This window comes from Pseudomonas sp. S4_EA_1b, from assembly GCF_016307435.1.
Classification (GTDB): Bacteria; Pseudomonadota; Gammaproteobacteria; order Pseudomonadales; family Pseudomonadaceae; genus Aquipseudomonas; species Aquipseudomonas rhodesiae.
Genome location: NZ_JAEILC010000015.1, coordinates 1 through 57,491, shown reverse-complemented (window position 1 = coordinate 57,491; position 57,491 = coordinate 1). Strand labels below are relative to the sequence as shown.

The following is a 57,491-nucleotide window of genomic DNA, read 5'->3' as shown; positions in this document are numbered from 1 at the left end:
ATAAGCCTTCAGGCCACGCAGGAACACGGACGACGATGAGCCATCCTTCCCAATTCACCTTGCTGCGCACTCGGCGATTTTTGCCGTTTTTCATCACCCAGTTGTTGGGTGCGTTCAACGACAACATCTTCAAGCAATCGCTGATCCTGGCGATCCTCTACAAACTCGCCATCGACGGCGATCGCGCCATTTGGGTCAACCTGTGCGCGCTGCTGTTTATTCTGCCGTTCTTCCTGTTCTCGGCGCTGGCCGGGCAGTTCGGCGAAAAATTCAATAAGGACGCGCTGATTCGGGTGATCAAGATCGCCGAGATCGTGATCATGGCCGTGGGCGCCACCGGTTTTCTGTTCAACCACCTGGAATTGATGCTGCTGGCGTTGTTCGCTATGGGCACGCACTCGGCGCTGTTCGGCCCGGTGAAGTATTCGATCATGCCCCAGGCATTGCGCGACGACGAATTGGTCGGCGGTAACGGCCTGGTGGAAATGGGCACCTTCCTGGCGATCCTGGCGGGCACTATCGGCGCTGGGATCATGATGTCGTCCACCCATTACGCCAAGGTGGTGTCGGTGGCGATTGTCGGCGTGGCGGTGCTGGGTTACCTGGCCAGCCGCAGCATCCCGCGCGCGGCGGCCTCCACGCCGCAATTGCGCCTGAACTGGAATATCTTCAGCCAATCGTGGGCCACCTTGCGCATGGGCCTGGGGCAGACGCCGGCGGTGTCGCGCTCGATTGTCGGCAACTCGTGGTTCTGGTTTGTCGGCGCGATCTACCTGACGCAAATCCCGGCATATGCCAAGGAGTGGCTGTACGGCGACGAAACCGTGGTGACGCTGATTCTTACCGTGTTTTCGGTGGGCATCGCCCTGGGTTCGATGCTGTGCGAAAAGCTCTCCGGCCGTAAGGTGGAAATCGGTCTGGTGCCGTTCGGATCATTCGGCCTGACGGTGTTCGGCCTGTTGCTGTGGTGGCATTCAGGTGGCTTCCCGCAGAACGTCCAGGCCAACGATTGGCTGGCGGTGCTCAGCTACGGGCAGGCCTGGTGGGTGCTGGCGGATATTCTCGGCCTGGGCGTGTTCGGCGGTTTCTATATCGTGCCGCTGTATGCGTTGATCCAGTCGCGCACGGTTGAACATGAGCGCGCACGGGTGATCGCCGCCAACAACATCCTCAATGCGCTGTTCATGGTGGTGTCGGCGCTGGTGTCGATCCTGCTGTTGAGCGTGGCCAAGCTGTCGATTCCGCAGCTGTTCCTGGTGGTGTCGCTGCTCAATATCGCGGTCAATACCTACATCTTCCGAATCGTCCCCGAGTTCACCATGCGCTTCATGATCTGGCTGCTCAGCCATTCCATGTACCGCGTGGAGCACCGCAACCTGCAGGCCATCCCGGACGAAGGCGCGGCGTTACTGGTGTGCAATCATGTGTCGTTTGTCGATGCGCTGCTGATCGGTGGCGCGGTGCGTCGGCCGATTCGTTTTGTCATGTACTACAAGATCTACCGTTTGCCGGTGCTCAACTTTATCTTCCGCACCGCCGGGGCGATTCCGATTGCCGGGCGCAACGAAGATATCCAGATCTATGAGCAAGCCTTCAAGCGGATTGCCGAGTACCTGAAAGAAGGGGAGTTGGTGTGTATCTTTCCGGAGGGCAAGCTGACCGCCGATGGTGAGATGAATGAGTTTCGCGGTGGCGTGACGCGTATTCTGGAAGAGACGGCGGTGCCGGTGATTCCCATGGCGTTGCAGGGGTTATGGGGCAGTTTCTTCAGTCGCGATCCGAATAAAGGCTTCTTCCATCGCATCTGGTCGCGGGTGGTGCTGGTGGCCGGCGAGCCGGTTGCGGTGGAGGCGGCTACACCTGCGCAGTTGCAGGAAGTGGTAGCGGGACTGCGCGGCACGGTCCGTTAGATTTGTACGGCTAATCAGCGCTTACCGCGGTCGGGTTTGCCCACGGTAAGCGCTGGCGACCTAGGTGCTGAGCTTGAGACCAATCAACCCGAAGATGATCAATGCCACGCTGGCCAGCCGGAACAACGCCATGGATTCGCCAAACAGGATAATCCCGGCGATGACCGTCCCGACGGCACCCACGCCCGTCCATACGGCATAGGCAGTACCCAGCGGCAGCTCTTTTACGGCCAGCCCCAGCAGGCCAAGGCTCACGGCCATGGCGGCAAGCGTCAGGACGGTGGGCAGCGGCTTACTGAAACCATCGGTGTACTTCAAGCCGACGGCCCAGCCCACTTCGAACAACCCGGCAAAAAAAAGAATGATCCAAGACATGGGTAACCCCTTCTGTGGATGGGGTCGTCCCCGGAATTGGCGCTTGGAAGCGTCGCGGGGTCGTCCCCGCGAAGGGCGTTAGAGTGCCGAACATCGATCACGCGATCAAGTTGGCGGGGTGCTCTCCAGTGGGAGACGGTCTTGCGCTTCGCTCATCCGGCGGAAGTAAGTCGACAGCAATGCCCCGGAAATATTGTGCCAGACGCTGAACAGCGCGCTCGGCACCGCCGCCAATGGCGAGAAGTGCGCGCTGGCCAGCGCGGCGCCCAGCCCGGAGTTTTGCATGCCCACCTCCAGCGCCAGGGATTTGCGTTGTGCCAAGGGCAGTTTGAACAGGCGACCGGTGAAGTAACCCAGCAAGTAGCCGAAGCTGTTATGCAGCATCACCACCGCCATGATCAACAGGCCCGACTCGGCAATCTTGGCCTGGCTCGCCGCAACCACCGCCGCGACGATCATCACGATGCTGATCACCGACACCAGCGGCAGTACCTCCACCGCATGGCGCACGCGCTCACCAAGCACGCGTTGCGCCACCACGCCGAGCACGATCGGCAGCAGCACCACTTGCAGGATCGACCAGAACAGCTCCATGAACGACACCGGCAACCAGGCTGACGCCAGTAACCAGATCAGCGCCGGCGTCAGCAGCGGGGCGAGGAGGGTGGTGACGGCGGCGATGGCCACCGACAACGCCAGATCGCCACGGGCCAGCCAAGTCATTACGTTGGACGAGGTACCGCTTGGGCAGCAGCCCACCAGGATCACACCGACGGCAATCTCCGGCGGCAGATGAAACACCTGGCACAACAACCAGGCCACGCCGGGCATGATCACAAAGTGCGCCACCACGCCCAGCGCCACGCGCCATGGGTGCCGGGCGACTTCAGCGAAGTCATCCAGCTTCAGGGTCAGCCCCATACCGAACATCACCAGCCCCAGTAACGGCACGATGGCGCTTTTCAGGCCAATGAACCAGGACGGTTCGAAGAACGCCACAACGGCGAAAATCAACACCCAATAGGCGAAGGTATTGCCGACGAAGCGGCTCAAGCTGGCGAGGGCGCGCATGGGAATGTCCTTTTTCGTTGGTCTTTTTAGAAGGGTTGATGCGGTCAAATGTGGGAGGAGGCTTGCCCGCGATCGCACTGTGTCAGCCAATGAATAAGTTGACCGACACAGCGCAATCCCGAACACGCGCCTCTAACGCCTCCCGATCCTCACACGGCTTAGATGCCCTGCGGGGTCTCTTCTCCGCCCAGCGCTTCGATCAGCGCCGGCAGGAAGTCGCCGAAGGTCAGCATCATCAGGGTAAAGCTGGCATCCAACTGGCCCAGGGCTTCGTCGCCGCCGTCCTGTTCCGCCTGGTCCTGCAGCAGGTCTTCGAACTTCAGGCGCTTGACGGTCATTTTGTCGTCGAGCATGAAGGACAATTTGTCTTGCCAGGCCAGGGCCAACTGAGTCACGACTTTGCCGGTGGTCAGATGCAGCTGGATTTCTTCGCTGGTCAGGTCCTGACGCTTGCAACGCACGATGCCGCCGTCTTCGTGAGTGTCGCGCAGCTCGCACTCGTCGAGGACGAAGAAGTCATCGGCCGGTTTCTGGGTGGTGACCCAGTCGGTCATGATGTCGGTCGGTGCGGTTTTCACCGTCAGCGGACGTACCGGCAGGGTGCCGATCACTTCACGCAGGGTGGAGAGCAGGTCTTCGGCGCGCTTGGGGCTGGCCGAGTTCACCAGGATCAGACCCTGTTTCGGCGCGATGGCGGCAAAGGTCGACGAGCGACGAATAAATGCGCGGGGCAGGAAGGCCTGGATGATCTCATCCTTGATCTGGTCGCGTTCTTTCTTATAGACCTTGCGCATCTGCTCGGCCTCGATCTCTTCGACTTTCTCCTTGAGTGCGTCACGCACCACGCTGCCCGGCAGAATGCGTTCTTCCTTGCGCGCGGCGATCAGCAGGAAGTCACCGCTGACGTGCACCAGGGGCGCATCTTCACCTTTGCCGAACGGGGCGACAAAACCGTAAGTGGTCAACTCCTGGCTTGCACATGGGCGCGCCAGCTTGGTGGCCATGGCCGCTTCCAACGCCTCGGCATCAACAGGCAGATCTTGGGTCAGGCGATAGATAAGCAGGTTCTTGAACCACATGGGGTGAGTCTCTCCTTTATACAAAGGGGGGCATTATTCTCTTCATATCGCGCCAGGCCAACCCTGCCTAAGCCATTGGAAGCTATCAAAAAAAAGATTTAAGAAAGTGCTTGCCAGACTTGGGGACGCTCCGTAGAATGCGCGCCACACCGAAACGAAGGGTGATTAGCTCAGCTGGGAGAGCATCTGCCTTACAAGCAGAGGGTCGGCGGTTCGATCCCGTCATCACCCACCATTCGCTTCAAGTGTTACGCGCAGCGGTAGTTCAGTCGGTTAGAATACCGGCCTGTCACGCCGGGGGTCGCGGGTTCGAGTCCCGTCCGCTGCGCCATATTCGGTAACCTGGAACACTGAACGCCAGGTCACCACAGAAAGCCCGCTCATTGAGCGGGCTTTTTGCTGTCTGGACTTTGCATAAACTGAAAAACGCCGCCGATCAGGTTTGATCAGCGGCGTTTTTTATTGGGGCTCTAGAAATCCCAGCGCGTGGTCACCATAAAGTTGCGCGGCTCGCCGTAAGCGGCGGAGTTATAGAAGCCGATATTGGTGTAGTAGTGCTTGTCGAACAGGTTGTTGACGTTCAGTGTGGCCGACAGATTCTTAGTGACCTGGTACTTGGTCATCACATCCACCAGCCAATAAGCGTCCTGGGAGAACTCTTCGTATTGCTTATGCGGGTTGTTGTAGATGTCCTGCCAGCCAACGCTCTGCCAGCGTACGCCACCGCCGACGGTCAACTTGTCCAATTGGCCCTTGAGTTGGTAGGTGGTGTACAGCTTGACCTGATCTTCAGGCTCGAAGGTGGAGATTTTTTCGTCCTTGTCGTCGCGCACTATCTTGTGGGTGTAGCCGGCCTGAAGTTGCCAGCCAGGAGCAATCTCGCCGGACATCTCCAACTCATAACCTTTGGTAACGGCCTTGCTGCTTTTGTAGGCGTAGTTGTTTGGGATTGGCGTTTGGTTGTTGTACTCGTCATCCGAAAGCGCGCGATTGGATTCATGGATTTCAAAGTAGGCTGCACTGGCGTTCACGCGACCGTCGAGGAAGTCGGCTTTCAGACCCAGCTCCCAGTTCTGGCCTTCGTCGGGCTCAAGCAGCTTGTTGTCGCGGTCGCGGTTGTAATTCTCCTGCGGCATGAAGATATCGGTGTAGCTGGCGTACACCGAGTAAGTGTCGTTAAGGTCGTACACGGCACCGACGTAAGGCACGAAACGTCCAGACTCACGGTAATTGGGGTTGTAGCCTGTGACCTGGTAGTTGACCACGCGTCCGCCCAGCAGCAGCTTGAGGTCGTCGGCAAGGTTCAGGCGCGTGGTGACATAAGCGCCTGTCTGGCGCACGGTGTCATCGGGTCAGCGATTGTGCCTGACCCCAATCCGGTATGGCGGCGTGGCCGTGCCAGTTATTGAAATCGACGATATTCGGCGAGAGATTCCAGTAGCCTTTACCTTTCCATTCGGAGGCGCTGATGGAGCCGCCCAGCACCAGTTCATGTTCTCGACCTCCCAGGCTGAACGGGCCGCTCACGTATAGGTCGGCGGAATCGCTGACAGTTTCCCCGGTGTACTTGCCCGACGTGAGTTGTGCGGTGCCATCCGGTTGAGGCTGGTCGCCTTGGATCGAACCCATCAACGCGTGGTAGCCGTTGATCTTGTGATCCAATTGCAGCTTGGTCACCCATCCATCACCCAGATCGTGCTCAAGCACGGCAAATACGGTGCGTGTGTATTGCTCCCAACTGCTCCAATCGGCGGCGTTGTTGAACGAGCGCTTGACGCTATTGCGATCGCCTTTGGCGTTGATCAGCGGAAAACTGCCCGACCATGAAGAACCCTTTGGCAGCGTGTCCTGATAGTCGCCGCCTACGGTCAGCAGGGTGTCGGGTGACAGATCGAACTCCATGATGCCGTAGTACGTGGGACTCTGGCGCGAGTAGTGATCCATGAACGAATGCTTGTCCTGGTACGCCGCCACGGCTCTGCCGCGCACGTTGCCACTTTCGGTCAGCGGACCGCTGACATCCAGCTCGCTGCGGTAGTTGTCCCAGGAACCGGCGCCGAGGGTGGCGTGTCCTTGAAAGTCTGCGGTAGGTTTCTTACGCACCAGGTTGATTGTCGCCCCCAGCGAGCCTGCGCCAGTTAGCAGGCCGGTGGCACCCTTGAGCACTTCGACGCGGTCGTAGATCGCCATGTCGCTCAGGGTGTTGCCCGCTGAGTAAGCGACATTGCGCGCCGTGGACGGAATGCCGTCGTACTGGAAGTTGTTGATGGAAAAACCCCGGGCATAGTAGTTGGTACGCTCGGTGTCGAAGGCTGACACAGTGATGCCGGGTGTATGGCGCATCACATCGTCGACGTTGTTCAGGCCGAAATCATCCATGTGCTGGCGGGTGACTACCGAGACCGATTGCGGCGTTTCCTTGGGCGTCAGCACCAGCCGTGTCGAGGTCGCGATTGTGCCGGGCGTGTAGGATCCGGTGCCCTCGGTGACGTTACCGAGCTGGTTACCGCTGACTTGGGTCGGGCTCAGCTCCATGGTGTCGCCGCCGCTGACGGGCGCGGGTTCCAGCGCATAGACCTGATCGCCTTTTACCGCACGGTAGCCGCTGCCTTGCAGCAAACTATCGAAACCGTCCTGGATGCCGTAGGAGCCTTTCAGACCTTGCCCTTGAAGGCCTTCCAGTTCGTGGGACTGGAACACGATGGCGACGCCCGCCTGCTGGGCAAACCGATTGAGCGAGCTGCCTAGCGGCCCGGCTGGAATGTCGTACGTCCGAGTGGTGATGCTGGCGACGTCTGCATGGGCCAGACTCATATTTAATGTGATGGTGGTGATCAGCGCCAGCGACAGTGGCGCGCTTTTCAGGAGTCGAAAACGTCTGCCCGCGGGGGAGGGGGTAGGCATGGTGAAGGTAGTCCTTTATGTGCTGAATTACCTTCCTTGACGGGCAGCTTCATAAAAACCGGAAGCAAATGCGAATAATTATTCATTGGGCGGCATTTCGGGTGTGACGACGATCAGCCAAGGGGTGAAAGCATGGGCCCGTATCGGCAGTGTTTGCGCCAACAGTTGCAAGGCATGGTCGCTGTCATCCAGCGGTATGACGGCCGACACTCGTATGCCTTGGAGCGCATGGCGATCGAATTGGACACGGCCGGCGCGATGCCGGGCGATTTCGTCCAGCACCTCGGGCAATGGCCGATTCTCGACCACCAATTGATGACGGCGCCACGCCTCGTTGATGCTGGCCGGGTCGACCGTGCCGCTTAGGCGGACATCATTCGAGCGCATCAGGGCCCGCGAGCCTGCGTCGACCTCCAGCGTCTGCTCGCCATCGGCACTGTGTGCGGCTACGCGGGATTCGAGCATGCTCAGTACGGTGACATCACCGTCTCGCTTGACCACGAACCGTGTGCCCCGCGCGCGCAATGTGCCTTGGGGTGTCTGCACGACAAACGGCCGCGTGCTGTCGTGGGCCACTTCCACCAGTATTTCGCCTTGCAGCAAATCGATACGGCGCTGCTTGCCATCGAAATGCAGGTTCACCGCGCTGACGCCGTTGAAGGCCAGCGTCGAGCCATCTGCCAATTGCAGGGTTTGCCATTGGCCCGGACCGTTGCGCACATCGGCCATCCATTGCTGGGGGTAAAGGCTGACAAGCAATGCGGCGGTTGGAATCGCCAGGCTGCACGCCAATACCAATGCGCGCACGGCGTTCTTGCTACGGCGGTTTCTAGGCTGCGCGAAAGCCGCGTTCAGCGCCGCCTTTGCTAGGTTTTTTTTGCCGCGCAGGGCCTGCATGCGGACAATGACTGCTTCCATTCGAGCGGCGGCCGCAGCGTGATGCGGGCCTTGCTGTTTCCAGCGTTCGAACGCCTGGCGCTGGGGCTCGTTCAGTTCGCCTTCATGCAGGTGCAGGAGCCATTCGGCGGCTTGCTCTTCGATCTCTGGGTGGCTATCCGACATGCTTTATCAAGTGTCCATGCTATGGCCGCAGTGCATGAGCGCCTGGATCAGATATTTGCGTACAGTGCGTTCCGACAATTTGAGCTGGCGGGCGATTTGCTGCTGGGTCATTTCTTCCAAGTAATACAGCACGAATGCCTGGCGCGCGTATTCGTGCATGCCTTCCAGGATAAACGCGATCTGTTCAAGGGCTTCAAGGGTGGTGTGGATCTGCTCCGGGGACTGAAACCCCTCCAATGCGTCCACCGTGAGGGCCAATTCCTGCAGGTAGGCTTGTTCAATCTGTCGGCGCCGCGTCTGGTCAATGATCAGGCGCCGGGCTGTGGTGCTCAGATAAGCCCGGGGTTCGCGAATGCCGGCCACGGACTCGCGCGCGTTCAGGATGCGTGCAAACGTATCCTGGGCCAGGTCGGCCGCATGATGCCGGCAGCGCAGTTTGCGTCGCAGCCAAGTGAGCAGCCAGCCATGATGCTCGCTGTAGAGCTGGGAAATTTCCCGTTGGAATGGCGGTTCACCCACAGACATAGGTGTGACTCAGGCGTTATTGAGAATGGTTTTTAATTGTGCGGCCAAGCAACAGGTAAACGCAATAGACTCGCGTTTGAAGGGGAGTGGAGCCTGTTTTTACGGGCCTTTTCCGGCCATAAGAAAATTTTTTAAATAAAGTGCATTTAAATCAAGACATTGCGAAATTTTGCTGTATGATGCCGCCCACACCGAAAGTGAAGGGTGATTAGCTCAGCTGGGAGAGCATCTGCCTTACAAGCAGAGGGTCGGCGGTTCGATCCCGTCATCACCCACCATTCGCTTCAAGTGTTACGCGCAGCGGTAGTTCAGTCGGTTAGAATACCGGCCTGTCACGCCGGGGGTCGCGGGTTCGAGTCCCGTCCGCTGCGCCATATTTGCTTCCACTAAGGCCCACTGAACGCCTGGAAGTCACGGAAATAGCGGCCTTGAGCCGCTTTTTTCGTTTTCTGAATTCCACTGGAATCCATCTCCAGCCACGGTTTTTAAGTACACATTTAAGTACACCGCTGGCACAGCCTTTTACGATTCCTTGCGCATCAATTTTCGTATTGGTTCGTCTACCGCTGGGTTGTATTCCCCTCCTTGATGCAAAAGGAGGTGTCTGATGGCTCTGACAGATACAGCGATCAAGCAAGCCAAGCCCGCCAGCAAGCCTTATACGTTAACTGATGGGGATGGCTTATCGCTGCAAGTGCCCACGACGGGTTCGAAGCGCTGGCATTTCCGTTTCTATTGGCATGACAAGCAATTGCGTATTTCCCTTGGCACCTATCCCGACGTGAGTCTCAAGGAGGCTCGCCAGCGAAGAGAGGCTGCACGTGCGCTGGTGGCCAACAATATCGATCCACGATCACATCGTCGCGCCGAGCGCCAGAAAGCCTCTCACGCCGCCAGCAACACATTTGAAGCGGTTTCTGATCGCTGGCATGAGTTCCGAAGTAAAAAACTGACGAAAAGTAAGAAGGGCAGTGCAGGGCAAGCCAGCAAATACCTGAAGAAGGACATGCTGCCGTGTTTGGGCGATCTTCCGATCGCGGATATTTCTCGTGGTGACGTGCTGGAGCTCATTAGGCGAATTGAGCGCAGAGGCGCGCTGGTCTCTGCTCGAAAGGTGCGCACCTGGCTCAACCAGATCTTTCGTTTTGCTATGGCGGAAGGGCTTATTGATGTGAACCCAGCATCAGACCTTGATATCGTTGCCGAGACGCCGCGGCCAGTCCGCCATAATCCCTTCCTCCACGTAAGTGAACTTCCAGGATTGCTCAGGACCGTCACCCACCATGAGTGTGCAGAAAAGACACGGCTTGGTATTCGTCTATTGCTGCTGACGGGCGTGCGTACAGGAGAGCTACGGGCGGCGACGCCAGACCAATTCGACTTCGACAAGGGGATCTGGCTGGTGCCACCGGAGGGCGTGAAGCAGCTCCGAAGTCGTGTGCGAACACAGGGAAATGAGATCCCGCCTTATGTGATTCCGCTGTCTACTCAAGCAATTGCACTTGTGCAGCGGCTAATGCAGTTAAGGACGCGCGGTGCGCGGTATCTGCTGGTTCACCGATACGAACCGCAGGAAATGATCAGTGAAAATACCCTTAACACCGCGATTAGCCGGATGGGTTACAAAGGGCGGCTCACCGGTCATGGCATCAGGGCCACCATCTCAACGGCGCTCAACGAGGTTGGCTTTGTAGAAGAGTGGATTGAGGCGCAGCTTTCCCATGCTGATGCCAACCAAATTCGGGCTGCGTACAATCACGCGGAATACGTCGAACCGAGACGTAGGATGATGCAATACTGGGCGGACTTATTAGATGCACTAGAGGTCGGCGTTCCGCCCCCTGCGCCTGAAGCTTACATGCCGCAAATCGGGCGCCCTTCAACGGATTTTCTGAGCGCGCAGCGGGTACCTGCTGATTAGCAGTCCGAAGTCAGGCTATGCGATCAAGGTCGGACAGGATAGATTTGAGGAGACCAAGGAGTGACGCACCTGCGGCATGACTCCTTCGATCACTGATCAGGGAAGAAGGGCTTTGAGAAAGCCAAAGTGAGGAACAACGGTGAGTGCGACTAAAACGACAAGGGTGCGAGCTGCTCGGCCAGGAATGCCGACTCCACTGGAGTGCCGACCAGAAGCTGGCCATGTTCGATAGGTCCTGAATCCGGGCAAAGAGTGTCATTGGTAGCCCGGCGCAACGGCATCAACGCCAACCAGCTATCCCTACGGCACAAGGCTTACCAAGATGGAAGCCTGTCTGCGGTCAGTATTAGCGAGGCTGTGACACTTGTGTCGGAGATGAGCGATGCGCTACAACAAATGCACGCCGCCCATCGATTCAGTTTGCATCCCTCGCCGCTGTTGCGGCCTGGTTCAGATTCGAGCCAGGCCAACCTCCTCCGAGTGCCTGAAATAGCGAAATAACGTTGTTGAGTTGACTCTCTCTGACCTGAATCGCCGCTAACTCGGTGTTGAATAGATTGCGCTGGGCGTCGAGCACCTCCAGGTAGGAGGAATAACCACCTTGATAACGATCTTGAGCGATATCCAATGAACGGCCCAGCGTGTGTATCCGGGTGCGTGTCCATTCGATTTGTTCTTCAAAGCGCTTGACCGCCGACAGCGAGTTTTCCACTTCGCCGAATGCGTTGAGCGCGACAGCGCGATAGTTGTAAGCGGCCTGATCTCGTTGCGCCGTCGCCACCCCAACCTGTGCTTCAAGCCGTCCGGCACTGTAGATTGGGGCCAGTACGCTGGCGCCCAGATCCCACACCTTGACCGGATCGAAGTCCAGAGCGTTGACGTAGAGTCGACCGAAGCCTGCCGAGAGTTGCACTTGAGGCAGGTACTCATCGCGACGTGCCTCCAGGTTGTAATCCGAAGCCGCCACCATAAGCTCCGCTTGCTGGATATCCGGACGGCGCCGTAGCAATTCTGCTGGCAGCATCCCTGGCACTGAAGGAGGGACGACGTTCTGGAACAGGCTGCCGCGGGACACATAGCCCGGCAGCGTTCCTGTCAGCAGGCGGATGGCGTTTTCCTGCTGGCGTATCGATTGTTCCAGTTGCGGAATCATCTGCTGGGCGGATTCATACTCGGACTGCGCCTGGGTCAGTTCCAACTGCGAGGTATAGCCCTCATTGGCGCGGTCCTGAGCGACTATCAGTGCATCGCGGCGCGACGCGGCAGTATCGCGAGTGACCTTGAGCTGGGTGTCCAGCGACAGCAGGGTAATGTAGGCGCGTGCAACCGTGCTCGCGACCGACAGATGAATATTGTCCAGGTCTGTGCGGGTGGCCTGGTATTGCAACTGAGCCGCCTTGTCCAGGTTGCGCAGGCGCCCCCAAAGGTCTAACTCATAGGCCACCTGGATTTCCGGTTGCACCGATCGGGTGTGAGTCACGCCGGTCAGACCAAGGTTACGTGTCGTCTGAGCGCTCAGTGTCCCGTCAAGCGTAGGCAACAGCGCCGAATGAGCCAGGCCGATCTGCTGACGCGCCTCCTCAACGCGTGCGACCGCTGTGAGCACGTCGTTGTTATGCGTCAACGCCTCATCGACCAGTTGGCTCAGGACGGGGTCATTAAAGGCTTGCCACCACTGCGCCGAGACAGGCGCCGGGGCTTGGGTTTGACCTCGCCACTGCGAAGGGGGGAAGACCTTGGATTGCGTTGGCGCAGGTGCCTTGGCGGGTGCGCAACCTGCCAGCGCGACAAGGGTTGCGAGCGCGAGGTGTTGCCACGGGCAGGAGGCTGACCGACTCATGGCGCGCTACCTTCGTCGCCTACGCTGGCCGTATCGACATGAGCGACGACCGACATTCCGGGCCTGAGGCGCCGGGCCATCGGTTGGTTGGCGTCCAGCTCGATTCTTACGGGAATGCGTTGAGCGACTTTGGTGAAGTTGCCGGTGGCGTTGTCGGGCCGCAAGACGCTGAATTCCGAACCTGTGGCCGGAGCGAACCGCTCGACGCGCCCGCTCAGTCGCGCGCCGTCCAGGGCGTCCACGTCGAGGGTTACGGCTTGCCCCGCCAGCATGCCATTCACTTGGGTTTCCTTGTAATTGGCCACCACCCAAAGCTGTTCGGGCACCAGATACAGCAATTGCGAGCCGGCGCTGACGTATTGTCCAAGACGGACCGAGACCTCGCTGAGCACACCATCACGCGGAGCGCGGATACGAGTGTTTTCCAGATCGATCTGCGCCAGGTGCAGGGCGGCCTGCGCGCTCCTGACGGCAGCCTCCAATACCCCTCGCGAAACCTGGGTGGATTTCACCGTCTCTTTGGCGATGTCGATTGCGGCTCGCGCTTTTTTTACATTGGCGCCCGCAGCACGGGCGGTAGCGCGGATCTGGTCACGTTCGCGGATAGACACCGAACCTCGCGAGGCGAGTTCATTGACCCGCGCTTCGTCGGCTCTGGCACGATCAAATTCGGCCTCCACCGAAAACATCTCCGCCTGCCTGGACGCCAGCGTCGCCTGATCCGACGCCTGGGTTTGCAGCGAGTTTTCCAGATCCGCCTTGCGAGCGTCCAGATCGGCTGCCGCTTGTTCAACCCGCTGCTGATAAATACGGTCGTCGATTTGTATCAGCACCTTTCCCTGCTTGACCACCTCGAAGTCCCGCACGAGCACTTGCGCTACGTAGCCATTGACCTGCGGCGCCATGACGGTGATCTGCCCCCGAACATAGGCATTCTCTGTGGTCATCACTGCGCTGTTGAACGGCCAGAACTGCCAGGCATACAGAACCAGGACGATGCCAACGCCCGCCCCGCCCGCCATCAACCACAGGGTCGTACGGCTCGGTTTGATGATTTTCGGCGGATCGACCGACGCGCCACCTGCATCGGCTGCATCGCTGGGAGGGGTTGAGGTTTCGAGGTTTTTCGTCGGATCGGTCTGGCTCATAAGGTCACACAACTGCGGAGGAGGGAGTGGCGGGCGGCGGCGGTGTCGCTTTACGCGCAGCACGGGCGGTGTGCACCAATGACCAACACAGGAAACTGATGGTCAGCACACCCAGTACCCGGAAGACGTCATTGAATGCCAGTACGTTGGCTTCTCGGGTAGCGGCCTGGCTTAGCTGGGATATGCCCTGCGCATTGCGTAGGGCGGGATCAGGCTGAGTCGCGGCATAGATCTGTCCCTGAATCTGCAGACGCTGCGCGATTACGGAATTGGTGGGGTCGATGTGCGCGTTGATCTGGCTGGAGTGAAACTTTTCCCGCAGGACCTGAAACGAGCCTAAAGCTGCTGGCCCCGCCAGCCCCCCGATACTTTGAGTGAGCGAGAAAAGCACAGCGAAGCTGACCATGTAATGAGGCCCATTCTTCAGCGCACTCATCACGCCTATCAGCAACAAAGGCCCCATGAACATCCCTGCGGCCACCGACAACAGGAATTGACTGAGGAACATATTTTGCGGACGTGTCAGGTTGGTGGCATCGGCATCCATGAAACTGCCCACCGCGACCAGCACGATAGACACCAGAATCTGCGGTACGGCAGCTTTTTCGCTGAACGTCAGGGCGCTGACGAGTATCCCCGCCACAAGCCCTGCAAGCATGACTGCATACAAGGGCTGCAATTGATCGGCTGCCATGCCCAGATTCTGTAACAGGCCAACCGCGCCATAGGTTTGTTCGGAAAGGATGAAGCGCAACATCAGCGCGCCCAAGGCAAAACGTATCGTTTCGAGCGAAGCCAGCCAGCGGGTTTGCAGCAACGGGTTCTTGCGCTGGTGCTCGATCATGACGGCCACGGTCAGCAATACAATGGCCGCGATCAGGGCATAGCCTATCCACGTTTGGGTATTCCACCACTGGACGCGGCCCTGGGTCAGTACCGCAGCAAACAAACCCAGCGCAGGGGCGAGCAGGAAAAAAGTGAGAAAGTCCAGTGGTTCGAAAGCTTTGATCTGCACGCCGGGCGGCAGTTTGAGCGCCACTACGGCGGCCAGGCAGCACAGCGCCAAGCCCGCCTCGAAGACATAAAGACGATGCCACTCGCCCATGTCGAGCAAGGCGGGGGAGATCAGCCAGGCGAGCGGCGTGGCCAATTGAGAGATACCGATGCCAAGGACCAGGGCGCTCCCCATTGCAGCCTTTTTAAATGCCTGCAACATGTACATCACGGCCAGGGTGCTGACGGTCGCCCCGGCAAAACCGCTGGCGGCCCTGACGAATACCGCCATGGTGAAGCCGTCGATGAATACATGCGCAACCGTGAGCACGACATAGGCGAGCAGACCAATTTCAGCGAAACGTCGCAGACCATACTGTTGGCGAAACTTAACCAACAGCAATGCGGTAGAGATGTTCACCATCAGGTAGGCAGCCGGCAACCAGGCCGCTTCGGAGGGGGTCAATCCCAGATGCCCCTGGATATTGGCAAGGTTGGCGCTGATCAGTGCGTTGCCTAATCCCCCTGTAATGCCCAGCAACGTCGCAACAAGCGCATAGGCCAATCGCACGAGCGGGCTGTGATAGGGGGTGGAAGGAGAACCTGGCATCGATGGCCGTTCATGCGCTTCCCATTTTGGCGTCGGTTCAAGGTACTCAGCCAAGCGCAGTAATCTCGATAAACCGTTATGGGCGAAGGTGCCGTTCAGTTTGCGGGATACTAGACGGGTGAGTCGAGTATTAGTTCATTTTACGACGATATCAAATCGGTCATAATGGACGGCCAAATCATGTATCTCTCCCATGACTGACAAGAAACCCTCTTCATCCCGTCCCCCTCAGCAAGCCCGCGGCCGCGAGCGGGTATCGGCGATATTGGACGCTTGCGCCCGTTTGATCCTGCTCGAAGGTGCCGCCCAGGTGACGATGCATGGCATTGCCCGAGAAGCTGGAACATCGATTGGCTCGCTCTATCATTTCTTTTCAGACAAGCAGCGAGTGCTGGAAGCGTTGGGTGAACGCCATATACAGTCGCTGGCGGTCATTACGGACGAATTGATGGCCATCGACGACAGTGTCTGGGTCGACGAAAGCGTAGAGGGCGTTATCGCTCGACTGATCGTTCCGATCCTGCGCTATACCGAGCAGCATCGGGACCTGGTTTCATTAATCTTTCCGCTCGATGGCACTTATCGTTTGAGTAACCCTGATCTGCGCCTGCGGATCGAAGGCATCTACGCACGGGTGCTTCAGATCCGATTGCCAGATGTGACTGCCGAGGCACGCCAAACTTACGTCCTGGCATTGATAGGGCTGCCCATGGGCGCCTTTCAGATCGCGCAGGAAAATAATGCGTTGTCCAGGCGTATCTTGATTGAAGAGCTTCCGAGAGCTCTGACCGCTTACCTGAAAGCCCTGGAAGGACTTCATAAAGTAACTGGGTAGATGTGCGCCCAAAACATGGGTGTACCGAATGCCGTCGTGAGTCTGATGTGTGCCGCAATCCCGGAAGGTGGATTGTCCCGTACAGGCATACGGTGAATAGAAGACCATCGGCGGAAACCGTAATCCAACGATTCGTGCTTCGGTCGGGCCTTCTCGGAGAACTGCAGTACCGCGTCGTTGCCTGGTGTCAGCTTGCCCAGTGAACCCGTTGACTTTCCAATGGCACCGCCAGGCCATATTCGCTGCCGGGAATGATGCGGACAGTGAAGTCTTCTATCTCCCGGTCACCGCGCGCCTCCACAACGTAGAGCCGCGTCTGGGCATGCTCATCGGCCGGTTTGAGCGTCATGTCCAGCACTTGCGCGGGCGCATGACCGCGTTGCTCCGCATACAACTGTACGCATAGAGCATTTACGGGTAGAGCGCCAGTATCGATTGCCACTTCCACCTTGTACGTCAGTGCCGGCCCGCGGGTGATCCGAGTGTCGAGTATCTTAATCTCGTCCCAATGTTCATCCAGGGACGTGAGTCGATCTCTCAACAGGTTCGCCACGGCACTACGCTCTTTCGTCCGCTCACGGTAGCGGAGGGCGCCTGGCAGATAGTAGCGCTCGGTGTACTCGCGTACCGCCCGGTCGGCGGAGTATTCCTGCACCAGATTGCTCATGCTACTGCGGATGTGCTGGATCCAGCGCCGAGGCAGTCCATCGGCGTCGTGCTCATAGAAGGTCGGAATGATCTCGTTTTCCAGCAGTTGATATAGCTGTTCAGCGTCCCTGGCATCTGCACCCGGATCGGCTTCGGGCTCCTCGCTACCATCGCCAATGGCCCAACCCAGCCCTGGCTCATAGGCTTCTGCCCACCAACCGTCCAGTTGCGACAGGTTCAGACCCCCATTGGCCAGGATCTTCATGCCGCTGGTGCCGCTGGCCTCCCATGGACGCCTTGGGGTGTTAATCCAGACGTCCACACCGCTTACCAGATGCTGTGCCACACGCATATCGTAATCGTCGAGAAAGGCGATGCGCCCCTGGCTGTCGGTGTCGCGAATGAAGGCATGCCATTGAGCGAGCATTGCCTGGCCCTGCAGATCTGCAGGATGCGCCTTGCCTGCTACCAGCAACTGGACCGGCCATCGTGAATGTTGGATCAGATTGAGCAAGCGTTGTGGATCATGCAGCAACAGGTTGGGGCGTTTGTAGGTGGCGAAGCGGCGGGCAAAACCCAAGGTCAGAACATCGGGGTCGAACCACTGCTGACACGCGTCGATCTGTTGCAGCGATGCTCCATGAATCGCTCGCTGACGAGCCAGATGATCACGGCTATAGTCCAGCAATGCACTCCGGGCCCGGCGGCGGATATTCCAGAGGTCCTGATCACTGAAGCTGCTCAGCGCCTGCTCGGCGCTCAGTTCCGGTTCACCCCCGCTGGGTTGTCCCTTATGCCAGTGTTTCCAGGCCTCCAGTGCATCGGCGCCTATCCAGGTCGCCAGATGAATGCCGTTCGTGACATGGCCGATGGGTACCTCCGCCGCTGGCCAGCGCGGATACAGCGGTTCGAAGATGCGTCGGCTGGTGGCGCCATGCAGTTCGCTCACTGCATTGATCGCCCCCGCGGCACGACTGGCAAGCCAAGCCATGTTAAATGGCGAATCAGGCACTCCGGGCTGTTCCTGACCAAGACTGATCACTCGTGCCACGGGCTGTGCCAGCTCCTGCTGGATGTAATGGCCCAGGTACTTTTCGATCAGCGCTGGCGGAAAACGATCAAAGCCGGCGGTGACCGGCGTATGGGTGGTGAACAGGTTGCCTGCACGAGTGGCTGTCAGGGCTACCTCGAAGTCGACATTGTGTTTGCGCTGATAGCTGAGCGCACGCTCCAGCACTGCAAATGCGGCATGGCCATCGTTAAGGTGCAGCACGTCCGGTTCGACGCCGGCGGCCTCCAGCAGACGCCAGCCGCCAATGCCGAGAACCAGTTCCTGGCGCAGACGCATTTCCAGATCGCCGCCATAGAGTTCGCCGGCGATCAAGCGCACTGGCGGCGGATTGGCCGGGTCATTGGTGTCGATCAACAGCAGGCGGTTACGTCCGACATTGACTTGCCATCCACGTAACCAGATGGTCCAACCGGGGAAATGGCAGGCCAGCCGCACCGGGTTTCCGCTGCCATCGAGCAACGGCCTTACGGGCATCTGTCGGGTGTCATTGACCGGGTACAACGCTTGCTGATGTCCCTGGCTGTCGAACTCCTGACGAAAGTAACCGTGCTGCCAGAGCATGCCTACCGCCGTGACCGGCACGCCTAGATCGCTGGCCGCCTTGAGCTGATCCCCGGCCACGTTTCCCAACCCGCCGGAATAAATGGGCAGTGCATCGCTGAGCATGAACTCCATGGAAAAGTACGCGATGCAGCAGGCTTGTTCTTGCCGATGGCTTTGGTGAAACCAGCCTGGCGTGTTCAATTCGTCGTAGCGGGTCTGCGAAAGCGGCTGCAAATGTGCACGAAACGTCGGCTGTCGCAGCAACCCCTCAATGTGATCGTCACTGACACTGGATAGCACCAGGCAAGGATTGCGGCTGAGCAGCCATAGATCATTGTCCATTAGCCGCCAGATCATGTCGTTCAAACTCGACCAGGTAATGCTCAGGTCGAATGCCAGCTCATCCAGGTCCATGCGCAGCTTTTCGATACTTTTTTCCAGCGCCATAAAGCCTCTCCGGTGCGTGTCACTAGCTTGGTAAAGGGCGGTTACGCGTGTTGAACTATTTCTCCTGTCTCACGGCTCGGAAGAACCGAATGCACGCCGTTGCATTGACGGCGTAAACGCCTGAGTGTGTCGCCTGTGATGACCGACGATTAGGTTGCACATGCAGCTTGCGTATTCAAATTTCCCGCTGAAAAAGTGATCTCCATAGCGATTTCATGCCGGGCAAAAAATGTTCAGAGCTGAATGCATTACCGTCGAGCTGTCCGACCAAAGAGCGCATCGAAACTGTCAGGGCAATAGCACCGGAGACATTATAGAAAAACAGCTCGGGATCAACGTTTTCAAGAAAGCCATCAGCGATTGCGAGCTCAACGGTTGGCAGCAAGACCTCTTGTGCGGGCCTGATGAGGCGCTCATAGACGTAGTGGAATCTTTCATCCCTCTGGGCGATTTCCTTTATGACGAACATCGACATTTCCGGTGCATCTGCTGAAAAGTCGATCATCTGGTCAATCGCAAGCTGAAGTCGGTCCATGGACGTTCCATCCGCGAATTCGGCGGGACTTCGTGATCGACTCAGTTCCAGGACAAATTTACTTGCTATGTCATCCACGACTGCTTTCCACAGCTCCAGCTTTGCGCCATGGCGATGCGCGATCAAGGCCACATCGACGTCCGCCGCGGTAGCGATACGCCGCAGGCTGGCACCTTCGAAACCGTGCGTTGCAAAGCACGTCAATGCCGCCCGGAGAATGGCATCGGGTTTGACCTCGTCGGCTTTGGGCGGCCTGCCTCGGCGTTTGGTAAGCTTGTTGGGCATTCGGTGGATATACCTGATCTAGACGGATCGGTTGACATGTGCGGCGAAGCGACGCTTTAATCAACACCAGATGAATTAATTTTCATGGTGGGCTAATCCTAGCACCGGAGCGTGGGGGCGTCTCACTGTTGAGGGCCCGAAACGAGGCTGACCCGCTGTCGTTTCAGGGGCAGCCAACTCCCGACCTGAATTCGCAGCCACATTCGCTCGTTGCAGCTGGAAACGGATATTGCTTGAGACTTGCGCGTTGCCGTTGCGCGAATCGAACACTTTTGAACTCGCTAGGGGATTCAGTGGGCGGACCTATTCCCATGCATTGCAGCCGAGTCGCTTTGTACGCCGCACAAGCGCAGACCAGGCCACTTCGCTATGGCTGCCGAACGCCTGAATTGAACGTAAAGCCCAAGGACTAAGGTCGTTATTCATGAAAGTACCTGGCAATAAGCTGTTAGTGCCCCTGGGCGTCGTCGTTGTGTTGGTTGCAGGCTGGTTTATGTGGAAGGCCTTGAACCCTGTCGGGTTTGGCGATGGGTTTGTCAGCGGGAACGGGCGTATCGAGGCCACCGAAGTGGATGTCTCGGCAAAACTTGCGGGTCGTGTGGATGACATCCTGGTGCAGGAGGGTGACTTCGTCGAACGCGGACAGATGTTGGCAAGCATGCAAATCCAGACGCTTACGGCTCAGCGTGACGAGGCTGTCGCTCAGCATCAGCAGGCGATCAACACCGTGTTGGGCACCAAGGCACAGGTATTGGTACGTCGAAGCGACAAATTGGCTGCCGAGGCGCTGATCGCTCAACGCGAAAGCGAACTTGACGCCATGAAGCGCCGACTGAAACGTTCCGAAATGTTGTCCCGTGAAGGCGCTTTGTCGACTCAGCAATATGACGATGACCGAGCGAACGTACGAAGCGCCGAGGCGACACTGAAGGCGGCTCAGGCTCAGGTGGCAGCGGCTCAAGCCAATATTGAGGCTGCTCAAGCCGAGGTCGTGGGCGCGCAATCGGCGGTGACGGCGAGCCTGGCCACGATTGCTCGAATAGAGGCCGACATCACCGATAGCCAGCTGGTCGCGCCACGCGCCGGGCGCGTTCAGTACCGCGTCGCTCAGCCGGGCGAAGTGTTGGCGGCGGGCGGCAAGGTACTCAACCTGGTCGATCTTTCCGACGTGTACCTGACGTTTTTTCTCCCGGAAAGTGTGGCAGGGCGGGTCGCGCTGGGCAGCGATATCCGCATCATTCTCGATGCCGCACCTCAGTACGTCATACCGGCGAAGGTCTCGTTCGTCGCCAGCGTTGCACAATTCACCCCGAAGACCGTTGAAACGGCCAGCGAACGTCAGAAGCTGATGTTTCGTGTCAAGGCGCAGATCGATCGGGACCTTTTACTGCGCAACCTCACACAGATCAAGACCGGTCTGCCCGGTGTGGCCTGGGTCAAGCTTGACCCGCAAGCCGACTGGCCAGTTGAACTGGCTGTGAAAGTTTCTAAATGACGGACGAACCCCAAGGCGATCCGTTGCCTGGCGTCGCCAGCGTCAGGGACGTAGTGCTGACCTACGGTAAGACCCAGGCATTAGCCAACATTACTCTGGATATTCCCGCAGGCCGAATGGTCGGGCTCATCGGCCCGGACGGTGTCGGTAAATCCAGCCTTCTGTCGCTTCTGGCGGGAGCCAAGGCGATACAGCAGGGCCAGGTCAGCGTGCTGGGCGGCGATATGCGCCAGGTTGCCCATCGCAATCGGGTCTGCCCACGTATTGCCTATATGCCACAGGGATTGGGCAAGAATCTCTACCCGACGCTTTCGGTCGAAGAAAACCTGCAATTTTTCGCCCGCCTGTTTGGTCATGACGCCGCGGAGCGCCGTCGCCGTATTGATGACCTGACCCGCAGCACAGGGCTGTACTCATTCCTCACCCGTCCAGCCGGCAAGTTGTCAGGCGGCATGAAACAGAAGCTGGGCCTGTGCTGCGCGTTGATTCATGACCCTGATCTGCTGATTCTGGACGAACCTACCACCGGCGTGGATCCTCTGGCGCGGGCCCAGTTTTGGGACCTGATCGGTAGCATAAGGCAGCAACGGGCAGGAATGAGCGTCATTGTTGCCACCGCATACATGGATGAGGCGCAGCGCTTTGACTGGCTGGTCGCGATGGACGCCGGCACGGTGTTGGCGACCGGTTCGCCCGAGCAATTGCTGGCCAGTACCCAATCCCGGGATCTGGAAGCGGCGTTTATCGCCTTGCTGCCGGAGGAAAAGCGTCGCGGTCACCAACCGGTGCATATCGAACCGTTGGAGAACGTCGCTGAACCCGAGATCGCTATTGAAGCCCGGGATCTCACCATTCGCTTCGGTGATTTCGTGGCGGTGGATCATGTCAGTTTCCGTATTCGCCGCGGCGAAATCTTTGGTTTTCTTGGCTCCAACGGCTGCGGTAAATCCACCACCATGAAGTTGCTGACGGGGCTGTTGCCGGCCAGTGAGGGCACGGCAAGTCTGTTTGGACGCGAAGTCGACCCCGACGACATCGGTACACGACGTAGAGTCGGTTATATGTCGCAGGCGTTTTCGCTCTATAGCGAGCTTACCGTTCGGCAAAACCTGGTACTTCACGCGCAGCTGTTCCAAATGCCTGAAGAGCAGATCGGCCCGCGGATCAACGAGCTTGCCGAACGCTTCAGCCTCGGCGAGGTGCTGGGCAGTCTTCCAGAAAGTCTGCCGCTGGGGATCCGCCAGCGCCTGTCTCTGGCGGTTGCGACGGTTCATCGGCCCGAGTTGCTGATTCTCGATGAGCCGACTTCAGGCGTCGACCCGATTGCGCGCGACGGCTTCTGGAACCTGCTGATCGAGCTGTCCCGGCGCGATCGCGTGACCATCTTCATTTCCACCCACTTCATGAACGAGGCTGAACGTTGCGATCGCATTTCGTTAATGCACGCGGGCAAGGTGCTGGTCAGCGATACGCCTGGCAATATCGTTGAGCAGCGTGGAGCCAGCTCACTGGAGCAGGCCTTCATCGCTTACTTGCAAGAGGCAGCAGGCAAGTCGGAAGAAGAGCCGGCGAAGGCCCCTTCACCTGCGGTCAATCTCAAGCCGTCCAATTCCGCGGGTCAGCCGAGTTTCAGCGTCAATCGCATGTTCAGCTACCTGTGGCGCGAAGCATTGGAACTGCAACGTGATCCCGTGCGTGCGACGCTGGCCCTGATAGGGTCACTGGTGTTGATGCTGGTGATGGGTTTCGGTCTGAGTATGGATGTGGAAAACCTCAGTTATGCCGTGCTGGACCATGACCAGACCGAACTGAGCCGCAACTATGCGCTCAACCTTTCCGGCTCGCGGTATTTCAAGGAGATGCTGCCGTTGGCCGACTATCAGGATCTGGACCAGCGCATGCGCAGTTCGAAGATCACGTTGGCCATCGAGATACCGCCAGGTTTCGGGCGCGATCTGCAGAGGGGAGCACCGGTGCAGATTGCGGCGTGGATTGACGGCGCGATGCCGTCCAGGGCCGAGACGATACTGGGCTATGTACAGGGCATGCACCAGACATGGCTGCAGGATCAGGCCTTGCATCGCCTGGGCACAGCGGTTAGCGACAGTTCGTTCAGCATCCAGACCCGGTTTCGCTATAACCCGGATGTCAAAAGCCTGCCCGCCATGGTCCCGGCCATCATTCCGCTGTTGCTGCTTATGCTGCCCGCCATGCTTACGGCGCTGTCGGTCGTCCGGGAAAAAGAGCTGGGATCGATCATCAATTTATATGTCACGCCGGTGACGCGAACCGAATTCTTGGTGGGTAAGCAGCTGCCGTATGTGGCATTGGCGATGATCAACTTTCTGCTGATGACATTGATGGCGGTCACGCTGTTCGATGTGCCCGTCAAAGGCAGCTTCATGACTCTGCTGCTGGCCGCGTTGATTTATAACGTCATCGCCACCGGGATCGGCTTGCTGGCCTCGACACTGACCAGCAGCCAGATCGCTGCGATGTTCTTCACCATGATTGGCACCATGATCCCGGCTATCCAGTTGGCCGGACTGCTCAACCCGGTGTCGTCGCTGGAGGGCGCGGCCAGATTCGTGGGTGAAGTCTATCCGGCGACGCACATGCTCAATATCAGTCGCGGCGTATTCGGTAAATCCCTGGGTTTCGATGACCTGCATAACGAGTTCTGGCCGCTGCTGGTCGCCGTGCCGTTGATTCTGATGCTGACGGTTGCCCTGCTCAAGAAACAAGATCGCTGACATGCAGTCGCTCAAGAATGTCTACCGGCTGGGAATCAAGGAGCTGTGGAGCCTGGCCCGGGATCCGACGATGCTGGTGTTGATCATCTACACCTTTACCTTTTCGGTCTACACCGCCGCAACTGCTCAGCCGGACGTGCTGCACATGGCACCCATAGCCATCGTCGATGAAGACCAATCGCCATTATCCGGACGCATTGCCTCGGCTTTTTTTCCACCGCAGTTTACTACGCCGGTGATGATCTCCCTGGAGCAGGTTGATGCCGGCCTGGACGCAGGTGACTACACGTTCACGCTCACTATCCCGCCAAACTTCCAACGCGATGTGCTGGCGAACCGGGAGACGGAAATCCAACTCAACGTGGATGCGACCCGCATGTCCCAGGCCTTCACTGGCAGCGGTTATATCCAGCAAATGATCAATGGCGAAATCACCGAGTTCGTGCAGCGATACCGCGGGGCTCAGGCCCTGCCTGTGGAGTTGGTCACCCGCATGCGGTTCAATCCTTCTCTTGAACACGCCTGGTTTGGCGCGTTGATGCAGATCATCGACAACGTCACCATGTTGTCCATTGTCCTGACCGGCGCAGCGCTGATTCGTGAGCGTGAACACGGCACCATCGAACATCTGTTGGTCATGCCGGTGACACCTCGGGAAATCATGTTGGCCAAAGTCTGGTCGATGGGCCTGGTGGTACTTACCGCCGCTGCGCTGTCGTTGATATTCATCGTGCAGGGCGTGCTGCATGTGCCGATCGAGGGCTCCATCCTATTATTCCTGGCCGGGGCCGCGTTGCATCTGTTCGCGACTACGTCCATAGGCATATTTCTGGCGACACTGGCGCGAAGCATGCCTCAGTTCGGCATGTTGATGATTTTGGTACTGCTGCCGCTCCAAATGCTCTCAGGCGGCAGCACGCCACGCGAGAGCATGCCCGAACTCGTCCAGAACATCATGCTGATAGCGCCTACCACCCATTTCGTTGAGCTCAGTCAGGCGATTCTTTATCGCGGGGCAGGGGTGATGGTGGTGTGGCCAACATTCGTGACGTTACTCATCATCGGCTCGGTGTTGTTTGCGATTTCGCTTTCGCGCTTTCGCAAAACGATCAGCCAGATGGCGTGATAGCTACGTTTACCCAAGCAGAGCAGACACTCGGATTGTCGTTTTCACCAGTAAGGGTTTTTTTGTGTCGTTGCATCATTTGAAGGGTTCGGCTCGCGTTTGGCCGGGCGCCATGTTGGTCTTACTCGTGATGGCTGCGGGTGGTTGTGCCGGGGTTAAGGTCAACACCATCGATAATCGCGATTATCTCTCGCTTCGGCGTGGCGACGTGCTGACGTCAGGGCAGCTCAGCGCGGCAGCGCGCACCGCTTTGCAAGTTGCTGGCGTCGAAGAAAAACACTGCGACGAGGCCCCACAAGACTGCCGTGAACAGGTGCGTAATAACACTGGCTTGGGTGAGGAACAGCGTCTTGCCACGCTGTCTGAATTGTGGCTACAAGAGGCCCAACATGCACACAGCTCGTTAAGTGCCGAACGGCGTACCGACGCATTTCTGGAAAGCGCGCGTTATGCCTATGCCTATCTGTTCATGACCGCAAGAACACCCAGTCAGAGAGCATTGGAGGATCGTCAGTCTCAGGTCCGCGATTACTACAACTTCTCCGTTCAGCAAGCGCTCAGCGAGTTGTTCGAACGGTATCGGGGGCATCCGCCGAAGGCCGAAGACGACCAGGGGAATTTCCGACTGCGCGCAGGTCGCTGGACGGTGTTCGGGCGAATGGAAAATGTACGTCTGGCCAACGAGCGTTCCTTGCCTCAGGGACTAATTCCGGCCTCGTCCCTGTCATTTGCCGGGCTGCGCAATCAGTATCGCCGTGACGGGGTCGGAGCCGAACTGGTGGCGGTCACCGCGAAAAAGGTGGTGAACAGCGACAGTGACGAACAGCCCTGGAGCGAGACGCCTTTTCCGGCCCTGACCGCCGTCGCTCGCTTTCCCGGTCAAACCCTTGAGCAAGTCTTGACCACCGACGAGGTCGAGCTGCTGGCCTATGACCCGTACCGGCAGGACGCTGTGAAGCTTGCCGGCAACGAAACGCCGTTGGCGGCTAATTTCACCTCGGGCTATGGTTTGTGGCTTGCGCGCTCCGGGTTTGCCCGCCAGTCATTGCTCACGCTGGTGGGCAAGGGGGAGGTCCTGAAAAAGCCTCATCTATACCTGTTGCAGCCCTACGACCCCGACCGCCATGTCGTGATCATGTTGCACGGCCTGGCAAGCAGTCCCGAGGCGTGGATCAACGTTGCCAATGAAGTGCTCGGTGATGAAAACCTGCGGCGCAATTATCAGGTCTGGCAGTTGTATTATCCGACCAACCTGCCTTTGGCGCTGAACAACGCCACGATCCGTAATGTCATTGAGCAGACGCTGCAGCATTTCGATCCCGATCAAACCGCACGGGCCAGTCACGATGTGGTCCTGGTAGGCCATAGCATGGGCGGTGTTCTGTCCCGTCTTATGGTGTCGACGTCGGGCACGGGGGTAGGGGATGCCTTGCTCTCCAAGTACAAAATGAATGACCAACAATTAGCGGCCGCGCACAGCAACCTCGACCCGTTTTTGCAATTCACCCCTTTGCCGCAGGTCAGCCGCGCGATTTTCGTCGCCGCACCGCACCGAGGGACGCCATTTGCCGAGAACCGCATTTCGCGATGGGCTGCAGGGCTTGTGCAGTTACCGGTGTCGGTGCTTGACCGGTTCAAGCAGCTCGCGCAATTGCTGGTGGTGCCTGGTAGCGCATCCTCTGCGGCCATGGCCCGGCCGCTGAACAGCATCGATAACTTGAGTGACCGCGATCCATTCGTAATGGCGGTTGCAGACTTGCCCATCTCACCTGGGGTGCAATATCACAGCATCATCGGTAACCACACGCCCTCTCTGGCACTGACCCTGTCCGATGACGGTGTGGTGCCCTACAGCAGCAGCCATCTGGCGGGCGCCCAATCGGAAAAGATAGTGCCCTCGGGGCATAGCGTTCAGGATACCCCCGAGGCAATTATCGAGATCCGGCGTATTCTTCAGCAGCATCTTCAAAGCCTGCAAGAGCCGGTGGGGGTTCGAAAATGAGCGTTGCACGCAAGCTTATCGGCATACTGCTGCGCAGCCTGGCGACCCTGGCAGGCGGGGGCTTTCTCGCCTGGGGTACATTAGCGCTGAGTTATCGACTTGCACTGCCGTCGTGGGCCTGTAACGCCTTGATCTTCGTCTGGTGTCTATGCGGCGTCGGTTTGGTCGTACTGACGTGGAGCGCACGGCCGTTGCGCGCCGTTCTCGGTTACGTCGTACTGCTGGCCAGTATTGGCGTTTGGTGGAGCACGTTCATACCGTCGAACGAGCGAATCTGGGCAGATGACGTTGCGCGAATGACCTCCGGCAAACTCAATGGCAACACGCTCACCATGAGCAATGTGCGCAACTTCGAGTGGCAAACGGATGACAATTACCAGATCCGTTGGGAGGCACGTGAGTACGACCTGGATCACCTGGCTTCGGTGGACGTGATCACTTCGTACTGGGGAATGCCCGCTATCGCTCACATCATGGTGTCGTTCGGTTTCGATGACGGTCGATTTTTGTTATTCAGCGTCGAAACCCGAAAAGAGAAGGGCGAGAGTTATTCTGCGATCGCCGGTTTTTTCAAACAGTATGAAGTCAGCATTCTAGCGACTGACGAACGTGACGCGCTGCGGGTCAGGACCAATGTGCGCGGGGAGGACGATTATCTCTATCGCGTTGCGTTGTCAGCCCCTCAGCGCAAGGCCTTGTTGTTGTCGTACGTTGAACAAACCAATGATTTGCTGAATCACCCGCGCTTCTACAATACCGTGACTGCCAATTGCACCAGCATTGTCTTCGACATGATGAACACCATCGTCGCAGGCTTGCCGATGGACTACCGTTTGCTTCTGACCGGTTACCTGCCGGGCTACGTTTACGATGTTGGAGGCTTGCAGCCAGGTTATTCGCTTCAGGCGTTGCGTGATGCCGGTCGCATCACCGAGCGGGCGAAGTCCGAATCGGACACGGCTTTTTCCCTGCGGATCCGAGAGGGCGTGCCGGGTTGGTAACCCTTTGATTTATTCAACGGTCGATGATTTAATCGGTCCGGCCTTTACTTTGCGGGGCGGGGAATAATCAGCGCCTCGAAGAAGGCCACCGGTCCAGCACGTGCGTCCCATACTGATGGCCCATCGGATAAAGGAAGACATTGTGAAAGCCCTCGTCTATCAAGGCCCTGGCGTTAAAGTCTGGACTGACAAACCTACCCCGCTCATCGATAAACCTACTGACGCCATTATTCGCCTGCTGCACACGACGATATGTGGCACTGACTTGCACATTCTCAAGGGCGATGTCCCTGCGGTAACGCCGGGCCGAACGCTTGGCCATGAAGGGGTGGGCGTTGTCGAGACGGTAGGTTCGGCCGTACGTAATTTCAAGCCCGGCGACCATGTGCTGATTTCCTGCGTCACCTCTTGTGGCAGTTGTGCCAATTGCCGCCGCCAGATGTATTCCCACTGCGCGGACGGTGGTTGGATTCTTGGCCATATGATCGATGGAACTCAGGCGGAATACGTTCGCATTCCACACGCCGACAACAGTCTTTATCCGATTCCCGCCGGTGCCGATGAGGAAGCCCTGGTGATGCTCAGCGATATCTTGCCGACCGGGTTTGAAATCGGCGTGCTTGCCGGCAAGGTCAAGCCTGGCGACAGCGTGGTGATTGTCGGGGCAGGCCCAGTGGGCATGGCTGCATTGTTGACGGCTCAATTTTATTCACCGGCTACGCTGATCATGGTCGACGGTGATAGCAATCGCCTTGAGGTGGCACAGCGTTTTGGTGCCACCCACGTGATCGACATCAAGACCGAAAACGCCATCGAGCGTATCTTTGAATTGACCGATGGCGTCGGTGTGGACGTCGCGATTGAGGCGGTGGGTATTCCGGCTTCGTTCGATACCTGTCAGTCGGTGATCGCGCCCGGCGGCAATATTGCTAATGTTGGGGTACACGGCAAGAGCGTGGAGTTGCACCTGGAGAAGCTATGGATTCAGAACATCAACATCTCCACGGGGCTCGTTAACACCAACACCACGCCGATGTTGATCAAGACCGTGCAAGCCGGCAAGATCGACGCCAGCCAGTTGATCACTCATCGCTTTGCCTTGAATGACATCCTTCAGGCATATGAAATCTTCGGCAATGCCGCCCAGGAGAAAGCGATGAAGGTCATCCTCAGCCAGTAAGACACGCCCACCCAGGATTTCAGGAGCTGCGAATGGCAACCCAGGCTTTCCCCGCTGCGATGGGCGGTTCCTTATTGGTGCTCAATGCCGGCTCCTCGAGCTTGAAGTTCTCTCTCTATCACGGTAACCCCGATGAGCAGGGCGAACCACTGGCTCAGGGGCAGGGCAGCCTGGAACGGCGGGAAGAGCAGTGGGTGCTGTCGTTTACCGACAGGTCGGGCAAAGCCGCTGAGGAACGCTGGCCGTTGCCTGCGAAAGATGGCGACGCCCTGGAGCGTTTACTGCCGTGGATCGAAGCTCGCACCGGCGCGCCGTTGGTTGCCGCCGGACATCGCGTGGTGCATGGCGGCCTCCGTCAGGAAGTCGCCGCACTGGTCGATGAGACCTTGCTGATCGAGCTACAGGCGCTCACCCCCATCGCACCGCAGCACCAGCCGCTGTGCCTGGCGCCGATTCGCTTTCTCGCGTCCAAATACCCTGGATTACCTCAGGTGGCCTGCTTCGACACGGCTTTCCATCACACCCTTGACCCGCTTGAAACTCTTTATGGCTTGCCTCGACGAATGACTGAGGAAGGCGTGCGCCGTTACGGCTTTCATGGGCTTTCCTATGAGTACATCGCTGGAGTGCTCGGCGACTATGACAGTGCTGCTGCGGGACGAACCATTGTCGCGCACCTGGGCAACGGCGCCAGTCTGTGTGCACTGCATAATGGGCGCAGTCGTGCCACCAGCATGGGGTTCACGACGCTGGACGGACTGCTGATGGGCAGCCGACCGGGCCACCTCGACCCTGGCGTCTTGTTGTACCTGATGCGCGAGCGCGCAATGTCCGCGCAAGCGCTTGAACACTTGCTGTATCACGAGTGTGGTTTGCTGGGCGTATCAGGCGGCATTGCCAGCGACATGCGGACCCTGTTGGCCAGTGATCAGGCGGCCGCTCGTGAGGCAGTGTCGCTGTACATTCACAACGTGGTCCGGGAAATAGGCAGCTTTGCCGCCGTGCTGGGCGGGCTGGACGCATTGGTCTTCACCGGCGGCATCGGTGAACACGCAGCACCGGTGCGCGCCGCTATCCTGCGCGGGTGTGCCTGGCTGGGGCTCGAACTCGACGAAGAGGCCAATCAAGCATCCGCTTCGCGTCTTTCGCGATCCCACAGCCCGGTCAGGGCCTGGATGATCCCTACCGATGAAGACCGGGTAATCGCCCGGTACACCCTGAAGCTTTTACCGACACCGTTGCTCGACAGCAACCCGGATTGACCGCGAGCCTCTGGCGTTTTGCCGGACGCTTTCCATCGTCATATTTTCGTGGAGTCGCTATGTATACCTTCAATCCAGCGTTTTCCAGCGCCGATGATTCAAACCACGTCAGCCCGATAACGCCCGAGGCGGGCGGTCCGCTGGCGCCAGAGTTGCTCGACCGGATGCATCGGTATTGGCAAGCCGCAAATTACTTGTGTGTCGGGCAGATCTACCTCAAGGCCAACCCGTTGTTGCGCGAACCCTTGCAGGCCGAGCACATCAAGCCACGGCTGCTGGGGCACTGGGGAACGTCAGCAGGGCAAAACTTTATCTATGTTCACCTGAACCGGCTGATCAGCGAACAGCGAGTGTCCATGGTGTACATATCGGGGCCGGGCCACGGCGGGCCGACACTCAACGCCTGTGCATGGCTGGAGGGGACTTACAGCGACGTTCATCCGGACATCACCCCGGACGAGCCGGGCATGCTGCGCTTTTTCCGCAGTTTTTCCACGCCCGGCGGGGTCCCCAGTCATTGTGGCCCGCATACGCCCAACTCGTTGCATGAGGGCGGCGAACTCGGCTACTCACTGGTGCATGCATTCGGTGCCGTATTCGATAATCCGGATTTGTGGGTGGCTTGCGTTATTGGCGATGGCGAAGCCGAAACCTGCCCTTTGGAGGGCAGTTGGAAGAGCGTGCGCTTCCTCGACGCTCGCCGCGACGGGGCGGTATTACCCATCTTGCACCTCAATGGCTACAAGATATCCGGGCCTACGGTGGAGGCGCGTACCACCGATGCGGACCTCATCGAGCTGTACCGTGGGCGTGGCTACGAACCCCTGATCGTCGCCGGGGAAGACGTGCCTGGCATGCACCAGCGTTTTGCGGCAGCGCTTGATGCGGCCTATGCAAAGGGCCGGCATATTCAACAGCAGGCCAGGGAGCAGGGCGACACTTCGCCCCAGCGCTGGCCGATGATTATCCTGCGCAGCCCCAAAGGCTGGACGGGCCCGAAAGTCGTTGATGGCCTGCCGGTGGAAGGCACGTTCCGCGCGCATCAGGTGCCTCTGGCCAATGTCGTGCAGAATCCTGACCATCTGGCGCAGTTGGAGGCGTGGATGCGCAGCTACCAGCCGCACACGCTGTTTGATGATAAGGGCTGCCTGGTCGCTGATCTGCAGGCGCTGACGCCACCCGCGCCGTTGCGCCTCGGCGCGGTGCCATACGTCAATGGCGGTCGACTGCTCACGGCGCTGGATTTACCTAATTTCGCCGACTACGGCCTGCACGTCCCGGGGCCAGGCCAGGTGATCGCCGAGGCGCCTCGCAAGCTGGGCGAGTATTTGCGCGATGTCATTCGTACCAACCCGCATAATTTCCGGATCTTCGGCCCGGACGAGACCAACTCGAACCGCTTGAACGCGGTCTTCGAGGCCACCGATCGAACCGCCGCGGGTCCGTTGCTGGGCATCGACGACCACTTGGCGCGCGACGGCCGAGTCATGGAGGTCCTCAGCGAGCATCTGTGCGAAGGTTGGTTGGAAGGCTATTTGCTGACCGGCCGCCACGGCATGTGGTCGACCTACGAAGCCTTTGCGCAAGTGGTCGACTCCATGGTGACGCAACACGCCAAATGGTTGCAGCAATGCCGCGATTTCGCCTGGCGGCGGCCGCTGGCCTCGCTCAACATCCTGCTGACCAGCCATGCGTGGCGCAACGATCACAACGGCTTCAGCCATCAATCGACCGGTTTCGTCGACAACGTCCTGCAACGCCGCTCCGACGTCGTGCGGGTCTATTACCCGCCTGATTCCAACTGTCTGGTCAACGTCTTCGACCATTGTTTGCGCAGTCGCAATTACGTGAACGTCGTCACCTGCGGCAAGCAGCCGGATTTCCAGTGGCTGAATTTCGATCAGGCTCTCAAGCACTGCTCGCAGGGCGCATCGATTTGGGATTTCGCCACCAATGACGGCGCGGCGGAGCCGGATATCGTGCTGGCCTGCGCCGGAGATGTGCCAACGACAGAAGCGGTAGCGGCCTCGTGGCTGTTGCAGAAGCACGTACCCGGTATTCGCGTTCGTTTAGTCAACGTGGTCGATTTGAGCATTCTGGCCAGTCCCGACGATCGCCCACACGGCATGGACCATGTTTCATTCGAAGCGCTGTTCACCCGCGAAGTGCCGGTGATGTTTGCCTTCCACGGTTCAACCTGGGTGATTCATTCCATGGTGCACGGGCGGGCGAATGAAGCGCGCTTTCACGTGCGGGGTTTCTCTGATCGCGGGACCACTACAACGCCGTTCGACATGGTCGTTCTGAACAATATGAGCCGGTATCAGCTGGCAATCGATGCGTTGTCACATGTGCCCCGGCTGCGGTCCAGCAGCCTGGACGCGATGAGTTATTTTGAAGACCAATTGCGTCGTCATCACACTTATATCCGCGAGCATTTCGAAGACATGCCCAAGATCCGCAACTGGCACTGGACCGCCGACTTCACGCAGCCACAGTCCCCATCGCCTTTGGCCAAAGGCCAGGCGCGCGGGCAGACTTTCACCGATGCGTGACCCTGTTCAGAGTCATTTAATTCCATTTTAGAGCTTATGCGAGAACGCTATGAATGAAGGTGCCTCACCGGTTACCCCGCCGCCGCCTTTACACTTTCCGCCAGGATTGATTGTCGCCGTCCTAGCCATGGTGATCGTGTTGTTCTTGCCGTTGCCTACGGAGTTGCCGGTAGCCGGACACCGTATGCTGGCCATCCTGGTGTTTGCGGTCACGGTCTGGGTGACCGAGGCGGTTTCATACGAGGCCAGCGCCATCATGATCACTTCGCTGATGGCGACATTGATCGGCACGGCACCGACCTTGTTAGATCCGTCACTCACCTATGGGTCATCGGCCGGCATTTCAATGGCACTTGGCGGCTTTTCCAATCCAGCGCTTGCTTTGGTGGTCGGGGCATTGTTCATTGCTGCCGCGATGACCCATACGGGCCTGGACCGTCGCATAGCATTGGTGACCTTGACGAAGGTTGGGGCCAGCACAAGGCGGATTCTGTTCGGGGCGATGCTCGTGATCGTGCTGTTGAGTCTGGTAGTGCCCAGCGCCACAGCTCGTAGTGCCTGCGTGGTGCCGATCATGATGGGCGTGATCGCCGCCTTCGGCGTGGCCAAACGCTCCAATATCGCAGCGGGTTTGATGATCATTGTTGCCCAAGGCACCAGTATCTGGAACGTGGGTATTCAGACGGCTGCCGAACAGAACCTGCTGACTGTGGGTTTCATGGACAAGATGCTGGGCCAGAGAGTGTCTTGGATCGACTGGTTGATCGCAGGCGCAGCTTGGCATGGGCGGCGGTATGCAATTGGCCAAAAAACCGGGAAAGATAAGCCTGATCGACGTCTACCGTGCTGTTGAAGACCCGGAAATCTTCGCCTTGCACCGAGGCAAACCCGACCAGAAATGCTTGGTCGGGAAAAACATTCAACGCGTACTAAGCCCGCGTTTTGATAAAGCGCAGCAAGCTCTGGAGGATGAACTCGCGACAGTCACTCTGGAAGACATCGTCAATGATATTAATCGGTTCGAGCCAGCCTCCCTTGACGCGGTTCGGGAGCCAGGCCTATAGCTGCCGCAATGAAGGTGTATGCTCGCGCTGGGTCTATGGGGCTGAACCTGGCTCTTACAGCGCGCGGCTGATCGTCGTGGTGGGAGACGATGTGTCCTGGGGCTGGCCGGTCGTACGAACGACTCAGCAGTGGGCGCGCCAACCTCCAATGGTAGGTTGGCGCGATGCACCTTTTTATTGTGAGGCTCAAGCGCTTGATCCTGCTTCATCCTGCGCAACCGGACCTGAGCACCGGACAACAGGATCGCAAGCTCGACGACGTTGCGACGATAGGGGGCTGCGCGCCGGTCGAACTTGGACATCTCGATGCCGAGCGTTAAATGTCGTCGCCCCAGAAAAGCATACGTGTGTTATGCGGGAGCGCAAATCATCATCACGGGGGCTTCCTCCTAAGGCCTAAGGCGTCCATAGGAACAAACTCACCAAGCCTTACGTCGGATGTCGCCCTCATGCTAGGTATTAAGATTCTGCGATTTTAAGAAAAGGATTGTCGGGTGGTATCAACTCAAATAAATGCTTCGGATCCTCAATCAAGTACCCCTTTAAGGTGGTTCTCTTCCTATGGCCCTGCACTTGGCATGCCCAGATGTTTAGGCCGTTGTCTCGCTTTCTGTGGACCTTCAGTTTCTCGAACTGCTTCTGTACCCAACGCCATTCTTCAATCTCTTTATTGACCTTCTTGGCGATGCCAGGAAACTCCTGGACATAACGTTGAAAGAGACCTGGAGATACCAGAAATACAGTACCGCTCACCGTGTGAATTTTGGCCTTACTATCATTGATGATCAGATTGTGACTCAGGATGCCTTCGCTGACCCAATTCAGGAATGCCTCGCCTGGGTTGTCTGATGGGGGGGAGCTTTCGAGAGTGCTTTCTGACGTGCCTTCACGAGCTTGTGGCTCTGCCAAATCGAACATATCAAGCAGTGTTCCGAGGTAGTCGGCATCCTCCAGCGCCATGGGATCTGGCTGCGATGGGTTTTGTGTTGACTTTGTATCGACAGCCTTGGGGGCTGGTGGTGATACCGGAGCGTCAGTCGGGTGGTCATCGACTGCCACGTTCACTGTTCCGCTGAAAGCTTCTGGGCGGTCTTCATTCCCCCAGATCAACGCCGGTTGAAGGCGCAAAAACGTAAAGCTCTGCTGCCAGTTTCCCTGTGCCACGAGCGCGGTCCAGATAGCTTTGCCTTCTGGAGTCGACTCGACCAGCCCATGCGACTGCAGTTCGTCGAACACGGCAATGTTGGATGAAGGAATACCTTCAATCGACTGCGACAGCAGATAGGCTCGCAGCTTGTCCGTGACCGTCTTGCTGACCAGCCACAGTGCGTCTTGAGTCAACCAACCCGCGGCGCCCGGCTGGTTGAGTTTCAGGTCGTGTTGAACCAGATGACGCAGTCCGCTGATCAAGTGATGTTGCAGCGAATGGATGGGGGCTTGTAACGCCTTGCTCGGGTTACCACCGATATTCTGCGCGGTGGAGACGCGGTCGGCCTGAATGACCAACTCGCCGAGCACGCCGGCACGTTCGTACTGACCCGCCAGGACATACAGCAGGCTGGCCCACAGTGGAGGGAATCCGCTGAGCCAATCGAGGATAGGGCGGTCGAGAATCTGGGTGTAGAGCAAGCCGGCGGCGGCGCCATGCAGGTGGTAGTCCCGACCTTTGAGGTAACGAAAACGGTAGGGTTGATCCAGCGGACCCTGCCAAGGATGCCAAAGACGGCCATCCTGGCGTTCGACCTGCAGGTCTACGGCGATCTTGCCGATGTCATGCAGCAGGGCACCATAAGCAATACCGGCGGACCAGGCATCGGTCTGGGCGGCTTGGTCTTCGGGCGCGGCGCCGGTGGGAAGCAGATACGACTGACGCAGTTTTAAACTGCAAGCGACCAGTTCAAGTCCATGGTCGAGCATGCCGCCGAGATACGCATGGTGGTGCGTCTCGCTGGCCGGGAGTTGCTGGACCTGTTCGGCGTAGCGATGGATCGGATTTAAGTAGAGCTGGGTGAATTGGGCGTGAGAGAGGGCGGTGCACTGCCAGATGCGATCGAGCAACTGGCGGCGATGCTCCGCGGCTAACAAGCTGTGGGCCGACTCGATGGGCAGGTAACCTTCAGCGACGCTCACGGTCGGTGGCGGAGGGGGCTTCTGCCTTTTGTGGCGAAACAGACTGAGCATCGTGACCTCCGGGAAATGGCTGGGTCAGTGGCCTTTTAGCCTTTTCGGATAGCGCTCTTACCCTTGAGTCCCCATTCCCTTCCAACCCTTACCCGTCCTTTTGGCTCGTGTCCCTTTGTGCCGCAATCGGAATATGGATACTGCTAGGCATCATTTTGTTGAGGGCTGGTATGGAAAAGACAAGAGTCGGTACACTGCGGGGCAAATTTTCTGGGTCTTGCCATGAACCTTACTGACGCCACGCTCGTGCTGCTGCTCGCGGCACGTATCCATGGAACCGACGAAGCCGTCAGGGCCTCGGCGAAGAGCGTGGTCAAGAAGTTGCCGCGCAGTAAGCGCGATCTGATCTACAAGGTGATCGACAGTCGGAGCCCGCTCGAGCTGGTGGATTATCTGGCGCAAAACCTGGATACGGAATGACAGGCTGCTGGTGTGCGCGCCTCTCTTGTTCTTTGCGTCAGAGTCCCGCGGCATGGAGCTTTTCTTCTGAGCATAAAAAAGGGCCCAACTCGTGTCAGGCCCTGTGAAGCGATTGCAGCGGTGAGGTAACGATTAAGCTCCATCGTTCATGCAGAGTGAGTCGTCCAAGACCGCTCGCTTCAGTTGCTGCTCCAGGTTGAGTACATACTCCGAGGCGCTTCGGGCGTGACCACTGGCGCGAAAGATCGCGCGTTTGTCAGCCTTGAGCAGGGGGAGCCAGGAGTCGATGTAGCCCTCGTGCCGCAACTCTCCCTGTATACCGGTGTTGGCACATAAAAACGCAGCGCCCATCTCGGCGATCAACTCCTCAAACGCATAGCCTGGCGAGCCGAACGGACAGGCGGACGTCACACCTTCGCGCTGCAACCGAGAATGATGCCCGGTCCAGTGCGTCAGCTCATGTAGTGCGGTGGCATAGTACCCACCTTCATCGTGAAATTGCGCTTTTGTCGGCAGTTGGATGAGATCCCTGATCGGATGGTAAAAGGCTTCGTCTGCAGATCGATGAACGATGTGTGCACCCGAACTTAACAGCAGATTTTCCGCAGCGCTGTTGGGCTGGAAGGGATCACTCTGTTCCGTCTCGAGCAGGGTTTCATTGAGCATTTCGAGTCCCTCCGTTTGCTCGATGTTGAACAGAAAATGCGTCCTGAGAATGCCAAAGTGAGCGACCTTGGGCTGACCATGTTCATCAAGTAGGGGTTGGCCTGACTCGGTCTGTTCCTCGCGCTCCATCGGCTTGTAGAGCACCGCCAGGGTGCTGTGCTCACCCTTACGGATGTGTCCAGCGGCCTTTTTGGCTTGGTTGAAGGTCAGCCAACGATCTTGAGTGAATCCCTGCAACCTGGCCTCGGCCCAGAGCAGCGGTAAATTGATGCCCGAGTACGGACGTCGCGTGATGGCGTTGATGGGGTAGGGTTGATGACCGATGTCAGCGGAGCCACTTGAGGACCAGGGTTTGATCCAGGGGGCAACGCCTTGGTCCAAAGCGGTAACGATCTTGTCAGTCACGTCTTGGTAGATATCGCGCATGGCATTTTCCTCGAGAGAAAACGGAGGAACGCCTTGCCCGTCGGGGAGGGTTCCCCGGTTGGGTGATGTGCTGGATTGATGCAGGTCTTGCATGCCGTCCGAATGTGGAGGTGGGCGCCGCCAATTTCGCTTAGCGCTGGTGTTCTCCTGCAAGCGCTATCAGCAAGGCGCCAGGCTGACCCGGTTCTTGGAGTAGGCTCAGACTCAATTGCAGCAACGGGTCGTGGTCTAAGTGATCGGTTGGTTCAATGTGGATTACCTCGAACAGCACGTAGGGCTTGTGTGGATAGGCCAGGTGGGCTTCGAAGGCTGCGCGCAATACGTGGCTCAACCGATCGACCTGCAGCTTCTCAGCGTGATCGGATTGCTCGAGCAGTACTGCGCGTTGCCACGCGCCAGGGGTGAACACGATGGGCAACCGAAGGGTGTTCAGTGTTTGCGGTGTAAGTGAGTCGGGCATGGTATGTCTCCGTTGAAAATGCGAAGAAACCTGTCCCGTGCGGGGAAAGATTTCCCCGCAGTGGGTTGAAGAAAATCAAGAGGGCTTATCTCACGAGCAGCGCTCGAAAGGCGCTCAGGAGAGCAGTAGGCGTTCATCACCGTAGCAACGGTCACCGTGCGAGCCACCGAACGCTAATCGCACTTGGGGAGAACCATCACCGAAGTGACGTAGCCTTGAATGTTCTGGCTACCTGGGAAAGTGCTGTCGATAACAGCGATCCGTACCTCGGGTTTAGCCGAGCTGTTCGCGAATAGCAACGAGATAAACCAACGCGTTAGACGAACTGAGTCTACTGAAAGCCAGCGTTGTTTTTTCGACCGGATTGACTGACAAACGGTTAGGCTTGGAGCGCTACCGGCAAGCTTCTAAAGGGCGTGATACTAGGGTGATGATGTTCAATGAAGTTGTATGAAAATGTGGTTATCGGAAATTTTCTCTACGGGCTGGGGTTCGCTCTTGGTTCACAGCTGAGATCCGGTCAGTTACCAAGTATGGTGAACTTGCTTCAGCAAACGCCAGACGATAAACGATTGGGGGATTTGCTGATGGCATTCCCTGGCACAGTACGTTTGATCGAGTTTAAGACTGAGGCTAACAAGTCAAAAAAAGAGGCTGGTCGTCACCAGTTTCTATCTCGAATTTTTTCCGAAAAATTGGACGAGTTGCCTGACCTGCCAGGTACTTCGCGGCGGGTGCATTGGTACATCGAAACGGCGCCTCTTCCCAGCGCTGCACTGTCGGCACGCATTGAGCCCTATCTCGATGCGTTTGGCGAAGGCGCCAGGCAACGGCCTAAGTCAAGCGAGAGGTTCCAAAACTTTATCGAGGAGCTGGCTGCTGGCATTCTGCAACGCAGATCGGCTGAGATCACAAGGGCTGAGCGCGACTACATCGATCTGGTGCGGCTTGCTCAAGGGCCAGAGGAGACCGGAACAGGCGGATTGGTGCTGGTGGTCGGCAGCGGTGGAGGTCTGCATTTCGCCGCCTTACAGGATTTGATGGATTTGAACCTGTCCCACAAACAATGGATCGAGTACAGCCAGGAGCGATATCTTTCCCTTCAGAGAGAGATGAAGCAACCAGATCACGAGATGCCCGACCTAAAAGGTCCGACTTTAGGGAGATATTGATGACCGGAACAAGTCAAGAGCAAGCGCACGATCGAAATTTTCAGGCCCTCTTTGGCGCGGCTCGCAAAGTCCTCGAAGCTGTAGAGATCGATGAGAGCAAGTCTCGACGGGCTACTGATGCGTTGCGTGAGCTGCAGGATAGCGTTGAGAAGAAGCTGGTTCGACTGGAGGCGGGCGTCAAGCAGAGTATCGAGAGTTCTGCACAGTCAACTGCAAATCAAGCCGCTGAGCTGTTGAGCAAGAGATTCACCGAGGCAGATGCTGCCGCTCAGCGGGCTGCTGGACTGTACAACGTGGCAGCAAAGAAATTGAATAGCAGGCGTTGGCTCTACTTCCTGTCGGCGCAGGCTACGATCCTTACATTGGTAGTAGTGTCTCTCTATCTGTGGGTGCCGTCGTTAGACGAAATAAAAGCGCGTCGAGGCGAAGTGGCGAGGCTGGACGAATTAGGCAGTCGGGTTGAGTGGTCGAAATGCAATGTTGGGAATGGTCAGACGCGCGATTGCATACGCACGGACGAATCGGAGCATGCGGACTTTTTCGAAGACCGCACAAAGGGCAAAACCTATCGCATACCGAAAGGTTACTAGCCGTTTACGAGTCCTATTCCTGGCGGAATGCGATATGGGTGCTGCGTTCAACGCACCGCCCATATCAAAGCTCGCGGTGCCGTCTGAGCAAACTGATAAACGGTCAGATATAGACCGTTTTCAGTAGTAGGCTATTACTCTTGTCTCAACCATGAAACGCTCAAAATAGGGCGAGACCATGCCGACTCAGCAACCTGTTCAGAGTTCACGTGCCCACCGCTGGACGTACGCCTGTGGTATGTCTGTGAAGCGTGGTTACCGTAAATTGAAAACGTTTGAATCCCGCGTGGCTGAGTGTGCGGAGACGGTAGGTATGCCCGCAGGTAAATTACTTGTTCGCGGGAGTTTTCTGACTGCCAAGTTGGCTCTGCTCGGAGCATTTCTTTTTGTTAGCTTCTGGTTGTTTGTGCTGATGTGCACAATCGTCGTATTAGCAGCTATCCCAATTCAAGATTCAGACACTCCAGGTATTGACGATCTCGATGATCCAATGCATAGAACGTCTTGGCCTGAGCGGTACGATAAATGGGGTTCTCTGAAGTAGCCTCTTGGTTATTTTGAGCTCGATTTACCCGAAACAATTCTTGCACCGCTCATCAACTGAGAGGTTCCGTTAGAGCTCGCTGTCTGTGCTGCGTGGGTTCCCCTGCTGAGCATTCCTTCTACGCCTGAACCTACGCTATATCCGGCCCAGCTCATGGCCCCTAGAAACAGCATTGGTAGCACGATGAACATCGCCCCCATCACATACTCAATTACCTGCGCGGTGACCGTCCCATCCATAAACCCGGACGTAGGCAGCGATAACAGCACTTGATTGGACGCCGAAACTTGGTTGTATAAGGTGTCGAGCATGCTGGAGTCGATCCAGCGGGCGAGTTCCCACCAGAAACTCAGCATGTGCAGCGTGAACAGCGCGAACGTCACCGTCATGACGGTCTTCAGCTGGTAGGTACTGACCAGCAAGATCAACGGTAAGCTGATGATGACGCCCATGATCAGGAAAGCCTGCACCATCGGCAGAGCGGCACGTAGCGCATTCATTGCCGGGAAGTTGCTGAAGGAACCCAGTGCCAGCCCGGTATTAGTGGCCAGGTTATTGAGCCCCTGATTGATCGAGCCGCCACGAGCGCTGGAGCCATAGTCCTGGTACACCTGTCCGGGCGACATGGACATCGATTGCTGGCGCGGGCTGACCAGCTCACGCAGGGTGGCATCCTCGATCTCGTTGCTCGAACGACCAGTCAACCAACCTTTCAGCTGAGTCAGCAGCGAGGGATCGACCTGCTGGATCAAGCGCTCGCGCAACCCAACACCGCTATCACTCCACCACTGCTTGCAGGTGGGGTAGCCCGCGCCATTCTCCAGCCGAGGTAAGGAAACATCGCGGCTTTCGTCATACGGCCAGCTGACTCGCGGTGTGCGTGAACGATCCGTATCGTAGTAGCCGGGCGTGTCGAGAAAATAGCTTGAGCCGATCCAGGAGGCGTCGTGACTTTGTATCTTGTCCAACTGCGGACGGTTGGTGAACAACCGAGAACGGGAATAGCCATAGCAGTCGCGGGTGAAGTCGGCGATTTCTTGCAGCAGTACCTGACTGTCGATACGCGAACTGTCGATCTCCATGCGCATCTGCCGGATATCCGGTGCGCAGGGGATAGAGGCAGTGGCCGCCGCGGTCACACCTTTACTCAAGGCATGCACCAGAAACCACCAGATCGGCACGTTGGCGGAGCGTTCGCCGATGGTATTGAAGGTCGTCCCCCAGGCGGTTTCTGCTGGCTTGGCCACACTGACACCGCAGCGTTGGCTCGCCACATCATCGAACGTCATCGAGGCGAGGCTCAGCGGAAAGACCGGCGCGCAGCCGAACAACACGACGATGTAGGCCAGCCACAGCCGGTTCTCGATCCGCGGCACCGAGAGCAGTCCCTTGTTGCCTTCATCCGCGCCTTGCTGACGGGCCGACAACCATTCTTGCAAAATGATTGCGCCAAAGGGCGCGGCGAACAGTCCGGTGTCGGACAGGACGCTCCAGAGGCCGTTGTTGATGATCCAGGCCAGCAGGGAGAGGTAAAACTCCAGGTAGCTGTTGGTGCTCATGAGCATGGTGGTGACCTCACAGTCGGGTGAGCTCTACACAGGTAAAGAGTACGATCCCCATTGCCCCGATGCACTTCACACGCAGTCGATCCTGTGGTCGATGTCGGTAGCGCCGAAGCAGATCCCACCAGAGCGCAAAGAGGGCGCCGTAGAGCAGGGCACGCCACCACCGCAGATAGGGCCGTGCGGATTCGAATGCCTGCTGCCAGGCCTCGAAACTACCCAGCGCAGCGTGGCCGATCCATGCGACCAGTGCGGCAGTCAGGATCATCACCGCGGCAATCCCCGACCTCGCAAGCAAAGTGAATAGCGGTGAGCGTTTCATGGCTCACTTGCGCCTGGCGTCAGCATCATTGAGTCGGCCCGGCTCAGGGTCGCCTTGCTCGACGGTGCGCGAAGCATCAGCACCGCCGGCATGCCGATCGAGCACCAGGCTGGCGGTATTGTTGGTCAGCATCTGCCGGACCTGCAGTTCTGTCTGCAGCAGGCGGATTTCGCGCTCCAGAGCGTCGATGTTTTTCGTCAAGGCGGTTTGGGCCGGTTCGGCGGAGGCGATGTTCGGTTCGTGGCTGCCCGCCAGCAGAGTGCGCAGTAGCAATAGCGCCTTGCCGAGCACGCTGGACAGGGCTGTCTCACTGGCCAGGCGCCGTGCCAACAGATCCTGGTCGGGATCGTCGCGCAGCGCTTCGATCACACCACGGGTCACCGGCAGCATCGGGCTGGAGGCTTTCACCAGGTTGTCAGGGGTAGGTGCCAGTGAGCCAGACAGCAGCTCTTGCAAGGCCTTGAGGCGCTCGCTGTAGGCTTCCTGGATCAGCGGCGTTAATCCACTGCCAGCGGTAGCACGCAGGGTTTCGCAGCTGTCGCAGGTCGCGACTTCGCTCTCGCCCAACACCCGAACGGCCCATTCGGATTCCTCCTGGGGCGAAGCCCAGGTCTGGCAAATGGCCCCACCCAAACAGTCGCTGCTACTGATTGAGGCACTGTCATCCACCGTCCGGTTATGCAGTAGGTTGTAGCCCGCGCGCACCACGTCGGAGGTCACCCGAATGGGCGTCTGCCCGTTCCCCCCCGCCTTCGAACCGCCGACCCAGGACACCCCATTGTTGCCGTTATGGGTCTCGGTTTTTTTCACCGCGGCCACCGCATCACCGCCGGTTTGCTCCAAATTGCCTTGCATTTCCTGGTTCTTGGCCAGCGCACCCCAGCCGGCTTGACCGACCTTGTCCGCCATCTTTTCGGCCATGGCTTGGCAGGTCAGTTTGGAGCGGTCGAAGTCGATACGCCCCTGCATCACCCCGTTACTGAGCAACTCATAGAGTCCGGGGTTGGCGCGCTGGATGATCAACGCCGGCAGCGACATCACGGCTTGGGTCGCGTTCTGCACAATGCTGCCCATGATCTGCTGGAAACCTTCAGTGGCGCCGTTCAGCTGGTTCTGCAGGGTATTGGTGAGGCTCATGTTTCCGCACATCATGTTTGCTCGCCAGGACCCGCCGACGCCGAGACCGCTGGGTCGGTAGAGCGAACTCGGTGAGCCGACTGCCGAGCCGCCACCGATGGTGTACATCACTCGGTCGTCGAGTACTTCGCCCTGAGTACCTAAGCGATAATCGCCGTCGGCGGCGTGGGCATGCATGGCCATGGCGAGCAGTCCGTAGAGCAACAGACTCATCACGCCCAACCATGGTCGCGCGAGAAGCCGACTCATGAAGCACCTCCTTCGAAGTCGATGCTGAACAGGAAGGTCTGCCCCTCACGTTTGCAGCAGCTATAGGGACGCCACAGCGACCAGGCGTAGCCGCCATCCGCGCTCTGTAACGGATCGCTGGGAAAGATGGCGCACGTGGGCTGAACCTGAGGGTAGAGCAATTGCCATTTGTGGGTCGAAGCATCGTTTTCAACGATCGGGCCAGGCGGCCAGTAGCCGTCGCGTTTGGCGGGCGTGAGTGGTAAGTACACATGCGGCTGCCAGTTGCGGGTAATCACATCGCCGGCCCGTTGCGCCATGACTGCGGCCGCTTTGAAATCGTCGGGCTGTACCAGAAAGCCCTGCCTGGGATAAACGTTGCCCCACATGTTTCCCGAAGCTTGACGACCGATTTCACGGATCCCCGGCATGAGCGACTCGGGGTAAAAACTTTCCGGTATGCCATGGCGCCATGCCAGTGAGTCCAGGGTGCTCAGGTAGTAGGGCATGAACGCAGTAGCGCCGGTGGCGCAGGCATAGCCGGACTGCGAAGCCAGTTGCGTTGCGACCCAGCCACCGGGGTGGCCGATGCCATCGACGTTCTTGAAGCGGGGTAGGTTGTCGCGGCGGGTGTTCGGCGTGATCAGGTTGCCGCCACCCTCCGCGCCGCTGATGGGAGAGGATAGGGTGGCCATCTCGGTCCAGGGGTTATTGCCGGTGGCGGCGTAACTCGAGACCACCAGCTCAGGAATGAAATGACGAACCTTGGTCGAGGTTTTGACTGTGCAGCCGAAGGGCGTGCAGAGGAGCCAGAAACAAATGCCGACGACCCTGTATTCGAGACAGTTTGGGGAAAGCACGGAGGAGGTGATGCTGCCGGTGTCCAGCGCCACGCTAGGGCCGCACGCCAGCAGTATGCTTAGCGCCAAGGGCCGTAGCTTTGTGGGCGGGATTGACGAGCAGGCAACAGGCATGATCCAGGCTCTCGGTGTATGGCCTGGGTAGGTTCGGTTAGGAGCTGAAGACTGTCAGTGGAAATTATGGAGGCGGATCTATCGGGTTTGTTAGACGTGAGACTATTATTTGACGTGAGGGGAGCTGCGCAGGATATCGGGTTCCACAAGTAACTGATCTGCGGTAATTTCGAAAATATTGGCGAGCTTACACAGGACCAACAGCGATGGGTTGCCCGTGCATCGTTCGATTTGACTGACGTAGGTGCGATCCACCTCGGCCATGAGCGCGAGCTGCTCTTGGGTAAGATTTTTTACGCGTCGCATCAAGCGGATGTTTTGCGCCAGCTGCAGACGAAGCTGTTCGTAGTCTTGAGTCATGCGCGCAAATTGCGCCTAGAGGGACTCTCAATCCACGGGGTATAGTCTACATTGACATTGATCTAGGCCATTTTATGCTCATGCCTGTTATCGAGCGTTCATTTGGTTTCGTTAAGATTTTCGAAGCTGGGCCCAGCGTCTAACAATAAATCAGAAATCCAGGGTGCGTATGAACGAAAACTACCTTTCAATTCCCGCTGCGGATGGTTGTCCAAGTCTTTTGACACCTTGGGGCAGCGAGTTTGCCCCGATGATCGAACGTGGCGTGCAATGCGCTCAGGCTTGGCTTGATACGCCCGGCGAGATTCCCCTGTGGTGGGCGTTGGCGCAAACCCGCAAGACCTTTGCTGTCGGTGACCGCCAAGATGCTTTTGAGGCTGGATTCCTGTTGAGGATTCAGCAGCGATTAAATTGTGCCGAATGAACGATCTGAGGAAAACGACGTTTAAGCAGGCTTCGTATGGATGACATGGACAGTTCCCTGTGGCCGGCAAGCGTGTTCGGCTGCTGAAGCCCCAATACCAGCGCTCTCACAGAGTTGGTATTGGGTAATCGCCGCCGGCGTCTAGTTAACCGCGCCTTTCAGCGACTTACCGGCTTTGAAACTAGGCGTCTTCGCGGCTGCGATCTTGATGGTGCCCCCAGTTTGAGGGTTGCGGCCGTCGCGCGCTGCACGCGCTTTCACCGCAAAGGTACCAAAACCAACCAAGGTGACGTTCTCACCACTTTGCAACGCAGTGGATATGATGGTTGTGAGGGCTTCCAGTGCGCGCCCGGCATTAGACTTCGGGAGGTCGGTGGAGCTCGCTATAGCCTCGATCAGTTCGTTTTTATTCATGTGCGACTCCTTCTGCTGGCTGAATGTTGACGAGTAAATCTACTTAGATAGTTCTGGCAAACCTGCCAAAAATTTCTAGCGGAATACTGATCCAGATCAGTTTATGCGCTTGATGTGCCTGATAGCCTCAAATAAATGTGCGCGATTTTTTTACCGGCCAGGTTTGGTGGGCAGGCGCTCCGGGAGCGCCTTTGTGATCGAATGTTAAGGAAGAGTGATGCACTTGGCAGGCAAGAAAAGCGCGATGAAGTTTGTGCTGGGCGGGGTGATTGTCGTCGGCTTGGGGTTCTGGGCCTGGATGGAGCTTCGACCATCCGGGCTGGGTGAGGGTTTTGCCAGTGGCAATGGACGCATCGAGGCCACTGAAATCGATGTGGCCACCAAGTTGGCGGGGCGCATACTGACCATTGATGCGGATGAAGGCGACTTCGTTCAGCCTGGCCAGGTGCTTGCTACCATGGATGTGCAAGTGCTTGAAGCGCAATTGAAACAGGCCCAGGCCCAGGTACGGCAGGCCGACAATGCGGTGCTAACCGCCAGCGCCATCGTTCAGCAACGCCAGAGCGAAAAGCAGGCTGCCGAAGCCACTGTCAATCAGCGGGTTGCCGAATTGACCGCCGCGCAAAAACGCTACGGACGTACCGATCAACTGATCAAGTACAACGCCGTGGCTCGTCAGCAGTTGGACGACGATTTAGCCGTGCAGCAAAGCAACCAGGCGGCGGTGGCTTCGGCCAAGGCTCAGGTCTGGTCGGCCGAAGCAGCGATTATTGCCGCCAAATCCCAGGTCATCGAAGCGCAGTCTAGCGTTGAAGCGCTCAAGGCAGGGGTTGATCGGTTGCAGGCCGATATCGTTGACAGCCAGCTCAAAACCGACCGCCAGGCGCGGGTCCAGTACCGAGTGGCACAACCTGGCGAGGTGTTGGCCGCCGGCGGCAAGGTGCTTAACCTAGTAGACCTCAATGACGTCTATCTGACCTTCTTCCTGCCCACGGCCCAGGCTGGGCGCGTGGCGCTGGGCTCTGACGTGCGGCTGATTCTGGATGCTGCGCCACAGTATGTGATCCCTGCGCAGGTCAGTTATGTCGCCAGTGTGGCGCAGTTCACGCCCAAGACCGTGGAGACCAGCAGTGAGCGGGAAAAGTTGATGTTTCGGGTCAAGGCGCGGATTGATCGCAAGCTGCTGGAAAAACATCTGAATCAGGTCAAAACTGGCCTGCCCGGTATGGCGTACCTCAAGCTGGATACCGATGCACAATGGCCGGCTGAACTTCAGATCAATGTGCCGCAATGACCGCGCCTCAAACCACCGTCGCGCAGCTTGCCGGAATAAGCCTGCACTACGGTAAGCAATGTGCGCTGGACGACGTGACGCTGCAGATACCGGCTGACTGCATGGTTGGGGTGATCGGCCCCGATGGGGTTGGCAAATCCAGTCTGCTGGCACTGATTTCCGGTGCGCGAAAACTGCAACAGGGCTCGTTGCAGGTGCTGGATGGCGACATGGCCAATGCCGGGCACCGACGTCAGGTATGCCCGCGCATTGCCTACATGCCTCAGGGCTTGGGCAAAAACCTGTACCCCACTCTGACGGTATTCGAAAACCTGGATTTTTTCGGCCGTCTGTTCGGGCAGGGGCAAGCCGAGCGCAAGCGACGTATCGATGATTTGGTACGCAGCACCGGCCTCGATGGCTTCACCGATCGCCCAGCGGGCAAACTCTCCGGAGGCATGAAGCAGAAACTGGGCCTGTGCTGTGCGTTGATCCATGATCCTGACCTGCTGATCCTTGACGAGCCGACTACTGGCGTCGATCCGCTTGCGCGCAATCAGTTCTGGGAGTTGATCGCGCGCATTCGCAGCAATCGTCCCGGCATGAGCGTACTGGTGTCCACTGCCTACATGGACGAAGCTCAGCGCTTTGACTGGCTGATGGCCATGGATGCCGGTAGGGTATTGGACACCGGCTCGCCCGCTGAGCTGCTGGAGCGCACCCACAGCGAAAATTTGGAGCAGGCTTTTATCGCCTTGCTTCCAGAAGAAAAGCGCCGTGGCCATCACACGTTGGTCATTCCGCCACGTAAAACCCAAGGAGCAGAAGCTGCTGTGGCGATTGAAGCCCACGGCCTGACCTGTCGCTTCGGGGATTTCGTCGCCGTGGATCATGTGGATTTTCGTATCGAGAAGGGCGAGATTTTCGGCTTCCTGGGCTCCAATGGTTGTGGCAAGTCCACCACCATGAAGATGCTCACTGGGTTACAGCCCGCTACCGAAGGCAAGGCTCAGCTGTTCGGGCAGGATGTCGACCCCAAGGACATCGAGACTCGACGCCGCGTGGGCTACATGTCTCAAGGCTTCTCGCTGTATGGCGAGTTGAGCGTTTTGCAGAACCTTGAGTTGCACGCGCGCCTATTTCATCTACCCAAGGAGCGGCAGGGCCAGCGTATCAAAGAAATGCTTGAGCGCTTTGACCTGGTTTCCGTAGCCGACAGCTTGCCCAATGATCTGCCTCTGGGCGTCAGGCAACGTCTGTCGCTGGCGGTGGCGGTTATCCATAATCCGGAAATTCTGATCCTCGACGAGCCGACCTCCGGTGTCGACCCAGTTGCGCGGGATAATTTCTGGGAGTTGCTGATCCAGTTATCCCGGGAAGAGGGCGTGACGATTTTCATCTCCACGCACTTCATGAACGAAGCGATGCGTTGCGACCGAATTTCGATGATGCATGCCGGTCGCGTACTGGACAGTGACACGCCGCAAGCCTTGATGGACAAGCGTGGTTTACCAACGCTGGAAGAAACCTTTATCGCCTACCTGGAGGATGTCGCGGCCCCGCAAACAGTGGCTGAGGCCCCAGCGGCCGTCGCGCAAGCAGCGGATGCTGTCAGGACCGTTCGGCAGTCGCGCTTCAGCTTGTCCCGCCTGCTCAGTTACAGCCGTCGCGAGGCCATGGAGTTACGCCGTGATCCGGTCCGCGCCACGCTTGCGCTGCTGGGCACCGGGCTGCTGATGCTGATTATAGGCTATGGTATCAATCTGGATGTAGAGAACCTGCGCTACGCAGTGCTTGACCGCGACCAGACGGGATCCAGTCAAGAATATATCCTCAACCTCTCCGGCTCGCGTTACTTCACCGAGAAGCAGGATCTGCGCGATTACGACGACCTGGATCAGCGCTTGCGAAGAGGTGATATAAGCCTGGCGATAGAGATCCCGCCTGGCTTTGGCCGTGACCTGAAGCGCGGCAGCCATCCCGAGGTGAGCTTCTGGGTCGACGGTGCCATGCCGACCCGGGCTGAAACCATCAAGGGTTATGTGGCCGGGATTCATGCCAGTTATTTGCAGCAGCGTTTGCTGGAAACGACTGGCACGGCGTCCGGCAGCCCGGTGGACATCGCCTTGCGCTATCGCTACAACCCCGATGTACAGAGCCTTCCGGCGATGGTTCCGGCGGTGATCCCGCTGTTGCTGATGCTGATCCCGGCCATGCTTACCGCCTTGGGTGTAGTCCGGGAAAAGGAGCTGGGTTCAATCACCAACCTGTATGTCACGCCCGTGACGCGTTTGGAGTTCCTTCTGGGCAAGCAATTGCCCTATATCGCCCTGGGGATGATCAATTTTATTCTGTTGTTGCTGCTGGCGGTGATGGTCTTCGGTGTCGCAGTCAAAGGTAGCCTGCTAACTTTGATCATCGGTGCCTTTTTTTACCTCATTTGTTCCACGGGTATGGGGCTTTTGATGTCGTCTATCCTCTCCAGCCAAATTGCGGCGATTTTCGGCACTGCGATCGTCACGCTACTGCCCGCGATTCAGTTTTCCGGGTTGCTCAATCCGGTGTCATCCCTGGAAGGCGTGGGCGCGCTGGTCGGCAATATGTATCCGACCAGTCACTTCCTCACCATCAGCCGTGGGGTGTTTTCCAAGGGGTTAGGGCTGGCGGATCTGTACGGCTATTTCATCCCGTTATTGATTGCCATCCCGCTGCTGACGCTGTTCAGCGTCGCCGGCCTGAAAAAGCAGGAGAAGTGAGTGTCCAGTCTCTCCAACATCCTGCAATTGGGCATCAAGGAACTGCGTAGCTTGTACCACGACCCGGCGTTGCTGGCGCTGATCGTATTCTCGTTCACCCTCGGTGTTTACTCGGCTGCCACCAGTGTGCCGGAGACGCCGCACCGGGCCAGCATTGGGATCGTCGATGAAGACCGGTCGCAGGTGTCCAACCAAATCATCAACGCGTTCCAGATGCCGTACTTCCTCAAGCCGGTGGATATCGACTACTCCCAGATCGACCGTGGCATGGACTCGGGCGTCTATACCTTCACGCTGAATATCCCCGCGCGCTTCCAGCAGGACCTGCTTGCCGGGCGTAAGCCGACGATACAGGTCAACGTCGATGCCACCCAGATTAGCCAGGCGTTTTCTGGGGCTGGCTATATCCAGCAGATCATAGGCACGGAGGTGGCCGAGTTTCTCAAGCATTACCGCGCTGTCACGGCCGACGAGGTCGTGTCGGTGGTCCATATGGAGTTCAATCCGAATTTGATTTCCAGCTGGTTCGGAGCGATCAACGAGGTGATTAACCAGATCACCATGCTATCGATCATCCTCACCGGTGCAGCGCTGATTCGCGAGCGTGAGCACGGGACCATCGAACATCTGTTGGTCATGCCCATCACTCCGTTTGAAATTATGGTGGCCAAAGTCTGGTCAATGGCACTGGTAGTGCTGGCAGCGGCGGGGTTGTCGATGTTTTTTATCATCGAGAAGTGGTTGCAGATTCCTATCAATGGCTCGCTCGCACTGTTCCTGGCGGGCGCTGCTTTGCATTTGTTTGCCACCACATCGATCGGAATTTTCTACGGTACCCTGGCCCGCTCGATGCCCCAGTTGGGGCTGTTGATCATCCTGACGCTGATTCCTTTGCAAATCCTCTCGGGAGGTATGACCCCCCGTGAAAGCATGCCCGAAGGGGTGCAGAACATCATGCTGGCGGCACCCACCACGCATTTCGTCGAGCTCAGTCAGGCGATTCTGTTTCGTGGTGCTTCATTGTCGATCATCTGGCCGCAGCTACTGGCGTTGGTGACGATTGGCAGCGTGTTCTTTTTCGTCGCGCTTTCACGCCTGCGCAAGTCCTTGAATTGACGATCGCGTGCGTTGGCGCGCACGCGACGCTTTGTCCAATGGGCCTAGCGTCTACGCTGGACTCCGCCGTTGGGCATTGCCTGGCACACGAACCCGAGCCCAATCAGATGCCCACCTGGGTTATATGCCAAGCATCCAGGGCGCAACCCCGCTCTTCATTGCTGGGCTCGACCACCACGGTGACCCGGCTGGTCGGACTCGAAATCACCGCATCCAGTTCGATGCCCAGATACTCTAGGCTCGCGCACATGCGTGCCCGAATCGTTGCGTTGTGTTCGCCGACGACAGCGGTGAACACCAGTACGTCCAGGCCGTCCAAGGTCGCCAGCAGCGCGCCGGCTTCATGCAGGAAACGGCGCATTTATAAGGCAAGGGCCATGGCTGCGCGAGGTTCACCGGTTTCTACCTCAAGCAGTTCACGCGGGTCGCTGGAAATTCCGGAAACCCCCAGCAGGCCTGACTCGTGGTAGAGCTTATGGCTGACTCTTTCCAGGCCCAGCTTCCAGATTTCCATGAGGAAATCACCGCGCCGGGTCCATCGCATCGCCGCGCATGCCCAACATCAAGCCGTCTAGCGCCGAGAAGCCAATGGTCGTGGCGAGGAGAATTGCTGATGCGGCTGGAGGCATGACGGTGGCCTTACTTTCGCAGTTGGAGAGCAGAAATCTGCGCCTCATTCGCTAGTAATAACTTGTGTTTGGTTAGTAAAAAGGCAATTAAAAGGACCAGACTGTCTGGCTTTGGTATCGATGGCACAAACAACCCCATCTGCGGGCAGCGATATCAAACGGTTACGGCTTGGGACACAGCGGGACGCTCAGATTTCCTGCTGAAGAAGTACCCTCCACAACGATTTCATACTGGATGAAAAGCTTTCTGAACTGAATGCATTACGCCCAAACTGCCCGACGAAAGATCGCAACGAAACCGTCAGAGCAATGGCACCAGAAACATTATAAAAAAACAGATGGGGGTCGACGTTTTTTAGAAAATCATCAGCGACAGCATGCTCAACAATGGGTAGCAACACTTCTTGGGCGGGCCCTATGAGACGCTCATAAACATAAAGGAATCTTTCGTGCTGCTGCGCGACTTCCTTGATCACGAACATCGATATTTCAGGTGATGCAGCTGAAAAATCAATCATCTGGTCGACGGCAAACAGCAATCGCTGCATGGATGTCTGGTTAGCGGGATCGAAGGGCTCGTGTGGTCGGCTCAGTTGCACGACAAACTTATCTGCGATGTCGTCTACGACAGCCTTCCAAAGCTCGAGTTTTGTGCCGTGCCGGTGTGATATCAGAGCCACGTCGACGTTTGCAGTGGAAGCGATGCGCCGCAGACTAGCGCCTTCGAAGCCGTGCGCTGCAAACGACTTTAGGGCCGCCCGAATGATGGCATCAGGTTTGATCTCATTGGCTTTCGGTGGTCGGCCTCGCCGTTTGGTGAGTTCGGTGTGCATTGGTTCAAATACCTTGGTCTAGACGGGTTGGTTGACATGCAGAGCCAAGCAGGGATTTAATCAGCGATCGATGAATAAATTTTCATGATGGGCTAATCGTAGCATTTGAGCCGTGATGCGTCTTACATGCGACGGCTGCTCTCGATCGGGGCTCAACCATCGTTATTCAGTGTGGACGTCGAGGCGAGTCCTCTTTCCCGTTTTCGCAGAACGATTAGCCAAATGGCCTGATAGCAACGTCTTCCGCCGCACGGCGGATGCGCTCATTTTCGTTAGTTCACTAGTAAGGTCTTTTTGTGTCGTTGCAACAATTGAATGGCTTGGTTCGTATCTGTCCTGGAGCAATGTTGGTCGTACTCATGATCGCTACCGTCGGTTGCGCCGGGGTCAAGGTCAATGCCGTTGATAATCGCGATTATCTCTCGCTTCGTCGTGGCGATGCGCTGACGTCAGGAAAGCTCAGTGTCGCCGCGCGTACCTCGCTACAGGTCGCCGGAGTTGCCGAAAAAGACTGCAGTGAGAACCCAAGTGCCTGCCGTGAACAGGTGCGTCTTAACGCAGGGTTGGGCGAGGAACAGCGTCTTTCCACGCTGTCTGAATTATGGCTACAAGAGGCTCAGGATTCGCGCAGTTCGTTAAGTGCCGAAGGCCGTACCGATGCTTTTTTGGAGAGCGCACGTTATGCCTACGCTTATCTGTTCCTGACAACTAGATCGCCCAGTCAGAGAGCTTTGGAAGACCGTCAATCACAGGTGCGCGATTACTACAACTTTTCCGTCCAGCAAGCACTCAGTGAGTTATTCGAACGGTATCGCGGTCGTCCGCCACAGGCCGAGGATGACCGGGGGAATTTCCGGCTACGTGCAGGACGCTGGACGGTGTTCGGACGTATGGAAAATGTGCGTCTGGCCAATGAACGTTTTTTGCCACAAGAATTGATTCCTGCCGCCTCATTATCTTTTGCAGGACTGCGCAACCAGTATCGCCGTGATGGACTCGGTGCTGAACTAGTGGCTGTCACAGCGAAAAAGGTGGTTAACAGCGACAGCGACGAACAGTCCTGGAGCGAAACGCCTTTTCCAGCGGTGACCGCAGTCGCTCGTTTTCCAGGCCAAACCCTTGAGCAGGTGTTAGCCACCGATGAGGTCGAAGTGCTGGCCTACGACCCGTATCACCAAGACGCTGTGACGCTTGGCGGCATTGAAACGCCGTTGGCGGCCAACTTCACCTCGGGCTATGGTTTGTGGCTAGCGCGTTCCGGTTTTGCGCGTCAATCGTTGCTTACGTTGGTAGGGAGGGGGGATGTCCTGAAAAAGCCCCATCTATATCTCTTGCAGCCGTACGACCCAGAGCGCCATGTCGTGATCATGTTGCATGGTTTGGCAAGTAGCCCCGAGGCCTGGATTAACGTTGCCAATGAAGTCCTCGGTGATGAACACCTGCGACGCAATTACCAAGTGTGGCAGTTGTACTATCCGACGAACCTGCCGCTTGCGCTAAACAATGCCACCATCCGTAGCGTCATTGAGGAGACGTTGCAGCATTTCGATCCCGAGGGAACAGCGCGGGCCAGTCGTGACGTGGTTCTGGTAGGTCACAGCATGGGTGGTGTCCTGTCGCGCCTTATGGTATCGACGTCTGGAGCCGGGGTGGGAGATACGTTGTTGGCCAAGTACAAACTGAATGATCGACAACTGGCGGCTGCACACAAAAATCTAGATCCGTTTCTGAAGTTCTCGCCTTTGCCTCAGGTCAGCCGCGCGATTTTCGTCGCCGCGCCGCACCAGGGTACGCCGTTCGCCGAGAATCGCATTTCACGTTGGGCAGCCGGACTAGTACAGTTGCCGGTGTCGGTGCTCGATCGGTTCAAGCAATTGGGACAATTGTTGGTGATGCCTGGCAGTGCCTCCTCAGCCGCTATGGTGCGTCCGCTAAACAGTATCGACAACTTGAGCAATCATGATCCGCTTGTAATGGCGGTGGCAGATCTTCCTATCTCCCCAAAGGTGCAGTATCACAGCATTATCGGTAACTACACGCCGTCTATTGCGCTGACCCTTTCTGACGACGGAGTAGTGCCCTATAGCAGCAGCCATCTGCTCGGTGCGCAATCGGAAAAAATAGTGTCCTCAGGTCATAGCGTGCAAGAAACCCCCGAGGCAATTATCGAGATTCGCCGTGTCCTTCAACAGCATCTTGCAGATATGAAAGACTCCCCAGGGAGGCGCCAATGAGACCTGTGCGTAAGGTTATCGACCTATTGCTGCGCAGCCTGCTGACCCTGATAGGTACCGGTCTTATCGCCTGGGGTGCACTGGCGTTGAGTTATCGACTGCCATTGCCGTTGTGGGCCTGTAATGCAGTGATCTTCGTATGGTGTCTATGCGGAATAGGTTTTGCGGTACTGACATGGAGCACAAGGCCCTGGCGAGCCGTTCTCGGTTACGCCGTATTACTGGCAACTATCGGAGTCTGGTGGGGTACGCTCACACCGTCGAACGAGCGCATCTGGGCAGACGATGTCGCGCAGATGACCTCCGGGAAACTTGAAGGCAGCCGGCTGACAATGAGCAATGTGCGCAACTTCGAGTGGCAGACGGATGAAGATTACCGTGCCCGTTGGGAAACACGTGAATATGACCTGGAGCACTTGTCTTCGGTGGACCTCATCACTTCGTACTGGGGGATGCCTGCCATAGCCCACATCTTGGTGTCGTTCGGTTTCGAGGATGGTAGGTTTTTGCTGTTCAGTGTCGAAACCCGTAAGGAAAAGGGCGAGAGCTATTCTGCGATCAGCGGATTTTTCAAGCAGTACGAAGTCAGTATTCTGGCGACCGATGAACGTGACGCGTTGCGGGTTAGAACCAACGTGCGCGGTGAGGACGATTACCTCTATCGTATTGTGTTATCGGCGCCCCAGCGCAAAGCATTGTTGTTGTCCTACGTTGAGCAGGCCAATGATTTGCTGAGTCACCCGCGCTTTTACAATACCGTCAGCGCCAACTGTACCAGCATTGTTTTCGACATGATGAACACCATTGTGACAGGGTTGCCGATGGATTACCGGTTGCTCCTGACCGGTTACCTGCCTGGCTATGTTCACGATGTCGGTGGCCTGCAGCCGGCTTATTCGCTTGAAGCACTGCGAGAGGTCGGCCGCATCACTGAGCGTGCGAAGGAGGACTCCACAGGGTTTTCCGCGAGGATCCGTGAGGGCGTGCCGGGTTGGTAATCCTTTGATTTATTCAATGAGTGATGATTTAATTGGGCCAGCCTTTACTTTGCCGGTCAGGGAATACTCAGTGCCTCAAAGAAGGCCGCCAGTCCAGCACGTGCGCTCCATCCTGATGTTCTATCGGATAAAGGAAGACACTATGAAAGCCCTCGTCTATCAAGGTCCTGGCATTAAAGACTGGACCGACAAGCCTACCCCTGTCATCGATAAACCTACTGACGCCGTTATTCGTTTGTTGCACACCACAATATGCGGCACTGACTTGCATATCCTCAAGGGCGATGTTCCTGCGGTTACGCCTGGACGGACCCTTGGCCATGAAGGGGTTGGCATTGTCGAGACGGTCGGCTCGGCTATACGCAATTTCAAACCTGGTGATCATGTGCTGATCTCCTGTGTGACCTCTTGTGGCAGTTGCGCCAACTGTCGGCGTCAGATGTATTCTCACTGCGCTGACGGCGGCTGGATTCTTGGCCATATGATCGATGGAACTCAGGCTGAATACGTCCGCATTCCGCATGCCGATAACAGCCTTTATCCGGTTCCTGCGGGTGCGGATGAGGAAGCCCTGGTGATGCTGAGCGATATCTTGCCCACAGGGTTTGAAATCGGGGTCTTGGCCGGCAAGGTCAAGCCTGGTGACAGCGTGGTGATAGTCGGGGCGGGGCCGGTGGGTATGGCGGCATTGTTGACGGCTCAATTCTATTCTCCGGCCATGCTGATCGCGGTCGACGGTGATAGCAATCGCCTGGAGGTTGCCAAACGTTTCGGTGCCACCCACGTGATCGACATCAAGACCGAAAATGCTATCGAGCGTATCTTTGAATTGACCAATGGCATTGGTGTGGATGTCGCAATTGAGGCGGTGGGAATTCCAGCTTCTTTCGATACTTGTCAATCGGTGATAGCCCCAGGTGGCCATATTGCCAACGTGGGAGTGCACGGTAAGAGCGTGGAGCTACATCTGGAAAAGCTATGGATCCAAAACATCAACATATCCACCGGGTTGGTGAACACCAACACTACCCCGATGCTGATCAAGACGGTGCAAGCTGGCAAAATCGATGCGGGCCGGTTGATCACTCATCGCTTCGCACTGAATGACATACTTCAGGCTTACGAGGTCTTTGGCAACGCGGCCCAGGAAAAAGCGATCAAGGTCATTCTCAGCCAGTAACACCCGTCCGCCTCGCATTGCAGGAACTACGCATGGCGATCCAGACCAGCGGATTGTTGCTGGTGCTTAAGGCCGGTTCCTCAAGCTTGAAGTCATCTCTGTTTGGCGGCATAGCCTATGAGCAAATTAACCTCTGGCTCAGGGGCAGGGCCACCTGGATCGGCAGGGTGGGACCGGATGTAGTGCTGTAGTGCGCGGGGAACTTGCTGACAACCGAGGCGGGAGTAGCTTAGTGGCTAATGTAGAAACTGGTACCCGCGAACGAGGCGCGCTTTCATGTATGGGAGATCTCATCACGTGAGCACTACAACACCATTCTGGTCGTGTTAAACAGGGCGGATTCAACCGGTC

45 protein-coding genes, 4 tRNA genes and 3 pseudogenes are annotated in these 57,491 nt (G+C 57.6%); 30 read left to right on the top strand and 22 right to left on the bottom strand.

The window, feature by feature from the left end; genetic code table 11:
- The first annotated feature begins 35 nt into the window (after positions 1–35).
- A complete protein-coding gene (locus tag YA0848_RS05690) occupies positions 36–1,910 on the top strand; it encodes an MFS transporter (protein ID WP_034096717.1) in 1,875 nt (624 codons plus the stop codon).
- 60 nt (positions 1,911–1,970) lie between these two features.
- Here YA0848_RS05690 and sugE read toward each other — a convergent pair whose 3' ends face one another.
- The 3 genes from sugE to rdgC all read right to left on the bottom strand — a co-directional run bounded on the left by sugE (position 1,971) and on the right by rdgC (position 4,435).
- The gene (gene sugE, locus YA0848_RS05685; RefSeq protein ID WP_034096718.1) at positions 1,971–2,285 is read right to left on the bottom strand and encodes a quaternary ammonium compound efflux SMR transporter SugE; all 315 of its coding nucleotides are present in this window, start codon (positions 2,283–2,285) and stop codon (positions 1,971–1,973) included.
- 105 nt (positions 2,286–2,390) lie between these two features.
- Complete coding sequence (locus tag YA0848_RS05680) at positions 2,391–3,356, bottom strand: bile acid:sodium symporter family protein (protein WP_169903239.1); 966 nt, start codon at positions 3,354–3,356, stop codon at positions 2,391–2,393.
- A 158-nt stretch (positions 3,357–3,514) separates the two neighbouring features.
- Positions 3,515–4,435 (bottom strand): recombination-associated protein RdgC, encoded by a 921-nt coding sequence (rdgC, locus tag YA0848_RS05675; protein WP_169903238.1) that lies wholly within the window; start codon positions 4,433–4,435, stop codon positions 3,515–3,517.
- Between the two features lie 159 nt (positions 4,436–4,594).
- Here rdgC and YA0848_RS05670 point away from each other — a divergent pair.
- Positions 4,595–4,670 (top strand) — tRNA-Val (locus YA0848_RS05670).
- Positions 4,671–4,689: 19 nt separating this feature from the next.
- Positions 4,690–4,766, top strand: a tRNA-Asp gene (locus tag YA0848_RS05665).
- Between the two features lie 139 nt (positions 4,767–4,905).
- Here YA0848_RS05665 and YA0848_RS05660 read toward each other — a convergent pair.
- From YA0848_RS05660 to YA0848_RS05650, 3 genes and pseudogenes are all read right to left on the bottom strand, one after another.
- A pseudogene (locus tag YA0848_RS05660) lies at positions 4,906–7,339 on the bottom strand (TonB-dependent siderophore receptor).
- A gap of 78 nt (positions 7,340–7,417) precedes the next feature.
- Positions 7,418–8,401, bottom strand: coding sequence for a FecR family protein (locus YA0848_RS05655; protein ID WP_047882849.1), 984 nt, complete (start codon positions 8,399–8,401; stop codon positions 7,418–7,420).
- A 6-nt stretch (positions 8,402–8,407) separates the two neighbouring features.
- Positions 8,408–8,926, bottom strand: a complete 519-nt coding sequence (locus tag YA0848_RS05650; RefSeq protein WP_034096723.1) for a sigma-70 family RNA polymerase sigma factor — start codon at positions 8,924–8,926, stop codon at positions 8,408–8,410.
- 202 nt (positions 8,927–9,128) lie between these two features.
- Between YA0848_RS05650 and YA0848_RS05645 the strand changes: the two genes are divergently transcribed.
- From YA0848_RS05645 to YA0848_RS05635, 3 genes are all read left to right on the top strand, one after another.
- Positions 9,129–9,204 (top strand) — tRNA-Val (locus YA0848_RS05645).
- Between the two features lie 19 nt (positions 9,205–9,223).
- Positions 9,224–9,300: transfer RNA gene (locus tag YA0848_RS05640), tRNA-Asp, on the top strand.
- Between the two features lie 233 nt (positions 9,301–9,533).
- Positions 9,534–10,847, top strand: coding sequence for a tyrosine-type recombinase/integrase (locus YA0848_RS05635; protein WP_184316116.1), 1,314 nt, complete (start codon positions 9,534–9,536; stop codon positions 10,845–10,847).
- 415 nt (positions 10,848–11,262) lie between these two features.
- Here YA0848_RS05635 and YA0848_RS05630 read toward each other — a convergent pair whose 3' ends face one another.
- The 3 genes from YA0848_RS05630 to YA0848_RS05620 are packed head-to-tail and all read right to left on the bottom strand — an operon-like array spanning position 11,263 to position 15,438.
- On the bottom strand, positions 11,263–12,687 hold the full coding sequence (locus YA0848_RS05630; protein ID WP_057023563.1) for an efflux transporter outer membrane subunit: 1,425 nt from the start codon (positions 12,685–12,687) through the stop codon (positions 11,263–11,265).
- The gene (locus tag YA0848_RS05625; protein ID WP_057023564.1) at positions 12,684–13,835 is read right to left on the bottom strand and encodes an HlyD family secretion protein; all 1,152 of its coding nucleotides are present in this window, start codon (positions 13,833–13,835) and stop codon (positions 12,684–12,686) included. Before YA0848_RS05625 ends, YA0848_RS05630 begins: the two co-directional genes overlap by 4 nt.
- Positions 13,836–13,839: 4 nt before the next feature.
- Positions 13,840–15,438, bottom strand: coding sequence for an MFS transporter (locus YA0848_RS05620; protein ID WP_060765601.1), 1,599 nt, complete (start codon positions 15,436–15,438; stop codon positions 13,840–13,842).
- Between the two features lie 193 nt (positions 15,439–15,631).
- Here YA0848_RS05620 and YA0848_RS05615 point away from each other — a divergent pair, with 193 nt between their 5' ends.
- On the top strand, positions 15,632–16,273 hold the full coding sequence (locus YA0848_RS05615) for a TetR/AcrR family transcriptional regulator (protein ID WP_060765600.1): 642 nt from the start codon (positions 15,632–15,634) through the stop codon (positions 16,271–16,273).
- A 187-nt stretch (positions 16,274–16,460) separates the two neighbouring features.
- Here YA0848_RS05615 and glgP read toward each other — a convergent pair whose 3' ends face one another.
- Together glgP and YA0848_RS05605 are read right to left on the bottom strand one after the other, a co-directional pair.
- Entirely contained in the window at positions 16,461–18,983 is a 2,523-nt protein-coding gene (glgP, locus tag YA0848_RS05610; protein ID WP_184316118.1) for an alpha-glucan family phosphorylase, read from the bottom strand.
- A gap of 175 nt (positions 18,984–19,158) precedes the next feature.
- On the bottom strand, positions 19,159–19,803 hold the full coding sequence (locus YA0848_RS05605; RefSeq protein ID WP_184316120.1) for a TetR/AcrR family transcriptional regulator: 645 nt from the start codon (positions 19,801–19,803) through the stop codon (positions 19,159–19,161).
- A gap of 424 nt (positions 19,804–20,227) precedes the next feature.
- Here YA0848_RS05605 and YA0848_RS05600 point away from each other — a divergent pair, with 424 nt between their 5' ends.
- The 11 genes and pseudogenes from YA0848_RS05600 (at position 20,228) to YA0848_RS05550 (ending at position 34,561) form a co-directional block, all read left to right on the top strand.
- Positions 20,228–21,298 carry an HlyD family secretion protein gene (locus YA0848_RS05600; protein ID WP_060765597.1) on the top strand — a complete coding sequence of 357 codons (1,071 nt, stop codon included), beginning with the start codon at positions 20,228–20,230 and terminating at the stop codon, positions 21,296–21,298.
- A complete protein-coding gene (gene rbbA, locus YA0848_RS05595; protein WP_060765596.1) occupies positions 21,295–24,051 on the top strand; it encodes a ribosome-associated ATPase/putative transporter RbbA in 2,757 nt (918 codons plus the stop codon). Before YA0848_RS05600 ends, rbbA (YA0848_RS05595) begins: the two co-directional genes overlap by 4 nt.
- A gap of 1 nt (position 24,052) precedes the next feature.
- Positions 24,053–25,177, top strand: coding sequence for an ABC transporter permease (locus YA0848_RS05590; protein ID WP_060765595.1), 1,125 nt, complete (start codon positions 24,053–24,055; stop codon positions 25,175–25,177).
- Complete coding sequence (locus YA0848_RS05585) at positions 25,128–27,179, top strand: esterase/lipase family protein (protein ID WP_232925043.1); 2,052 nt, start codon at positions 25,128–25,130, stop codon at positions 27,177–27,179. The genes YA0848_RS05590 and YA0848_RS05585 overlap by 50 nt, the downstream gene beginning before the upstream one ends.
- On the top strand, positions 27,176–28,180 hold the full coding sequence (locus YA0848_RS05580; protein ID WP_060765594.1) for an Lnb N-terminal periplasmic domain-containing protein: 1,005 nt from the start codon (positions 27,176–27,178) through the stop codon (positions 28,178–28,180). Before YA0848_RS05585 ends, YA0848_RS05580 begins: the two co-directional genes overlap by 4 nt.
- Positions 28,181–28,322: 142 nt before the next feature.
- Positions 28,323–29,360: a zinc-dependent alcohol dehydrogenase family protein gene (locus tag YA0848_RS05575; RefSeq protein WP_184316123.1), complete on the top strand. Its 1,038-nt coding sequence runs from the start codon at positions 28,323–28,325 to the stop codon at positions 29,358–29,360.
- Positions 29,361–29,392: 32 nt separating this feature from the next.
- Positions 29,393–30,622: an acetate/propionate family kinase gene (locus YA0848_RS05570; RefSeq protein ID WP_232925042.1), complete on the top strand. Its 1,230-nt coding sequence runs from the start codon at positions 29,393–29,395 to the stop codon at positions 30,620–30,622.
- A gap of 59 nt (positions 30,623–30,681) precedes the next feature.
- On the top strand, positions 30,682–33,177 hold the full coding sequence (locus YA0848_RS05565) for a phosphoketolase family protein (protein WP_177081922.1): 2,496 nt from the start codon (positions 30,682–30,684) through the stop codon (positions 33,175–33,177).
- A gap of 49 nt (positions 33,178–33,226) precedes the next feature.
- Positions 33,227–33,958: pseudogene (locus tag YA0848_RS05560) on the top strand (SLC13 family permease); the annotation flags it as partial.
- A gap of 1 nt (position 33,959) precedes the next feature.
- On the top strand, positions 33,960–34,241 hold the full coding sequence (locus YA0848_RS05555; RefSeq protein ID WP_155717230.1) for an Rrf2 family transcriptional regulator: 282 nt from the start codon (positions 33,960–33,962) through the stop codon (positions 34,239–34,241).
- A 164-nt stretch (positions 34,242–34,405) separates the two neighbouring features.
- Positions 34,406–34,561 carry a hypothetical protein gene (locus tag YA0848_RS05550; protein ID WP_155717229.1) on the top strand — a complete coding sequence of 52 codons (156 nt, stop codon included), beginning with the start codon at positions 34,406–34,408 and terminating at the stop codon, positions 34,559–34,561.
- Positions 34,562–34,700: 139 nt separating this feature from the next.
- Here YA0848_RS05550 and mobH read toward each other — a convergent pair whose 3' ends face one another.
- Complete coding sequence (gene mobH / locus YA0848_RS05545) at positions 34,701–36,422, bottom strand: MobH family relaxase (protein ID WP_184316128.1); 1,722 nt, start codon at positions 36,420–36,422, stop codon at positions 34,701–34,703.
- A gap of 222 nt (positions 36,423–36,644) precedes the next feature.
- Between mobH and YA0848_RS05540 the strand changes: the two genes are divergently transcribed.
- Positions 36,645–36,842 carry a DUF7740 domain-containing protein gene (locus YA0848_RS05540; RefSeq protein ID WP_184316130.1) on the top strand — a complete coding sequence of 66 codons (198 nt, stop codon included), beginning with the start codon at positions 36,645–36,647 and terminating at the stop codon, positions 36,840–36,842.
- Between the two features lie 132 nt (positions 36,843–36,974).
- Here YA0848_RS05540 and YA0848_RS05535 read toward each other — a convergent pair whose 3' ends face one another.
- Both YA0848_RS05535 and YA0848_RS05530 read right to left on the bottom strand, forming a co-directional pair.
- On the bottom strand, positions 36,975–37,934 hold the full coding sequence (locus tag YA0848_RS05535) for an ArdC family protein (RefSeq protein WP_184316131.1): 960 nt from the start codon (positions 37,932–37,934) through the stop codon (positions 36,975–36,977).
- Between the two features lie 130 nt (positions 37,935–38,064).
- Positions 38,065–38,394 carry a hypothetical protein gene (locus YA0848_RS05530; protein ID WP_184316133.1) on the bottom strand — a complete coding sequence of 110 codons (330 nt, stop codon included), beginning with the start codon at positions 38,392–38,394 and terminating at the stop codon, positions 38,065–38,067.
- A 440-nt stretch (positions 38,395–38,834) separates the two neighbouring features.
- Here YA0848_RS05530 and YA0848_RS05525 point away from each other — a divergent pair, with 440 nt between their 5' ends.
- The 3 genes from YA0848_RS05525 to YA0848_RS05515 all read left to right on the top strand — a co-directional run bounded on the left by YA0848_RS05525 (position 38,835) and on the right by YA0848_RS05515 (position 40,700).
- On the top strand, positions 38,835–39,566 hold the full coding sequence (locus tag YA0848_RS05525; protein ID WP_184316134.1) for a hypothetical protein: 732 nt from the start codon (positions 38,835–38,837) through the stop codon (positions 39,564–39,566).
- Positions 39,566–40,156: a hypothetical protein gene (locus YA0848_RS05520; protein ID WP_184316136.1), complete on the top strand. Its 591-nt coding sequence runs from the start codon at positions 39,566–39,568 to the stop codon at positions 40,154–40,156. The genes YA0848_RS05525 and YA0848_RS05520 overlap by 1 nt, the downstream gene beginning before the upstream one ends.
- Positions 40,157–40,334: 178 nt before the next feature.
- A complete protein-coding gene (locus tag YA0848_RS05515) occupies positions 40,335–40,700 on the top strand; it encodes a DUF3742 family protein (RefSeq protein ID WP_184316138.1) in 366 nt (121 codons plus the stop codon).
- Between the two features lie 8 nt (positions 40,701–40,708).
- Here YA0848_RS05515 and YA0848_RS05510 read toward each other — a convergent pair whose 3' ends face one another.
- From YA0848_RS05510 to YA0848_RS05490, 5 genes are all read right to left on the bottom strand, one after another.
- Entirely contained in the window at positions 40,709–42,265 is a 1,557-nt protein-coding gene (locus tag YA0848_RS05510; protein ID WP_198712388.1) for a conjugal transfer protein TraG N-terminal domain-containing protein, read from the bottom strand.
- Positions 42,266–42,275: 10 nt separating this feature from the next.
- The gene (locus YA0848_RS05505; protein WP_184316142.1) at positions 42,276–42,584 is read right to left on the bottom strand and encodes a hypothetical protein; all 309 of its coding nucleotides are present in this window, start codon (positions 42,582–42,584) and stop codon (positions 42,276–42,278) included.
- A gap of 3 nt (positions 42,585–42,587) precedes the next feature.
- Entirely contained in the window at positions 42,588–43,970 is a 1,383-nt protein-coding gene (locus YA0848_RS05500; RefSeq protein ID WP_184316143.1) for an integrating conjugative element protein, read from the bottom strand.
- Positions 43,967–44,923, bottom strand: a complete 957-nt coding sequence (locus tag YA0848_RS05495; protein ID WP_184316145.1) for a TIGR03756 family integrating conjugative element protein — start codon at positions 44,921–44,923, stop codon at positions 43,967–43,969. Before YA0848_RS05495 ends, YA0848_RS05500 begins: the two co-directional genes overlap by 4 nt.
- A gap of 105 nt (positions 44,924–45,028) precedes the next feature.
- The gene (locus tag YA0848_RS05490; protein ID WP_014338722.1) at positions 45,029–45,283 is read right to left on the bottom strand and encodes a helix-turn-helix domain-containing protein; all 255 of its coding nucleotides are present in this window, start codon (positions 45,281–45,283) and stop codon (positions 45,029–45,031) included.
- A gap of 169 nt (positions 45,284–45,452) precedes the next feature.
- Here YA0848_RS05490 and YA0848_RS05485 point away from each other — a divergent pair, with 169 nt between their 5' ends.
- Positions 45,453–45,707, top strand: coding sequence for a LasR-specific antiactivator QslA (locus YA0848_RS05485; RefSeq protein ID WP_034113462.1), 255 nt, complete (start codon positions 45,453–45,455; stop codon positions 45,705–45,707).
- A 141-nt stretch (positions 45,708–45,848) separates the two neighbouring features.
- Here the strand turns inward: YA0848_RS05485 and YA0848_RS05480 are convergent, their stop codons facing one another.
- Positions 45,849–46,121, bottom strand: coding sequence for an HU family DNA-binding protein (locus tag YA0848_RS05480; protein WP_034113460.1), 273 nt, complete (start codon positions 46,119–46,121; stop codon positions 45,849–45,851).
- Positions 46,122–46,365: 244 nt separating this feature from the next.
- Here YA0848_RS05480 and YA0848_RS05475 point away from each other — a divergent pair, with 244 nt between their 5' ends.
- The 3 genes from YA0848_RS05475 to YA0848_RS05465 are packed head-to-tail and all read left to right on the top strand — an operon-like array spanning position 46,366 to position 51,266.
- Positions 46,366–47,415: an HlyD family secretion protein gene (locus YA0848_RS05475; protein WP_372436608.1), complete on the top strand. Its 1,050-nt coding sequence runs from the start codon at positions 46,366–46,368 to the stop codon at positions 47,413–47,415.
- On the top strand, positions 47,412–50,150 hold the full coding sequence (gene rbbA, locus YA0848_RS05470; RefSeq protein WP_014338725.1) for a ribosome-associated ATPase/putative transporter RbbA: 2,739 nt from the start codon (positions 47,412–47,414) through the stop codon (positions 50,148–50,150). The genes YA0848_RS05475 and rbbA (YA0848_RS05470) overlap by 4 nt, the downstream gene beginning before the upstream one ends.
- The gene (locus YA0848_RS05465) at positions 50,151–51,266 is read left to right on the top strand and encodes an ABC transporter permease (RefSeq protein ID WP_014338726.1); all 1,116 of its coding nucleotides are present in this window, start codon (positions 50,151–50,153) and stop codon (positions 51,264–51,266) included.
- Between the two features lie 103 nt (positions 51,267–51,369).
- Here YA0848_RS05465 and YA0848_RS05460 read toward each other — a convergent pair.
- Positions 51,370–51,780: pseudogene (locus tag YA0848_RS05460) on the bottom strand (hypothetical protein).
- Positions 51,781–52,083: 303 nt separating this feature from the next.
- Entirely contained in the window at positions 52,084–52,728 is a 645-nt protein-coding gene (locus YA0848_RS05455; protein ID WP_041475982.1) for a TetR/AcrR family transcriptional regulator, read from the bottom strand.
- Between the two features lie 359 nt (positions 52,729–53,087).
- Here YA0848_RS05455 and YA0848_RS05450 point away from each other — a divergent pair, with 359 nt between their 5' ends.
- The 4 genes from YA0848_RS05450 to YA0848_RS05435 all read left to right on the top strand — a co-directional run bounded on the left by YA0848_RS05450 (position 53,088) and on the right by YA0848_RS05435 (position 57,331).
- Complete coding sequence (locus tag YA0848_RS05450) at positions 53,088–54,962, top strand: esterase/lipase family protein (RefSeq protein WP_080570032.1); 1,875 nt, start codon at positions 53,088–53,090, stop codon at positions 54,960–54,962.
- Positions 54,959–55,960, top strand: a complete 1,002-nt coding sequence (locus tag YA0848_RS05445) for an Lnb N-terminal periplasmic domain-containing protein (RefSeq protein WP_014338730.1) — start codon at positions 54,959–54,961, stop codon at positions 55,958–55,960. The genes YA0848_RS05450 and YA0848_RS05445 overlap by 4 nt, the downstream gene beginning before the upstream one ends.
- 142 nt (positions 55,961–56,102) lie before the next feature.
- Positions 56,103–57,140, top strand: a complete 1,038-nt coding sequence (locus YA0848_RS05440) for a zinc-dependent alcohol dehydrogenase family protein (protein WP_014338731.1) — start codon at positions 56,103–56,105, stop codon at positions 57,138–57,140.
- Between the two features lie 32 nt (positions 57,141–57,172).
- Positions 57,173–57,331, top strand: a complete 159-nt coding sequence (locus YA0848_RS05435) for a hypothetical protein (protein ID WP_155717231.1) — start codon at positions 57,173–57,175, stop codon at positions 57,329–57,331.
- Positions 57,332–57,491: the final 160 nt, after the last annotated feature.

What these genes read in the sequence shown, in the direction of transcription:
- sugE (WP_034096718.1), bottom strand. Translation starts at nt 2,285, where the DNA reads ATGTCTTGGATCATTCTTTTTTTTGCCGGGTTGTTCGAAGTGGGCTGG.
- YA0848_RS05445 (WP_014338730.1), top strand. Translation starts at nt 54,959, where the DNA reads ATGAGACCTGTGCGTAAGGTTATCGACCTATTGCTGCGCAGCCTGCTG.
- mobH (WP_184316128.1), bottom strand. Translation starts at nt 36,422, where the DNA reads ATGCTCAGTCTGTTTCGCCACAAAAGGCAGAAGCCCCCTCCGCCACCG.
- YA0848_RS05620 (WP_060765601.1), bottom strand. Translation starts at nt 15,438, where the DNA reads ATGCCAGGTTCTCCTTCCACCCCCTATCACAGCCCGCTCGTGCGATTG.
- YA0848_RS05485 (WP_034113462.1), top strand. Translation starts at nt 45,453, where the DNA reads ATGAACGAAAACTACCTTTCAATTCCCGCTGCGGATGGTTGTCCAAGT.
- YA0848_RS05495 (WP_184316145.1), bottom strand. Translation starts at nt 44,923, where the DNA reads ATGCCTGTTGCCTGCTCGTCAATCCCGCCCACAAAGCTACGGCCCTTG.
- YA0848_RS05450 (WP_080570032.1), top strand. Translation starts at nt 53,088, where the DNA reads ATGATCGCTACCGTCGGTTGCGCCGGGGTCAAGGTCAATGCCGTTGAT.
- YA0848_RS05480 (WP_034113460.1), bottom strand. Translation starts at nt 46,121, where the DNA reads ATGAATAAAAACGAACTGATCGAGGCTATAGCGAGCTCCACCGACCTC.
- YA0848_RS05565 (WP_177081922.1), top strand. Translation starts at nt 30,682, where the DNA reads ATGTATACCTTCAATCCAGCGTTTTCCAGCGCCGATGATTCAAACCAC.
- YA0848_RS05635 (WP_184316116.1), top strand. Translation starts at nt 9,534, where the DNA reads ATGGCTCTGACAGATACAGCGATCAAGCAAGCCAAGCCCGCCAGCAAG.
- rbbA (WP_014338725.1), top strand. Translation starts at nt 47,412, where the DNA reads ATGACCGCGCCTCAAACCACCGTCGCGCAGCTTGCCGGAATAAGCCTG.
- YA0848_RS05475 (WP_372436608.1), top strand. Translation starts at nt 46,366, where the DNA reads ATGAAGTTTGTGCTGGGCGGGGTGATTGTCGTCGGCTTGGGGTTCTGG.
- YA0848_RS05490 (WP_014338722.1), bottom strand. Translation starts at nt 45,283, where the DNA reads ATGACTCAAGACTACGAACAGCTTCGTCTGCAGCTGGCGCAAAACATC.
- rbbA (WP_060765596.1), top strand. Translation starts at nt 21,295, where the DNA reads ATGACGGACGAACCCCAAGGCGATCCGTTGCCTGGCGTCGCCAGCGTC.
- YA0848_RS05590 (WP_060765595.1), top strand. Translation starts at nt 24,053, where the DNA reads ATGCAGTCGCTCAAGAATGTCTACCGGCTGGGAATCAAGGAGCTGTGG.
- YA0848_RS05550 (WP_155717229.1), top strand. Translation starts at nt 34,406, where the DNA reads ATGCACCTTTTTATTGTGAGGCTCAAGCGCTTGATCCTGCTTCATCCT.
- YA0848_RS05435 (WP_155717231.1), top strand. Translation starts at nt 57,173, where the DNA reads ATGGCGATCCAGACCAGCGGATTGTTGCTGGTGCTTAAGGCCGGTTCC.
- glgP (WP_184316118.1), bottom strand. Translation starts at nt 18,983, where the DNA reads ATGGCGCTGGAAAAAAGTATCGAAAAGCTGCGCATGGACCTGGATGAG.
- YA0848_RS05510 (WP_198712388.1), bottom strand. Translation starts at nt 42,265, where the DNA reads ATGCTCATGAGCACCAACAGCTACCTGGAGTTTTACCTCTCCCTGCTG.
- YA0848_RS05530 (WP_184316133.1), bottom strand. Translation starts at nt 38,394, where the DNA reads ATGCCCGACTCACTTACACCGCAAACACTGAACACCCTTCGGTTGCCC.
- rdgC (WP_169903238.1), bottom strand. Translation starts at nt 4,435, where the DNA reads ATGTGGTTCAAGAACCTGCTTATCTATCGCCTGACCCAAGATCTGCCT.
- YA0848_RS05520 (WP_184316136.1), top strand. Translation starts at nt 39,566, where the DNA reads ATGACCGGAACAAGTCAAGAGCAAGCGCACGATCGAAATTTTCAGGCC.
- YA0848_RS05680 (WP_169903239.1), bottom strand. Translation starts at nt 3,356, where the DNA reads ATGCGCGCCCTCGCCAGCTTGAGCCGCTTCGTCGGCAATACCTTCGCC.
- YA0848_RS05650 (WP_034096723.1), bottom strand. Translation starts at nt 8,926, where the DNA reads ATGTCTGTGGGTGAACCGCCATTCCAACGGGAAATTTCCCAGCTCTAC.
- YA0848_RS05615 (WP_060765600.1), top strand. Translation starts at nt 15,632, where the DNA reads ATGACTGACAAGAAACCCTCTTCATCCCGTCCCCCTCAGCAAGCCCGC.
- YA0848_RS05540 (WP_184316130.1), top strand. Translation starts at nt 36,645, where the DNA reads ATGAACCTTACTGACGCCACGCTCGTGCTGCTGCTCGCGGCACGTATC.
- YA0848_RS05690 (WP_034096717.1), top strand. Translation starts at nt 36, where the DNA reads ATGAGCCATCCTTCCCAATTCACCTTGCTGCGCACTCGGCGATTTTTG.
- YA0848_RS05600 (WP_060765597.1), top strand. Translation starts at nt 20,228, where the DNA reads ATGAAAGTACCTGGCAATAAGCTGTTAGTGCCCCTGGGCGTCGTCGTT.
- YA0848_RS05515 (WP_184316138.1), top strand. Translation starts at nt 40,335, where the DNA reads ATGCCGACTCAGCAACCTGTTCAGAGTTCACGTGCCCACCGCTGGACG.
- YA0848_RS05555 (WP_155717230.1), top strand. Translation starts at nt 33,960, where the DNA reads ATGGGCGGCGGTATGCAATTGGCCAAAAAACCGGGAAAGATAAGCCTG.
- YA0848_RS05535 (WP_184316131.1), bottom strand. Translation starts at nt 37,934, where the DNA reads ATGCGCGATATCTACCAAGACGTGACTGACAAGATCGTTACCGCTTTG.
- YA0848_RS05505 (WP_184316142.1), bottom strand. Translation starts at nt 42,584, where the DNA reads ATGAAACGCTCACCGCTATTCACTTTGCTTGCGAGGTCGGGGATTGCC.
- YA0848_RS05605 (WP_184316120.1), bottom strand. Translation starts at nt 19,803, where the DNA reads ATGCCCAACAAGCTTACCAAACGCCGAGGCAGGCCGCCCAAAGCCGAC.
- YA0848_RS05625 (WP_057023564.1), bottom strand. Translation starts at nt 13,835, where the DNA reads ATGAGCCAGACCGATCCGACGAAAAACCTCGAAACCTCAACCCCTCCC.
- YA0848_RS05630 (WP_057023563.1), bottom strand. Translation starts at nt 12,687, where the DNA reads ATGAGTCGGTCAGCCTCCTGCCCGTGGCAACACCTCGCGCTCGCAACC.
- YA0848_RS05525 (WP_184316134.1), top strand. Translation starts at nt 38,835, where the DNA reads ATGAAGTTGTATGAAAATGTGGTTATCGGAAATTTTCTCTACGGGCTG.
- YA0848_RS05500 (WP_184316143.1), bottom strand. Translation starts at nt 43,970, where the DNA reads ATGAGTCGGCTTCTCGCGCGACCATGGTTGGGCGTGATGAGTCTGTTG.
- YA0848_RS05440 (WP_014338731.1), top strand. Translation starts at nt 56,103, where the DNA reads ATGAAAGCCCTCGTCTATCAAGGTCCTGGCATTAAAGACTGGACCGAC.
- YA0848_RS05655 (WP_047882849.1), bottom strand. Translation starts at nt 8,401, where the DNA reads ATGTCGGATAGCCACCCAGAGATCGAAGAGCAAGCCGCCGAATGGCTC.
- YA0848_RS05455 (WP_041475982.1), bottom strand. Translation starts at nt 52,728, where the DNA reads ATGCACACCGAACTCACCAAACGGCGAGGCCGACCACCGAAAGCCAAT.
- YA0848_RS05570 (WP_232925042.1), top strand. Translation starts at nt 29,393, where the DNA reads ATGGCAACCCAGGCTTTCCCCGCTGCGATGGGCGGTTCCTTATTGGTG.
- YA0848_RS05580 (WP_060765594.1), top strand. Translation starts at nt 27,176, where the DNA reads ATGAGCGTTGCACGCAAGCTTATCGGCATACTGCTGCGCAGCCTGGCG.